The organism is uncultured Methanobrevibacter sp., assembly GCF_902788255.1.
Classification (GTDB): Archaea; Methanobacteriota; Methanobacteria; order Methanobacteriales; family Methanobacteriaceae; genus Methanocatella.
Genome location: NZ_CADAJR010000003.1, coordinates 1 through 57,671, shown reverse-complemented (window position 1 = coordinate 57,671; position 57,671 = coordinate 1). Strand labels below are relative to the sequence as shown.

The following is a 57,671-nucleotide window of genomic DNA, read 5'->3' as shown; positions in this document are numbered from 1 at the left end:
GGATCTTATCATTGTAAATAAAACCTCTGAACCAATTAAAGTTGAAATACCAGTATTTCATGAGGAATGGATTCAGGAACACAGGGATTTGGGTCTTGAGGTCATTCCGGTTACTGAAAACGACAATTATTTGAGCATGTGGAAAAGGGCACATGCGGAACTTGATAAAGTAAGGCCAAAAAATGAGTGATTATACATTAACAATTAAATCTAGTGAGAAAAAGGGCGTACTTGATGATATCACTGATGTTATCACTGCTCATGGTGCTAATATTAGTTATGTTCATCTTTTCGTTGAGAAGAATAATGTAGGCTCCATCAATTTGGAGCTGGAGCATGTCGAAGACATTGACGAATTGCTTTCTGATTTGGATGATATTGAGGAAGTCCTTTCTGTGGAATTGCATGGTTCTCAGTTAGATATTTATGGAAAACGTATAATCATTGTCGGTGGTGGAGCACAGGTGTCCCAGGTTGCAATGGGTGCTATAACAGAGGCCGACAGGCATAACATCCGTGGGGAACGTATCAGTGTCGATACAATACCTCTCGTTGGCGAAAAATCAATTGCTGAGGCTGTTGAAGCAACTTCCAGACTTCCACGTGTAAGTGCATTGGTGCTAGCTGGTTCACTTATGGGTGGCGAGATTACAGAAGCCGTTCGTAAAGTTAAGGATTCAAGCAACATCACTGTAATCTGTCTTAATATGCCTGGAAGCGTAACCAAATATGCTGATTTAATCATAACCGATCCGATTCAGGCAGGTGTTTTGGCAGTAATGTCAATAGCAGATACTGCGGTATTCAGTATTGCACGTTTGGGTGACAATATCAAATTTTAATTCATGTTTATGGACGTATAGGAATTAGGAGTTATTTTCATAACTCCTTTTTTCATTATTTTTAATCGCAAACGCAAATGTCTGCATAATCGCATTTTTCACATTTTTTTGGATTTTTTTTAACATCTGGCATCTTTTTATTATCAATGACTTCTTTTACTTCACGCAGGATGTCAAAATAATTTTTTCGCAATTCAACGTCCATTACCACAGGACGTCTGTCATTGATTTTTTCATAGTCAACAAATCCCACATAAACGTCATTTCCAAATTCCTCTTCAATAAGTATTGCATGAGATGCAAGTTCAATGGCATCCTGGTCCCAAACGCCTTTTAATGGAGGATTTCCACTTTTTAAAAGTATTGGATAATATTTTCCGTCGACTATCTCAATTTTATCACATATTCCAATCACGTCCATGCTTTTGTCCTTTATGAGAAATGAGTACATGCAGTTTGGGAAAAACATATCCATTATTTCGTAGGCATGCCTGTCGTGGATTGTCATTGTCTGCTTTATTTTTAATGAGGTGATTTTGATGTTGAAATAGGCATTGTCAATAATATTGTTGATCTGTTTGTTTTCAAGTCCAATGTTCATTGATTTGATGGTGTCGGTGGTGTTTTTGATGTATGGGTCGATATTTTGAGATAAGACACTTTCAATTTCTATTAAAGTCATGTCTTTTTTGACTTTACGCATATTTTTCTTGATTAGGTCCTGAATGTCAATCTTTAACTTCTTTAGCTCATTTGATAGTTGATAATTATTGTTCTCGCTCGAATCGATATGGATTTGGTGATATAATTTCATTGGACAGTACATGTATTGTTTTATAGAAGAAACTTTTATCATTTTAAAACCTCTTAAATTCAGTATTATTACATTATATCTACTGATATTTAAATTAAGAAGTTTTAAATGCCTACAATTTTTTTAAATAAAATAAAAAAAGTAAATAGCTAATAATTTAGCTATTTGAAATTAATTTTCCACATTATAGTAATTTTTATTGACTGCCGGTAATTTTGCAAAGATGGCTGGAACCACTATTAATATGACTGTTAATATTGCCATGATGGTTACGCTCAATCCGTCAGCTGTGCTTATGGTTGAGATGATTCCCTGAATCCAAAGGCCCAATATACAGATAGGCAATATGAATTTGATGACTGTTTTCCAGGTTTTACCGACGGTAATGGATGAATTTTTGTTTAGGGTATCAATTAAGTCATCAAATTTGTAAATCCAACCGAAGATTATGCATTCAAGAAGTATTGCAAATAATAATGCGAAATTATTCAGGTATGCATCAAATACTCCCAGTATTGTACTTCCGATACCTGTTGCAAAGATGGCGGATATTAAAAATCCTATTATGCATACTGCTGTTGCGGTCTTTTTACGTTCAATAAGGAATTTTTCTGAAATTGAATAACATACTCCTTCAAGAAGTGCAATAACTGATGTTATTCCGGCAAACAATATGCATATGAAGAATGCCGGTCCGATTATGTATGCGACAGGTCCCATTGTATTGAATACCTGTGGGAAAACTACGAATGCAAGTCCTGTTCCTTCGGTTACAAGTTCATTGAATGGAACTCCGGAGGATAGTGCCATAAACCCGAGAATTGAAAAAATTCCTATTGAGTTGAATACCTCAAATCCTGAGTTTGAAAATGCTACGATTATTGCATTGTCAACTAATTTGGATCCTTCCGGCAGATAACTTGCATAGGTCATTGCTATTGCCATTCCCAAACTGAGGGAGAATACGATTTGTCCAAATGCTGCCAGCCATACATCAAGATTGGTCAGGGCACTCCAATCAGGATTGAAAATTTGTGTATATCCAAGTGAAGCACCTGGAAGTGTCAATGAGAATATTACGATTCCCACAACAATTAAACAAAGTAATGGTAATAATATTTGGCTGACTTTACCTATTCCATCATTTAAATCCCTTTTAATAATCAGCCATGCAATTAACCAGATGATGAATACTGATATCAATACATTTGGAACGATTGTAAATATTCCTGATACTGACTCTGTTGCATGCAAAACATTGTTTGCAAAATACAGGTCGGGATTTGCTCCCCATGCTTTTGTAAAACTTAATATTATATAAATAAAGTCCCATGCGACTACACATACATAATATGTTGTAATTAAAAATACGATTAATAATATGAACCATGCCACGGGTTCCAATTTGTCCTTTATTGAGTATAATATTCTTGCAATTGATTTTTTAAATTTAAATCCTACAGCATATTCTACAAGGACGAATGATATTCCAAGTAAAAACAGTGAAACGATGTAGGGGATCATGAATGACCCTCCACCATTTGAATATAAAACATTTGGGAAACGCCAAATGTTTCCAAGACCTACTGCAGAACCTATCATTGCCATCATAAATGCAAGATTACTATTCCACTCTTGTTTTTTTGTCTCTGTCATTTTATCACTTAAGTCTATGCTTAATATATTTGTCAGTGAAGTTTATATAGTATTCTATTGATTTCGATTAACAAATTTTTATTAAAAATAGATATTTTGAATATAATCAGAATTAAATGTTAAAATTTTTAAATATATTATGATAAAATAAACAATGTTTAAAAATAAAAAAAGAATATTGTGAAATATTGATTTCACATAAATTAAGCGGGACTTTCTTTTAATTTTACGTACTCGTCAATCGCTTCACGGGTGGTTCCGACAACCAGACGGTAGTGTGAAAACTCGCCGTTGACGATAACCTTTTCGACTTTACCTTTCGCTATGACATGTTCACCGTCAACCACTTCGCCTGCGTAGGTGTGTGTAAATGAGACGATTTCAGTCAATGGGAAATCCACGCCGTCAAGATGTTTGACATTTTCAATTGTGTATAATGATGGATTGTCAAAGGCTCCAAGGGCACTTATGATGTCGGCTTCGATTTGTTCAATTCCCTGAGGTTCGTATACTGTATCTCCCCATTCTCCTTCGATTTCATCATAACCCTTTGTGGCAAGTATGTCGAATAATGTTCCGTTAATTGTTCCACGGTTTGCCTTTCTGTTCTCATACCATCTGAATTCTTCTTTGCTAAGGCTTGAATCAAACATTCTTTTGTCATATACAAAATCCCAGTAATCGTTTGTGATTCCCTCGACTGTAATGTGTTTGTCAACCTGTTCAATATATACTTCCTTTCCCCTATACTGTTTAAAGGCTTCAATGGCTCTTCTGTGGTTGTCAAGTCCGTACACTACAAAGTCAAGGTCGGACACGTCACTTTTTTGAAGGCCCGGAAGAATTGATCCTGAAATTCCCAGATGGTCATATGGGATATCAGCCATGAAATGGAAAAAGTCGGCAACATCCATCAGCTTTGCAATGAGTTCAGGATTTTTCACCTCTCCTCCATTTTCAAAGGTTTCCTTAAGGCCAAGCAATCTCTGTTCCGGCTTTATGATTCTTTCAACCTTGTCTGTTGGCACTCCCATCATTTCAACATTGGTAACGTCGCTGAAGTATAAATATTCGGGGTGATTTTGCCTCAGGTATGTGTATGCCTCTTCGGATCCTACCTTTCTGTATCTTTTACCGTCCTTTTCACGATCACCGTTTTCATCTGGAATGTATCTTAAAAAGGAAATCACCCGGTCTTTAGGGTGAATGTAATTTGTTGAAGCGAAGTATAAATCATCGCTTGTATAAATGAAATCTCTTGTTCTAATTTGTTGCATAATATCTGCTCCTTATATTATTATATTATATATTGGATTTTTTATTTATTGCTATTTGCTTAAATTGGCGTAATATGACAGTGCCATTTGGTCTAATGTATATTTTTCATCACGTTATCACACTGTCTTGATAGGTTAACTGGGGATAATTGTAGATTTGTTATATTTATTGCAAAACTTATTATACAATTTAATATAATTTAAGTATATAAATTGTACAACAAGGGTAAGTTTATATATTATCGAAAACTAAAATAAATATGATCACCAAATGCTAACTTTAGGCATTTGGACTGGGAGGTTAAATTTATTAAATCAAAAATATTAGTGGTTTGTATGCTATTATTGGCCCTAGTTACGCTATCAACGGCTGTAGCTAGCGATGTTGATGATACGATTACAAACACAAATGGTGGAAATCTGACGGTTCAATCGGACACGGTAGATTCCGTTAGTGATAATTTAAATGATGATAATTCGAATAAAGAACAAAGTACTGAAAGTGAAATGCTTTCGGCCAGTTCTGATGAAGGAAACGGACTGCTTTCGGCCAGTTCTGATGAGGAAAAATTGACAGGCACATCAGGACAGTTATCTGATTTGATAGCTTATGAATATTCATATCTGGAATTGGATGATGACTATTCACTGACATATACTGTTAGCATATCTGGTAAAAATGATTTTGTTATAGATGGTAAAAACCATATAATTGATGGAAACGGATTATGCAGAATTTTTAATATAGATAATACTTGTATTAATATAACCTTTAAAAATATTGTATTTAAAAATGCTGGAAATTCAGCAATTTATTTTGCCCATCTAGCTAATGATCTGTATTCAAATTTTACATTTGAAAACTGTACTTTTATTGATAATTATGCTCCCATGTACGGTGGTGCAATCAGAGCTAATTTTAATAATAATCGTGGATTGTATGGTGAAATAAACCTTATTAACAGTAAGTTTATTGGAAATAGTGCTGAAAGGGGTGGTGGAGTTGTTTATGCTCGTAATGCTAATAATAAATATACTTATATTTATGTAACCAATTGTACTTTCACCAATAACTCCGTAACTACTAATAATGAAGGTGCTATTAGTGGAGGAGTATTCCATACTTACAATTGTGTAGACTTGTACATTAAATCTTCAATATTCACAGGTAACTCTGCTGTGGGATCTGGTGGTGTAATGAGGTCCTCTGGAGTGGTGGATATTGATAATTGTGAATTCTATTCAAATGAAGCTGGAGACGATGGTGGATGTATATTTATGGGTAATACTGTAGGTACCCTTACTGTGACCAATTCCAAATTTGAAGATAATTATGCTAGAAGATGGGGTGGTGTAGTTATGGGTTATGGTTACAGGTTTGAAACATGTACATTTAACAATAATAAGGTTAACACTTCCCTTTCTGCCAGTGGTAAAAGTAACACCGGACGTGGTGGAGTAATGTGTTCTAGAGAGGGTATTGCAAGTGTGATTGTTGATTGTAATTTTACAAATAATATTGCTCAGGAAGGTGGAGCAATCTGTATGGAAGAAAGAGCTCCAGGAATAACTATTTCAGGGTCTACTTTCAATAACAATCAGGCGACTTTAAAAGGTGGGGCACTTTACACTTCAGTGGTAAATCTTGCGACTATATCAACTTCCACTTTTGAAAGTAACTCAGCTAATTATGGTGGAGCAGTATGGTCAAGTAATGATGATGCTTCAAAACCTAATGGTAGAGTAATTATCCAGTCTTCAGAATTCAAATCCAACACCGCAAATATTCAAGGAGGGGCCTTATACTTGAACACTCCTTCAAATGAAGTAGTTGATTCTCAATTTAGACTTAATACAGCTCCTATCGCTGGTGCTATATATTGGAATGGAAATAATGGTAAGGTTCAAGGTTCAACTTTTGAATCAAATTTAGGATTAAACGGTTCTTCTATTTATTGGGCATATGATAATGGTAATGTGATCAACTCTAAGTTTAAGGACACACCTACCTCTGCGGGTTCAGTTTACTGGTATGGGGCTAATGGTGCAATAAGTGGTTCTACTTTCGAAGGAATTAATCCAGTTTATATTAGCAAACATGCTACTGGAGTTGCTTTGACATCCAACACCCAGTTTTCAAATTCCTATGACGGATCTTCAGTCTATCTTGAAGGTACCGCTTCATTTGATTCAAACAATTTCATGAATGCTATATATAATTATGGGGTTATTCAATCACAAACTTATGTTGTCACATTAAACAACAATACCCTTGTAACCAATGTCAATTCATTGCCTGTTTTCACACGTATTGAGGACGATAACGGTAACCCAATTAAAATTAAAGAAAACATGACCATATTCTATGATTCAAATAATCAGTTAAGCACAACATTCAATCACACTGATTATATATCTTCAGTCAGTAATTTAGCTATTGGATTGCATAATTTCACTGCTAGTGGATATAATAGTGCTAATTTCAATAATATGGCTCTTAAAAATGGTGCAATTTTATACTTGGTCATGAATCTTACAGTAAATCAAACCAATTATGGTGAAAAGGTTGTATTTACAACAACTTTAGTCAATACCACATTAAATGGTACCATTGGTTTGGATATTAATGAAATTCATTATGATGTTCCTCTGGTTAATGGTGTTGCTGTATTGACATTATATAATATGGCACCTAATGAGTATGTTGTTACTGCAACATATTTGGAATACAATCAGACATTACTAACTAATATTACTATTGATGTTCAATTACGTAATAGTACAATTAATGTAACTGCTAATAATATTACCTATGGTGGAATAGTTACTATAAACATTAATGTAACTAAAGGTGCAGCTGGTACAGTATTTGTATTTGTTGACAATAAGATGTATACTGTAAAACTAACTAACAGTGTTGGTCAACTTAATCTTGTTGGTCTTACTGGTGGGGAGTATAATGTATTTGCAGTATATAATGGTGATGTAAACTTTAATGGTAATTATAATACTACTACATTTACTGTTAAAAAGTTTAATTCCACTGTAACTATTAATGCTACTGATGTTGACTTTGGTCAAACTGCTGTTATACAGGTTCACTTACCAAGTGATGCAAATGGTACAACAGTAGTTTATGTAGATAGTACTCCATATACATTTACAAAACAACCAATAACTGTTACAATTGCTAATCTTACTACTGGTAACCATACTGTAAGAGTATTGTATGATGGTAATGATAAGTACTTACCTAATAGTAATAGTACAGTATTCGAAGTACGTAAGATACAAATTACTCCTGCTATTACAGCTCCTAATATTAAGGTAGGTGAAAATGCAACTATTACAGTCGACCTTAAAGGCGCTACCAATGCAACAGGTATGGTACTTTTAACAGTTAATAATATGAATTATTATGTTAATGCAAACAAGACCAAAGCTACTTTCATTATAAGTAATCTTCCATATGGAAAATATAACGTAACTGCCACATATTTGGAAGATGATATATATTACACTGCCACTACTAACGCATCTTTCAAAGTTGACTATGTGGAAATCGATCCAACATTTACTTATTCAGTAGATGATGACTTGAATGTTATTGCAAATGTGACTGTTCCAAGTGATGCAAACGGTGACATTATAATTGAGGTTGATGGTAAAAACTACACTTCAGATATTGTAAAAGGTAAATTCAGTGTACCAATTAATGGTTTAGAAGGTGGAGAATATCCTGTTAAAATCTACTTCGCAAATGATACCAAATATCTTGCAGTAAATAAAACTGATAGAATAGTTTTAAATAAAGTCAAACCTACACTTCACATTGACTCAGAACACATCTACGTTGGCGATAATGCTACAATTACAGTGCGTCTCCCAAGTGATGCAACAGGTAATGTGACAATAACCATTAACAATAATAATTATACTAAGGCTCTTGTAAGTGGAAGTGCCGAATTTAATGTATCAGGTTTGCCTCATGGTAATTATACCGTTGTTGCAAATTACGCAGGTGACAGAAAATATTTAGCAGATGTAGAGGATGAAGTGTTAATTGTTAGAAAAGTAGACCCTAACCCTTATTCATATATTCGTGTTGATGATATTTTTGTAGGTGAAATTGCAACATTTAACATTACAATGCCAAGTGATTTAACCGCAAAGATCAATTTGACTGTACAGGGCATTACACATGTTGTTGACATTATAAATGGTTCTGGACAAATCAACATCTCCGATCTAAAATGGGGCCTTCCAGTTCCAGTTCACGCATCATTCTTGGGTAATGATAAGTATCTCGGATGTGAAAGGGATTATACTAGATTCTCAGTTCACAGGATTACAAACTATCCGATTAACATAACTGCTACTACAAATTCAACTAGTGCTAATATTACTGTCATATTGCCGAGTGATGCAAATGGTATAGGTAATATTACAATTGACAATAGGGTTTTCCCAGTCACTTATGTTAACGGTAAAGCGAATGTCACTGTTGATGGATTAGTCTCCGGTCATCAGTATGTGGTTGATGCACACTTTGCAGGTGATGATAAATACACCGCAGGTAGTGCAAGTAGAACATTAAACAGTAATAAAACATTGGATTATAATTTCACAGCTGCTGCTAAGGATATTGTTGTTGGTCAAACCGCATATATTAATGTTTACCTGCCAAACATTACCAATGGAACAATAACAATCAGGGTTCCTGGAAGGGATTCATATACTATAAATGTTAATGAGACATTTGTTAATGGAACCTATGATCTCCCAGTCTATAACTTGGCGGCTGGATCATACACTTGTTATGTAACATATAATGGTAATGACATGTATGAATCAAGTACTAGGTCAGGTACACTTGTGGTTTCTAAAATCAACACTTCTCCGGGCATCAACTTTAATACCACTTACGTGGGTCAAAATCTTACTATTCAGGTTACTTTGCCTAGTGATTCAAATGGTACTGTGAATATTACAATTGATGGTAAGGTTTATAATGCTACCGTGGTTAACGGAACTGCTTATGTTAATGTTCCGGGATTGGCTGCTGATACATATGAGGCCAGTTTATTCTATAGTGGTAATGAGAAATATAATAATCGTACCCAAAAATTCCCAGTGACAATTTTAAAAGTCCGTGACTTCCTATTTGACCTTGGAACTATTAACATTAAAGTTGGGGATAATGAAACAATTACCATTAGATTGCCTTCAGACATTGACGTAAATGTAACAATCACTATACCTGGTACTACTTATATTAATAAAGTTATTCAATTAACCAATGGTACTGCCACATTCAATGCAACAGGATTAAAAGTTGGAAGATATAATGTAACCGCAAGTATCAAGGGTAGTGCAAAATATATTGATTACTCTGTAACTAGATATTTCACTGTTTCACCTATTGAGGATTACTTATTCAAATTGCAAGATGTAAACACAACAATTGTTAGGGACAATATCATTTTCGTATTGAATTTACCTGAAGATGCAACAGGTAACGCAACCGTATCCATCTTTGGTCAAAACTACACTGGTGAAGTTAAAAACGGTGTTGCTACAATCAAAGTGCCTACTACTGCACAAGGTAATTACCCATTCACAATCAGCTTTGTAGAAGAAGGAAAATACGTTTACAAATCACATTCAGGATATGCATTTGTTGTCAAAACAAATCCTAATATGAACTTGGTATATAATGCTAGTGTAAATGTTGATGATAATGTCACAATCACTTTCGTTCTTGATAAGGACGCAACTGGAAATGTATCTGTAACCAGCCGTGGTGTAACATACACTGCTAAATTGGTTAATGGTTCTGCTAATGTGACTATTGAGGGGTATCCTGTGGCTTCTGCATATTCTCCACATATATCCTACACTGGTGATGATAAATATAATCTTTACTCAGATACTATCAAGATTACTGCTCATAAAGTTAGTGATTATAATATTACTGTGAATGTTTCCAATATCACTGTTGATGATGTGGAATTGGTTAATATTTCTATTCCAAGTGATGCAACTGAGGACGTGCTGGTATCTGGAAACTTCTCAAACAACATATATTCTGTAAAACTCAACAATGGAAATGCAACATTCATAATTAAAGATTTACCTGCTGGAACTTACTTCATTAATATAAGATACCAAGGATATCAAAAATATGAGGATAAGAACATAACTAAAATATTTAGAGTAGATAAGGTTGTTCCTCCTATAGCAATCGAATTTGTGAACAATGACACTATTGTTGTTAGATTGCCTGAGCTTGCTAATGGTCTTGCAAACATAACTGTTGGTAATGGTTTAATCAAAACTCAAATCAACATTACTAATGGTGTGGGATCATTAAATATAAGCGGTATTCGTCCGGGCACTTACAATGTTAGTGCTACTTTCTTAGGTGGTGCAAGATACTTACAAAACAGTACAAGCATTACAATTACAATTCCAAAAATTAAAGATTACATTTTACCTATTACCGTTAAGGACATTACAGTTGGCGAAAATGCTACAATAACTATTGAGGCTCCTTATAATGCTACCGGTAAAATGAATTTAACAATCAATGGCGGAAGCGTAATTGAAGTTCAAATTATTAACGGTGTTGCTACATATAACGCAACTAAATTGGCTGTGGGCAATTACACTGTTGTAGTGAGCTATGCCGATGATGAATATGTATATAAAACAAACTCATCTAAATTCCAAGTTAACAAGATTGAAACTGTTATTAATAAGGTAATCACTGGTAATTCAACCAGCATAACAGTAAATGTGAACTTAACTGAAAGTGTATATGGTGGTAATTTAACAATCAATATTGATGGAACTCCAGTTGTATTCAAGGACATTACTTCAAACATAATAAATTTAACCGTTCCAGCTATTCCGGGTGAACACGTAGTATTCATTGAATATTCTGGTGATGAAAATCATACATATAAATATGATTTCTCCACTATCCAAACTTACAGAATAAGTGATTATTCATTAACTGTTGACGCAACTGATGTAATAACCGTTTTAGATAATAATACTGTAATTGTAACCATTACAAAAGGAATCGAAGGTGAAGTAAATATCTATATTAACGGTGAATTATATGAAGAAACTGCAGTTATAAATTCCACAACCGGAAAAGCAACACTGGTACTGGACAGATTGCCTAGTGGCAATTACACAATTGGTGCAAGTTTCTCAAGTGTTTACTATGAATTAAAAGAAAACACTACTGAGTTTACTGTTATTAAGTTGAACACAACAATCAGCATTAATGTTACTAACATAACTAAGGATTTAACTGAAATTATCAATGTAACTGTAAACAAGAATGCTACAGGTTATGTTGAAATCTTTGTAAATAATGTAACATTCAGAGTAAAAGTAGAAAATGGAACTGCTATATTGACCAGATCCAATTTGGATGATAAAGTATATAATGTAACTGCAACCTACATTGGTGATGATTACTTCTATTCAAACACAACCAATGCAAGTTTCACAGTTTCAAAAATCCCTGTCAACATTACAATCACTGCTAACAACATAGTCATAGGTCAGGAAGCTAACTTCACTATTACAACTTCAAGACCAATAACCGATCTAGTGACTGTAAGAATCGACAATAGGAATTACACTGCTGTTGTCTATAATGGTGTAGGTAACTTAATAGTTCTTGGACAAAATCTTGGTGTACACAATGTTACTGTATTCTATGCCGGTGATAACAATTACTTGCCTGCAAATGATACAATAAATGTCACTGTACATGACAAGCTTCCAACTTCCATTGTAGCTAATGTGACCAACATTACTGTTGGAGACAAGGTGACAATTTATGTAAATGTTACTGGTGCACAAAACGGTACTGTGACTATCTACATGTTGGGTAATCCGATTACTGCAAACGTTGTAAACGGAACCGCTAATTTCACATACTCCAATTTAGCAGCACGTGATTATCACTTTACTGTATCATATAATGAAAATACATACTATAAATCAAGCAACACTACTGGAGACTTTACTGTATTCAAAAAACTTGCTCCAATCAGTGCTACTGTAACCAACGCTACTGTAGGGGATGTTGAATACATTAATGTTTACTTGCCTGAAAACGCTACTGGTAACATTTTGCTTTCTGTAAACGGATCCAATTATTACTCACCTGTTAAAGATGGTGTGGCTAAATTCAATGTAACTGGTTTAGCTATTGGTAATCACACTGCGTTTATTACATTCAGAGGTGATGATAACTATCTTTCAAACACAACTGAAGTTAATATTACAACCACTAAACGTGATTTAACAATAAACATTACTTCAAACAAACCTGTTATTGTCATTGGTCATCCAGTAGTATTTACAATTGAAACATCAGTCAATATTACTGAAGTGGTAACTGTTAAAATTATTGATCAAGTTACTGGAGCTGAAATACTCAGCAATAATACATTCGTTGAAAATGGTAAAGGTACTTACACTGTTTACGGTTTAGCTTCTGGAAACTACACTGCAAAAGTCATATTTAATGGTAATTCTCAATATGATGCAAAAACTAATAACACTACATTTAGAGTTTCATCTAAATCTCCTACCAGTTTGAATGTTAGTGTTGCTAATATCACTCTTGGTGAGGATGCTGTTATTTATGTGAATGTTACTGATTTGGATGGTAATTTAATCAATACCGGTAAGGTTGCCTTAATCATTGCGGGTAGACCTCAAACCAAGGATGTTGTTGACGGTAAGGTTAACTTCACTGTAACTGATTTAGTCGCTCGTGATTATCACGTAACTGCAACATATCTTGAAAACAATGATTATCTGTCAAATTCAACAAGCACAGACTTTACAGTATTTAGAAAAGATTCAACAATTAAGATTAATGTAACTGACATTAATGTAGGTCAAAATGAAACTATTAAGATTAATGTAACCTCAGGTGCAACTGGTATTGTCCTGATTGACATTGCCGGTATACAGGTATATGCAATACTCAACAACAGTTATGTGGAAGTTTTATTCGATGATTTAGGTATCGGAGAATATAACGTTACTGCAACTTACATGGGTGATGGCAACTACTTTAACAGCACAACTAATGCTTCATTTAAAGTAACAAAACTTGACACATCAATCATAATCAAAGGATCTAACATTACTGTTGTACAAACCGAAACATTCAACATTACAACTTCAGCTAACATTACCTCTGTTGTCTTTGTTGAAATCAACGGTACAAACTACACTTCATTCATTGAAAACGGTAAAGGTACATTCACTGTCCCTACTGCTTTGGCTGAAGGAAACTACACAGTATATGTATACTTCCCAGGTAACGACAAATATGGTAAAGTGCAAAACTCAACTGATATAACAGTATCTGCTAAAAAACCTTCCCAGGTTACTGTAAATGTTACCAGCATCACTGTTGGTGACAAAGCAACAATTTATGTGAATGTCACTGAAGGTACAACCGGAACTGTTGCTATCTCAATTGCAGGTAACGTATATTCCGTATTGTTAAACAACAGCAGAGCAAGTATCACACTTGAGAATCTGACAGCACGTAACTATCATGTATCCGCTATCTACCTGGGTGATGATTACTACTTATCAAGCAATGGTACAGCGGACTTTGTTGTAAACAAGAAAGCATCACAAATTAATGTGACTGCAACCGACACTACTGTTGACAATAAGACTACAATCAGCATTGAAATAACCAACGGAACAACTGGTGTTGTATTGATTGACATTAACGGCACTGATTACTTTGCAAACATTACAAACGGTGTTGCAAAACTTGTTGTAAATAACCTTGCTGTTGGAAACTACACAGTAAACGTTTCTTACAATGGTGATGCTAACTATCTTGCATCCTCAAATTCAACCAAGTTCAAAGTTTCCAAGTTCAACTCTGAAATAACTGTTGAAGTAATGGGTCCTGAAAAGGTTGCACAAGGAAGTGATGTCCAAATCAAGGTAACCGGTCCTAAAGATGTAACCGGTGTTGCTACTGTAATTGTAAGAGGCGACACAGGCAGCAAAACCTACACCGTATACATCAACAACGGTGAAGGCTTATTGACTATCTCAAAACCTAACGTTGCACACTACACTGTTTCTGCAGTCTATCAGGAAAACTATAAATACCTCTCAAATTACTCAAACTATGACGAATTTGAAGTATATGCAAACGGTAGCAGTTTGGATGTAAACACACACAACATCCTTGTAGGTGAAAATGAGACAATTATCATTACAGTCGCTGGTGATTATGATGGTCAAATCGTAAACATTACAATCGATGGAACAATCAAATTGACTGCAGCTTTAGTATATAATGCAACTGGAAACTCCAGTTCACTTACATATAACTACACTGGCAGATTGAGTTCAGGTATCCATCAGGTTGATGCTGCTTTCACAGCACAAGAGGGTGAAAAGATTATCACTCATTCCGGATCTTCAACATTCATCGTATCCAAGAACGATTCAGCTGTGGTAATTTCCCCAATATCAAACATTAAAGTGGGTGAGAACAACACAATTGAACTTACATTGTTCCCAAGTGATGCTACAGGAACTGTGGATGTTTACGTAAACGGTGAAAAACATACCTTGAATGTAACCGACCTTACATTAAAACTTGCCGGTTTGTCCGCTGGTCACTACGTTGTTCAGGCAATGTATTCCGGTGATGACAAATACTATTCATCAAGTGATGAAGCAGAATTTGATGTTTTCAAAAATAATATCACAATAAAACTTGAAGTTAAAGATATCAAAGTTGGTGAAACCCAATACTTGAATGTAACTCTTGAAAGCGATGCTAAAGGTTATGTCTTAATTGACATCAACGGTACTCAGTTCTATGCTGAAATCAAAGATGGTGTTGCTAGCGTCAATATCACTGACTTTGCTATAGGTTCATATGACGTAACCGCAGTATTCATCGGTGATGATAAGTATTACGAAAACTCAACAACCGACAGATTTGATGTAACTAAACTCAACACTACAATTGAGATTAAATCAACAAACATTATTGTAGGTCAGACTGAAGTGTTCACAATTACCACTTCAGCTAACTTGACAGAAGTTGTCTACATTGAAATTGATGGTGTAAACTACACTGCATTCATTAAAGATGGTAAAGGAAACTTCTCCAAATCCGGCTTAGCTGTAGGTCCTTACACTGCTTATGTATACTTCCCAGGTAACACTAAGTATGGTGCTGTCAACAATAAGACTACATTCACAGTACGTGCCAAAACACCTACTGCAATCAATGTAACTGTAGCAGACATTACTGTCGGAGAAAACATTACAGTTTATGTGAATGCGACTGAAGGCATCAATGGTCCTGTATATGTAACCATTGGTGGTGTTGCATACACCTATGATCTTGTAAATGGTAGAGTCAGCTTCAATGTATCAGGTCTTGCTGCACGTGATTATGTTGTATCCGCATTCTTCATGGGTAACGATGAATTTGAATTGTGCAATACAACATCCAACTTCACAGTACACAAGAAAAACACTCCAATCAGCATGAACGTATCAGACATCAATGTTGGTGACACTGAAATCATTAACGTGACTGTCGATTCAAATGCTACAGGAAATGTTTTAATCAGTATTGGAAGCATTCATGTATATGCAGAACTGGAAAACGGAGTTGCAAGTGTAAACATTACCGGTTTAAGTGTAGGTAAACACAATGTTACCGTAACATATGTCGGTGACAACAACTATAACCCTAACGCTACCAACAGTTCATTTGAAGTGTCCAAGCTCACAACTTCAATAACCATTGAAACAAATAATGTCTATGTTGGTCAGCCTGTGGAATTCACAATCAAGACTTCAGCAAACTTCACTGAGGTTGTAACTGTAACCATTGGTGACAAGACATATCACACATTCGTTCAAAACGGTACAGGTAGTTTAGTTGTTTATGACTTAGTGGCTGACACATACACAGCTACAGTCAAATTCCCAGGTAACACTCAATATGATGAAGCAGAAAACCATACTGACTTCGAGGTATATGCTAAAAAGTCATCTGAGGTAACAGTAAATGTTGAAAGCATTACTGTAGGCGAAAACGCTACAGTCAAAGTCAACATAACCAAGGGAGCAACAGGTAATGTAACAATTGTCATTGCAGGTCATGAATACACCAAAGCAGTCGACAATGCTACAGGTGAAGTAACATTTGAAATCAAGGATTTAACTGCACGTAATTATGAAGTGACAGCAATCTATCATGGAGACGTTGTCTATTCAGGCAGTTCAAACAAGGATACATTCACCGTATCCAAACTTGCATCTAAAGTTGATTTGGAAGTTGAAAATATCAATGTAGGAAGCACCGAATACATCAATGTTACAGTAACTCCTGGAACTACCGGTGTTGTACTGATTAACATCAGCGGTACCTGTTACTATGCAGAACTTAAAGACAGTAAGGCTAACTTCACAATCTCCGGTTTATCTGCTGGTAATTATGAAGCTAAAGTAACATACATGGGTGACGCTAAATACGAAGGAAATGTTTCCTCAAAAACATTCATTGTACAGCCGGAAATTACATTGACTCCTGGTGAAAATGACGGTGACAAAACACCGATTACTGTGGATGTTGGCGATAAGAACGCTACAGGTAATGTAACTGTTATCATTGACGGTGTTCCATACGATGCTAAAGTTGAAAACGGAACCGCAACAGTATATGTTGACGGAAATAATCCTGGTTCCAAAAACGCTACTGTAATCTACACTCCTGAAGGTAAGGATCCTATTGAACAAAACGTCAGTGTTGATATTCCTAAAGTAAGTGAATATCCACTTGATATTGAAGTTACAAATGTTGATAAGGCTAACGGAACAGCTACAATTAAAGTTCAAGCTCCAAAAGATGCTACAGGTAATGCAACCATTAAGGTTGGTGACCAAGTAATACCTGTAACACTTGATGAGAACGGAACTGCGATTGTTACTGTTAATAATATTCCTGTAGGTTCACACGACATTGATGTAACCTACAACGGTGACGACAAGTATGTATCAAAATCCAACAGGACTCATGTAAACATGCCTATCAACTTGCCTACCGTAAATGTTGTTGATCACCTTGTAAGAGGTTGGAACAGTCAATTCGATTATGAGGCTGTATTTACCAATGAATTCGGTGAAGTGTTAGTCAATACAACCGTTCAATTTATTGTAAACGGTAAAACATACTCTGTAAAAACCGAAACTCACGGTATTGCAAAACTGTCTGAAACATTGCCTATCGGCGAATACACAGTCACTTCAGTCAACCCTGTTACTGGTGAAAAGGTCACCAAAAAACTAAGCATCGTTAAAAGAATTATCCAAAACAAGGATTTAACCATGGACTTCAAGGACGGTTCTCACTGGGATGTATTGGTAATTGGTGATGACGGTAAACCTGTAGGTGAAGGGGAAATCATTGATATCTATGTAAACACTATTCATTATGTTGCAAAAACAGATAAGAACGGTTATGCAAAATTAGCTATCAACTTGAATCCTAAATCCTACAAGATATCTGCAGAATATAAAAAATACAAAGTTATCAATAAACTTAAAGTTAAACAAACCTTTAAATTGGTCAAAAAGATCGTTTCAGTTAAGAAAGGTAAGAAATTAGTCCTTCAAGCTAAACTCAAATGGTCCAACGGTAAGCCTATTAAAGGTAAAGTCATTAAATTCAAATTTAAAGACAAAACCTATAAGGCTAAAACCAATTCCAAAGGTATTGCTAAAGTTACTATCAAACCTAAAGTTACTAAAAAACTTAAGAAAGGTAAAAAGTACGCATATTCTGCAAAATACATAACAAACAATCTTAAGGGAAAAGTTAAAGTTAGATAAATAGGGGATTAAAAATAATCTCTTATTTTATTTTTCTTATTTTTTTACATCACATTTTAATTAAACCAAGCTATTTTTATCTTACAACTTTCCAATTAAACTTTTATTATATTGAGTATAATTTCAATTATTTCAATACTTCTAATTGAGTTTCCAATATCCAATCTTAATCATCTACATTTATCACTTCAAATTCAACAATTTTGTAAAATAGATAATTTAATACTTGCCGGATACAAATATTAACCTTGAAAATTAATGTAGGTTTTATCATGACAATTACTCATAAACATGTTGATGAAATTTTTGAATATGACGGAAGTCAAATCAACCCTTCATGGGCATTTCAGGAATTTGGAATTTACGGATCATCAATCGTGACATGGATTGGTCCGGTAAACATCACTCCTGATAACTTAAAGGACTTTGCTGATGTCGGTTTGGAGATCAAATCAAATTATATGGTGAATTTCATTTGTGAGTTCTTTGACCAGCAGCCAACAAATATGAGGATTGCTTATTTAAGACAAAGATTGCTGGTAATGATTTTTAGAGAAATTCTCACTGAATATGGAGTAAAAACCACTCGTGAGGGTGATGATATTTTTGTGGATGGCAGAAAACTGTCAATCTCAATCGCCAGTGTGTCATTAAGTTCAGCAAAAATCCATTTTGCCCTGAATCTTGAAGATAAGGGGACTCCAAGTGATGTCAAAACAATAGGTTTATATGATATAAAAATAAATAATAAACAAGTTTTTGATGAAAATAATTTGTTGGAATTAATCAATAAAACAGTTGATAGGTTTATTGATGAGTTGGAAACAATTGAAAAGGATATTAGTAAAACCAAGGTGTTAGGATGAAAATTTTAGTTAATGGTATACAATCAAATTTACGATTCTCTTCAGCACATGTAATTCCTGGACATGAATCCTGCGGATTTATACATGGCCATTCCTATTTTGTTGATGTTGAGATTGAAGGCGAAAGGGCTGGAGAATTCAGTTTTGTGGTTGACTTTAAAGATGTTAAAAGTTATACAAAGGCGATTTGTGACGAACTTGATCACAGATTATTGATTCCTGTTTACAATGATTTAATCGAATTTAAGGATTTTGACAAGAAAAAAGATTCAATTTTTGATTTGAAAAAGCAAAAATCTGTTTTCTTTAAAATTGAGGATAAGGGATATACAATTCCTTCTGTGGATTGTGTGTTGCTGCCTCTTCCATACACTTCTGCTGAAGAGCTTTCCAAGTTTTTCGCTGAAAGTTTGGCTAAAAAGTTGGCGGAAAGCTATGACAATCTGAAATATATTTCAGTATGTGTGAATGAGGGAATAGGTCAGGGTGCTGAATACAGGAAAGAGTTAGAATGAAAGCTCCAATTATTGAAATATTCTCTTCATTTCAGGGTGAAGGCCTTTTAATAGGTGAAAGGCAGATTTTTGTAAGGTTTGCCGGATGCAATCTGAACTGCAACTATTGCGACACCGATGATAGTAAATCCGTTTCATCAGGTAGTATGATGACTCCTGATGAGGTTGTGGAGGAAATAAACAAATTATTGACTCCAGATTGTAAAACCATTTCATTTACTGGAGGTGAGCCAAGTTTATATCCTGACTTCATATCTGAAGTGAGTAAAAATTTTGATTTAAAAATAATGCTTGAAACCAACGGCACATTGCCTGAGAAAATTGCTTCCATTGAGAGATTGGACATTGTTTCTCTGGATATTAAGTTGCCGGAGCATTTTGATGGTGAATTTGATAATTCAATTTTTTTAAATGAAATTAAATCACTAAATTTATTAATAACAAATGCTATAAATGTATATTGTAAAGTAGTTATATTGCCGTCAACAAAAATAAAGTCATTTAAAGAGGTAGTTGAAAAATTATCACAAAATATTTCAAACAAAAGCAACCTTAAAATAATTATCCAACCTTCTAGTCCATTAGGAGAATGGAAAGACCTTAATTTTAAATTATTTGAGTTTTCCGAAGTTGTTGGGCAATATTTTGAAGTTTCCACCATTCCTCAAATCCATAAGATTTTGGATATTGAGTGAATTTTGTTTTTAAAATGTTTATTGATTTTATTTTTTGATTGCAATGTATAAAGAGGTGTCAAAATGAAAGATAAAACATCTGTTAATAGAAAATCAAACACAGGCGCAGTTGAACGTCAAACCAAAGTTCATGACAAAGAAGGAGACATCATGGCTATTGCAACCAGAGATGTTGTTTCAATTCCTCCTTCAAAAAGTATTAAAGACACTGCAAAAGTAATGATGGAACATGAATTTAGAAGATTACCAATCACTGATCCTGGTTCTGGTAAATTATTAGGTATTGTAACCGTAATGGATATATTGGATTTCTTTGGTGGAGGAAAAAAATTCAATATCATTGAGAAAAAATACGAGGACAATTTCCTAGCAGCTATTAACGAACCAGTAAAAGAAATTATGACTCGTGATTTAATCACTTTGTCAAACAAGGCTTCTATTGCTGAAACAATTGAAGCAATGTTAGCTAATCAGTTAGGTGCTTTACCTCTCGTTGATGCTGACGGTAAACTTGCAGGTATCGTAACTGAAAGGGACATTGCTTTATCATTAGCTGGTGTAGCAGGTAAAGACATCGTTCAAGACTTCATGAGTCCAAAAGTTTTCACCACAACTCCTGGAACACCATTAGAAGGTGCATGTAAAATTATGGTTAGAAACGGTTTAAGAAGAATTCCAATTATCGGTGGTGAAGCAGATATATCCAAAGCTGCTAAAAAATTGTTAGGTATCTTAACTTCTACCGATGTTATCAGATTCCTAAATGCTAAAGAATTGTTCGACAATTTAAATTCCAATTTAGCAAGTGAAGTATTGGAACAAACCAAAATTTCAGATATCATGGCTAAAGAACCAGTTACCGTTGAACCTACAATGAGTATTGGAGATTTATGCGAACTCTTTTCAGAGAAAAACATTGGTGGAGTTCCAGTTGTCAAAGATGATGAAGTAATTGGAATCATTACTGAAAGAGACATATTAAACGCAGTTAAAAGATATTAAACACATAAAAGGAGATGATAATATGCAAATTAAGAATTTGATGTCTGAGGATATTATTACCATAGACAAAGATCAAAATCTTTCTGATGCTTTGAAATTATTACGTAAACATAATGTTTCACGTTTGCCAGTAACCAATAACAAAGAGTTAGTTGGAATTGTTTCCGAAAGGGACATTGCAGCTAAGCTTGGTTCTTCAAAATATGAAAGCATGCCTGCATCAAGACTTCATATTTCATCTGTAATGGTTAAAGATGTATTTACAGTTCCTCAGACAATGCAATTGGATGAAGTGGCAAAATTAATGTTGGATAATGGTATAGGTTCCGTTCCGGTAATGGATGAAGATGACCAGATGGTAGGAATCGTATCCAAGGCTGATTTTGTAACTCTTGCTGTAGGAATTGCTTTTGATAAGATTGCTGTTAAGGAAATCATGTCCAAAGATTTAATAACAGTATCACCAACTGAAAGAATCGTTCATGCAAGGCGACAAATGATTGACTCTCATGTGGGCAGAGTGCCTGTAGTTGACGATGAGGATTTGGTTGGTATGATTACATCTAAAGATTTAATGAGAGCTTTCATTGACTTTAGAAAAAAAGTACCTGAAAAATACCAAAAATCTCAAATCAAGGAACTTCTGGTTGAAGACATAATGTCCGTCAATCCGAAGGTTACCTCAAAAGACGCTACAATATCTGAAGTTGCCAAAATAATGATTGAAACCGGATACAACGGTTTGCCTGTTGTTGAAGATGGTAATGTAGTTGGTATTATAACACAAACCGATATTTTAAGACTAATTCAAAAATTAGAATCTTAAATATCTCTTTTTTTTATTTTTTTTTAATAGGGGGTCTAAGTATTACTTTAATATCATTTCTAGGTCCTAACGGAACATTTACTCATGAAGCCGCCAGTATGTTGGGCGACGAGCTGATTTCTTATTGTACAATTCCTGCTGTAATGGAAAGTGTCCAGAATAATGAATGTGATTTCGGTGTGGTTCCCATTGAAAACTCTATAGAGGGGCCTGTTGGAATAACACTTGATTCATTGGCTCACAAGTATGATTTGAAAATATTTAATGAAATCATCATTCCGATAAATCAGAATTTCATTGTAAATCCGGGATGTGTCATGGAAGATATTGAGGATGTCTATTCTCATGAGCAGGCGATATCCCAATGCAGGGAATTTATTCAGGAACATAGGCTTCAGCCTCATTATGCGATAAGTACTGCAAACGCTGCAAAAAGCATAATAGGGGACAGGTCAAAAGCTGCCATTGGAAATACCAAGGCGGCGGAATTATATGGTCTTGAAATTCTCGAGCCGAATATCCAGGATACTGACAATAACGCTACCCGTTTTGTAGTATTGTCAAATGAAAGTCACAAAATCACAGGCAGTGACAAGACTTCAATTATATTTTCGATTTATGAGGATCGTCCTGGTGGGTTATACAATATTCTGGGAATCTTTCAAAAAAATGACATTAACCTGACCAAAATCGAGTCTAGGCCATCAAAAAAAGGTTTGGGCAAATATCTGTTCTTTGTTGACTTTGAAGGCCATAATGATGATGATTTGGTTAAGGATATTATTGAAGAAATTGGGGAAAATACCTATTTTTTAAAAGTTCTAGGTTCATATCCTAAATTTTAGGTAACATTTAAATTATTGTTTTAATATAAATTACTTCATAATAGTTTCAGGGAGGGTAGGCATGTCAGATGAAAGAGATAAACTTCTTCAAGTAATGAGCAGTTTGGAATCAGATTACAATTCTGGAAAGATTTCTTCAGAAAAGTATAGATATTTCCGTTCCAAATATGAAGATAAGTTAAATTCAATTGATGCAATGGAAGCTACCAGGCGTATAAGATCTATGCAGGGTAAATCAACTGCTCCTAAGAATAAGAATAGAAGTAAAAAACCTGCCAATTATAGGAAAAAACAGGAACAGGATTTGGTTCAGAAATATATCATAAATCCTAAAAAGGATGATGTGAGGTATAATAAGCAGAAAAAATCATCAGTGGGCGGAGGAGCATTTAAATTTATTGCTATTCTAGTACTTATTGTAGCATTTACCGCAGGTGTTGCCTATGGTATCTTTAATTTGGATACCGGATCAGTTGCCAGTGGAGAAGCAGTTGCCACTGTTCAAGATACAGCATTCCCTGAAATTGTCGCTGTTGTTAATAATACTGTTGCAAATTACACTAGTAATACAAATAACAATCAGACTGCAGCCAATACTAATGATAATGTAGAAACCACTACTGAGACTACAACGGACACATCAACTGATTCCTCATCAAGTTCCAGTTCGGATTCAAGTTCAGACTCATCAAGTAGTGATGTAACGCCTACTCCTAGTCCTTCACCGACACCGTCAGGTGATGACAGTGGCGGAGACGGAGGAGGAAGCAGTGACGGTTCTGGCGGTAGCGAAGGTGAAAATGGAGGATAATCCTCTGTATAGGTGATATTATGAAAAATAAAATTTTAAAAGGTAGTATAGTAGTTATTATTCTTATAATATTTTTGGTTTCATGTGTAAGCGCCGCAAATAATTCCAGCAGTACAAATAATGGAAATGAGGTTCTGGAGTTGTCAAAAGGAGGTTTAACAATTCATTATCCTTCTAATTGGGGTTATTCACAGGCAACCTCAAATTATTCAATAATGTCAATTTCTAAATTGGATTCAATTGATGTCGCAGGAATAGGTCAGGTTAACATTAACTTTGAGAAAAAGCCTATTGAAGGAGATTTCAATACCTTTGTGAATTCAACTTATAAGTCAATGGCTTCCGATTCCAAATTCAATTTGGTTTCCTCAGGTGCCTCTGTCATTGGGGATAGGGAATCATTGGAGTACATATACACTTCCAACGAGAATGGTGTTGAACGTGAACACAAGGCAGTTTGGTTTGAAAAGGGTGGTCAGGCATATGTTTTATTGTATAGTGCACCACTGGACAAATTCGAATCAAACCTCTATGTATTCGATTATATTATATCCGACATTAAAATCACATAGGTGCTTTGATGATTATATTGTGTGTTACAGGTAGTATTGCGGCTACCGAATCAATTAAATTGGCTCGTGAACTTAGGAGAAATGGTGCTGAAGTCAAATGCTTCATGAGTGAGTCAGCATGTGAAATCATTCATCCGAATGCTATGGAATTTGCAACAGGTAATGAAGTTGTAACCAGGCTCACCGGTAAAATTGAACATGTGAAATATTCTCAGGAAGATTTGATACTGGTTGCGCCGGCTACTGCAAATACGATTTCCAAATTTGCACATAAGATAGCCGACAATCCCATCTCAACTCTTTTAATTACTGCTCAAGGTCACGACACCCCTATTATTTTTGTTCCTTCAATGCATGATTCAATGTATCGTGCGGTCAAGGAAAATATTGATAAGATAAAGCAGGAAGGATCAGCAACCTTTATAAAACCTAGAATGGATGAAGGCAAAGCCAAATTCCCTTCTAAAGATGATATTGTTCTCGAATCTTTAAGAACTATTAATTTACATAAAAAGGACTGATACTATTAAAGGTAAAAAGATTTTGATAAGTCTTGGGGGTACTTATGAACCCATCGATTCCGTCAGGGGAATCACCAACAAATCCTCCGGTAAAATGGGTTTGGCACTTGCCCGTGAAGCATACATTCGAGGGGCCGATTTAAAACTGGTTGTCGCTAACGTCAGTGTTGAAATTCCATCTGTTTTTGATGTTGTTCGTGTTGAAACCAGTGCCGAGATGAATGATGCGATCTTAAAATTGATTCCATCTTGTGATATTTTCATATCTGCAGCTGCAGTTTCTGATTTTGAATTCAGACAAAAATCTGATAAGAAAATTGATTCTTCAAGTTCTCTGAACTTAAACCTGAAACCTACAACCAAAATTATCCGTCAGATTAAAAAAATCAACCCGGACATATTTCTGGTAGGATTTAAGGCCGAATTCAATATTTCAAAGGATGAAATCATTGAGTGTGCAAGGCGACAGATTGAAAATGCGGGCACCGATTTGGTCATTGCCAATGACATATCCAGAAATGATTGTCATTTCGGATCTGACAACAACGAGGTCCTGATTGTTGATGATGAGGTTTTAACTGTGCCTTTGGCTTCAAAAAGAGAGATTTCCAAAAGCATTTTTGATGTAATTTATAAAAAGTTATAAGTTCATCTATATGTCTTACTTATAATCATTTATTTTATTTTATAATTCTATTTATTTTTAATTGGCAATATATTATTTGTCATAATTTATTTGAATCTATTAATTTAATTAATCATATTTTTCATATAATGGAACTTTTTTCCTGAGTGTCATGGCGATCTTGCTGAAATATTTTTTCAAAACTGAAATGTCATATCTGTGGTTTAAATCTGGATTATATTTTCATATCAATTTTGTTTTCCGTTTGTAAATTTCAAAAAAATCTAAAATTTGTCTTGGTGTTTTTCTTTTGATGGTTTTAATTTTAGGTAAAATCAGTTATTCTATATGAGATTATAAGCTTAATTTAGTAATACTTTTTAGTTTAAAAACATTAAAACAATCTTTGAAAAAAAGTCTCTTAAAAATCAGTTAAATTTAAAAAGTAGTTCATGCCTTTAGGATTCAGTTAAATGGAGTGACTAATAGAGTGAATAAGCCTAAAGGCAGTTTCAATGAACTATTATTTTATTTGCATTAGCAATAATAATATTTAATTTTATAGTATAAAAAGCTATCTAAGTAATACTTTTTAGCATTTTTTGTAGTAATTTTTTAAATTAATTACAACTATTTTTTACCTAAAATTTACCTCAATTGAGGGTCGTTTTGTTTAAAAATTTTTTTCTACAAGAAATGCAATATGGTCTTTTTCGTAAGGTTCCAGTTTGACTTTTTCAATAATCTTAAAACCTTTTTCTTTCAATTTTTGCTCTTGTAGTTTGAAAATCTTTTTGGGCTTTTGTACTACATCAATACTTCTAGCTTTAATCATTAAAAGACCGACACCATCATCCTTTGCAAACAGGTTCATATTTCTCATAAACAGTTCGGTCTGTGTTGGCTGGGCAACATCACAATATACTAAGTCAGTCTTTTCAACAAGGTTCAAATATCCTTTGGGTTTGGTGGCGTCACCTAGGATTGGAGCGATATTAAGTCTTTGACGTGAAAGCTGAACCAATTTTTTGGCTGTTGTCGGTGAAAATTCAACAGCATAAATTTTCCCGTCAATTACAATGTCTGAAATGTGTGAAACTGTTGTTCCGGTTGAGGCACCTAGGTACAGCACTTTTGAAGCCTCATCAAGCTCCAGATTTTCCAGTCCGTTCAGGAGGGCTGCAGCCAATTTTGAACGTCTAGGATTCCATATTCTATATTCCTCACCTTCACTTATCAGTTCCTCTCCATAAACAGATGTTCCTGGACATAGATTGCGGGTTGCAACGTTTCCATCCTTAAAATAAACTTTCATGCTCTACCTCCTTTTCCTTTTCTTTTTACCTTTTCTCTTCCTTGATTTGGATTTTGACTTTTCTTCTTTTCTTTTTTTGCTTGTTTTTGTTGGAAAAGGATTGTTTTTTTCTATCTCTTCAACTTTTTCGATAAATTCATTGGATACATTTTCATCAAATGTCTTTGTAAACACGTCACGTCTAACCGCCAGGGATATTTTTCCGGCAAGCATTCTTGCGATTTTACCTCTGTTCCACCATTTTGCACCTCTAACCTGTGGGTGCTGGTAGATTAAACCGTATTTTGGAGGACGGTCTCCACTTTTCAAATGTCTGAACAATGCCTTTTCAGCGCCCATAATCTGAATTGTGCTTGAAGGATACATTGCTAGTCTTTTTATTCCTCCTGCATGTGATATCAGTTTTGCGCCCAAACTGGATCCGACCAACAGCCTTAAGTTGGGGGCAAGTGATTCCATTTTTGCATCGATGTAATCTTCGATATCCCTTCTTGTCTTTTGCATTTCATGGATGGATTTGGCATAATTGTTCATTATCTCCAAATCTATTGGATTTATGTCCTCATCTAAATCTATGATGTCACCGGGGAATGCGTCCGGTTTTGCCTTTATGATTTCCTCTTTGCTTTTGTTTTGTGAGATTAGCCTGATGTAGGTTTCGTTGTTTTTGATTGTGTCCATTTCCGGAAAGTACAGTGCATACCATTCCCGTATTCTTTCAATCAATTTTGAAATGCTTTCATCAATCTCATCTATGGAATTGATGGCCTGAATCAGGTGTTTGTCCTCGCTTGCAGATTCCTTTTTGATTTTATATATTGCAAAATTCTGATAAATTCTGCTTAATTCATCATTGTCCAAATCAAACTTTTCAAAGTTGGCTCTCAAATATTCTCCGCCACGATTTGGAGTTTTGATTGTGATTTTGTCATTGTCATAATCTGACAGCCTTTTGTTTGATTCGATGATAATCTCATCATAGTCAGCAGAAACTTCATTGATGATATCAAGTTCCTCTGTGACAATTTGTTTTGAGTCAATTTCGGATAATCTATTGATTATTTCGTCTTCTGGGAATAATTTCGTACAGATTAATTCATTTTCATTATCAAAAGCATAAAAACCTTTAACGCAATAAGTTATATAGCATTCCATGAGATAATTTATTCATTTTATTTTTAATAAGTATTTTTATGATGAAATTTAAAAATTAATAACATGTCAAAACAGAGTTTTAGAGATTTGAAAAACGAAATTGAACTTAAAAATGCCGAAATTGATGAGCTGTCGATGGAACTCGATGCAAAAAATGAGGAGATTAACAAGTTAAAGTTATATTCCACCAGATTAAAGTATGAAAAGAAGAATCTGGAGGATAAGCTCGATACAAAAATCGACTATGACAAGGCAAGAATCAAGGAACTGGATGATTTGTCCGAAAAACTTGTGGAAAAGGATAAAATCATAGAGGACAAGCAGGACCAGGTCCGCTATCTCAGGTCATTGATTGACGATTATAAAACTCAAATCAAATCAAACTCAGAGGAGCTTGAAATTCAGCTTCGAAAAATCTCTAAAACATATGAGGAGCTATTGGCACAAAAGGATTTGATCATTGAAAAACAGGACCAGATAATAGATGACTTGTCAAAGGCCAATGAGGAAATTGTCAAATCAAACAAGACCAATGTTATAAGTTTAAAATTGCAGAATGAAAAATATCAAGAAATAATTGATAAATTTACAAAGACTAATAAATAATTAATTACAAAGTTGATATTATGTTAAAAACAAATATTTGCGGTGTGGAATTTCGAAATCCTTTGATGTTGGCTGCAGGGATTATGGGCAGCAATGCATCATCAATGAATTGGATTTTAAAATCCGGTGCCGGAGGAGTTGTATCTAAATCATTTTCACTGAATCCTCATCCAGGTTATGTAAACCCTACAACAGTTGCGGTTGATGGAGGAATTATAAATGCAATCGGTTTGTCAAATCCTGGTGTTAAAAACTTCAAAGAGGAATTGGCTAAAATCGAAAGGGACAACAATGTCGTAATAGCATCAATTTACGGTGCAACACCTGATGAGTTTTCAGAACTTGTCAGTGAGGTTCAGGGCCTTGTTGACATGATTGAGCTGAACATTTCATGTCCTCACGCAATGGACGGTTACGGCGCATCAATCGGTCAGAGCTGTGATTTGTCACATACAATCGTTTCAGCATCAAAGGATGCAAGCGACGTTCCGATCATAGCAAAGCTTACACCTAATGTCACAGACATTACAGAAATTGCAAAAACCTGCGAGGATGCGGGAGCGGACTGTCTGTCCTTGATCAATACATTGGGTCCGGGCATGAAAATCAATATAGATGTTGCAAAGCCGGTTCTCTCAAACAAGTTTGGCGGAATGAGCGGTAAGGCAATAAAGCCTATTGCAATACGTAATGTATATTCAGTTTATGAGGCGGTTGACATTCCGTTGATTGGTGTTGGAGGCGTTTACACATTTGCCGATGTTGTGGAGTTCATATTTGCCGGAGCACGTGCAGTGCAGATAGGTACCGCAATCATGGATGAAGGTGTAGAGGTATTCGCCAAGATCAATCAGGATTTGGAAAAGTTCATGGCCGAAAAAGGTTATTCTTCAATTGATGAAATGGTGGGGATTGCGCATGATTAACGAACCAAAAATCGTAGAGATTAAAGAGATTATCGATGAGACTCCTACAATCAAGACATTCAAGTTCGATTGGGATTTTGAAACACTTGGAAAGCCTAATCCCGGTGAGTTTCTGATGATTTGGAACTTCAACAATGAAAAACCAATGTCCATATCACAAATCAATGATGATGAACTTACAATTACCGTTAAAAACATTGGAGAGTTCACCTCCCAGTTGCATGAGCTTGAAGTTGGCGATGTGATTGGTGTCAGAGGAAGCTACGGTAACGGATTTGACAATTCCTTTGAGGGCAAAAAAGTCATTGCAATCGGTGGCGGAGTTGGTATGGCACCAATGAATTCAATTGCAAATGATTTGGCAAAAAACAATGACGTAAGTGTTATCAGTGCAGCTCAAACCAAAGAGGAAGTTTTGTTTATTGATTCACTAGAAGATAAGGGCGTTAAGGTTTATCCGTGTACTGATGATGGAAGCTTTGGATTTAAGGGTTTTGCAACAAATTGTCTGGAGGATTTGCTTAAAGACAACTCCTATGATTATGGGTTTGTATGCGGACCTGAAATAATGATGAAGGGAATATTTGAAATCCTTGAGGCATCCGACATCCCTGCACAGTATTCACTTGAAAGATACATGAAATGTGCACTTGGTGTATGCGGTCAGTGCTGCGTTGACAGCGAGGGATGGAGAATCTGTGTAGAGGGACCTGTTTTTGAAAACGACAAGATATCACAGATAACAGAATTTGCAAAATACAGAAGGGACGCTTCCGGTGTAAAGTATTAATGGTGAAAAGATGGGAATTGAGATTAGGCAACACTTGACTCCTCCGATACTGTTGGTATTGTTTTTATTAATCGTTTCTTTAATGTTTGTGTTTCCGGTTTTGAACATGATCATTTTAGGTGCGATACTGGCTTATGGAGTTCGTCCGGTTGCCCGTAAAATCCAGTCCAAATTAAAGTTCGAGTCCGTTTCCATTCTTTTGGCAATGGTGGTAATATTGGTGCCCCTCATACTGCTGGTCATCTATATTGTAGTTGAGCTTTCAGGTATGATTTCAGGATTTTTAGCTTCAAATTCATATAGGGACATCAACAATTCCCTGACAATGGTTTCAACATATCTTCCATGGAAATTTGATATAAATTCCATTTCAGCATCCATGAATTCATCCCTTCAGCAGGTTGGAAGTTATGTTTTAAATTATCTGGTCAAGTTTTTAAGCAGTCTGATGAACGTTACTCTTGACTTGTTCATTCTGGTCTGTTCAGTATTCTATTTCACCCGTGACGGTGACAACTGTCTTGAATTCATCAAGTCATTCGTGCCTGAGGATTCCATGGGCTTTTTTAACCAGACCGTTGAGTCAGTTAAAAATGTCTTGAGAAGCATATTCTATGGACACTTCCTGACTTCAGTAATCATCGGAATATTCGCTGCAATCGGCTATTCCCTTTTGGGATATCCATATGGAATATTTTTGGGCGTGATTACAGGAATTCTGCAGTTGATTCCGGTATTTGGCCCATGGCCGATATATTGGGCACTGTTTTTCATTGATGTCATTTCCGGAAACTATCCGAGGGCTGTAGTTGTGTTGCTGTTTGGATTTTTCCTAAGTACCGTGGATATGTATATTCGTCCTGCACTGTCAAGTCACTATGCCGACATACACCCTCTTATATTGCTGGTGGGATTCTTATCCGGGCCGCTGGTTTATGGAATCGTCGGATTCATTGTAGGGCCGTTGATTTTGGGAATCACCTATGCCGTTTTGGATAATTTCAGAAAGGAATATCTTATGGAGGATTCATGATGCAGAGAAATGTGGTAATTTTGGACATTGATTATGTTACTTATGACGGAAAGCCTGTAATAAGACTGTTTTCTAAGGATGGGGACAAAAACGTTATTCTAATTGACGATACATTCCAGCCTTATTTGTACGTGGTGTCTGATGATATTGAAGACTGCATTTCAGAAATCAAAGAAAATATTGATGTCGTGAATGTTGAAAAGGTTGTCAAAAAGGATTTCCAGATTGAATCCGAGTTCATCAAAGTGACATTCAATCATCCTCAGGAGCTTGCAAAAAGCAGGGATGCATTAAGGGATTTGGAAACCGTAATCCAAATCAGGGAATTTGACATACCGTTTTACAGAAGATACCTGATGGACAGGGACATCATCCCAATGACTGAAGTTGTGGCCAAAGGGGACAGCCTGAAGAAATTCCTAGACCTTGACTGTGAAACCCAGGACATTGAAATCATCAAGTTGACCGAACCTCCGACACGTTTGGAAGAGTATCCTCAGGACTTCAGAATTTTAAGTTTCGATTTGGAGGTCAGAAATCCCCGTGGGATGCCGGACTCATCAGTCGATGAGATAATCATGATAGGCGTTGCAAGCAATTTCGGTGTTAATCAGGTCATATCTACAAAGACAAACTCTGAGGACCGTGATGACTTTGTAAATCAGGTGGGCTCAGAAAAGGAAATGATTGAAGAGTTTGTAAAAATCATCAAGGAGAACAATGTTGACATTATAGTGGGATACAACTCCGATAATTTTGATTTCCCATATCTCAAGGAAAGGGCAAAGATTCTTGAAGTGGACCTTGACATTGGAATGGATGAGACAGATGTCAAATTCATCCGTAGAGGCTATGCCAATGCCGCATCATTCAAGGGCCTGATTCATGTTGACATATATCTTGTAATGAGAAGATACATGACACTGGACAGGTATACATTGGAAAGGGTATATTATGAGCTCTTTGGTGAGGAAAAAATAGATGTTCCGGGAGAGAGAATCTGGGAGTTCTGGGACAATGGCGGTGAGGAACTGGACAACCTGTTTGATTACTCTCTGGATGATGTAATATCAACTTTAAAGATTGCAGAACAGACATTGCCACTTAATCTGGAACTTACTCGTATAATCGGTCAGCCTTTGTTTGACGTCTCCCGTATGGCAACAGGTCAGCAGGCAGAATGGTTTTTAGTAAAGCAGGCTTATTTTGACGAGGAGGTTGTTCCCAACAAGCAGGGATCAAACTTTGCGGACCGTGCATCAGCCGAAGACAATGAGGGTGGATATGTGCGTGAACCCGAAAAGGGTCTGCATGAAAATCTGGTTCAGTTCGATTTCAGAAGTCTGTATCCGAGTATTATCATTTCAAAAAACATTTCTCCGGATGTAATGACACTGGGTGAAATTGACAATGAAGATGAATATAACATATCTCCCGAACATGGCATTAAATTTAAAAAATCACCTCAAGGCTTTATTCCATCAGTTATTGATAAGATCCTTCAGGAAAGGTTCAGGATTAAACGTGAAATGAAGGCATCAACCGATCCTCAGCAGAGAATTGCCTTGGATGTACAGCAGCAGGCCATTAAAAGACTTGCAAATACTATGTATGGTATCTATGGATTTCCGCGTTTCAGATGGTATTCATTTGAATGTGCAAAGGCCATTACATCATGGGGAAGACAGTACATTAAATCATCAATAAAAAAAGCTGAAGAATATGGGTTTTATACTATATATGCGGATACCGATGGTTTTTATGCGAAATACAAAAAGAATGATGGAAAATAATTTCTATTTTTAGTTAAAATTTGTTTTTTTAAAAAAGAAAAAGTGTAAGAGAAAGTTAATTTCTCTTATCGTTTAATTTTAATAGTTGATTTTGCTTGTTTAGCTGTAACATACTTGTTAGCGGATGTTACGACAACTTTATGTGTACCAACTTTTAACTTATTGACATTAAGTTTGGCGATACCTTTTGTGTTTGTTTTTAAAGTGTAAGTTTTAGCCTTTTTACCGGTGTAAACTTTAACTTTAATTTTGACTCCTGTAATAACTTTTTTAGTCTTTTTATTTTTAACTGTTACTTGGAAGTACTTTTTAGCACCTTTTTTAGCAGTTAATTTTTTAGGAACTAATTTTGCTGGAGCTTTTTTGATTACAATTTTGCTTGTAACTTGTTTAGCATTGAAGTTTTTGGAGTCTGCACCGCTAACTACAACTTTGTAGCTACCTGGTTTTAATGTGTCAAGTAATAATTTGATTTGACCGTTCATACCGGTGTTACCTTTGTAGTTGTAGTATCTGTTTTTGGAAACAAAAATCTTGATGTTAAGTTTAGCATCATAGATTGCTTTATTGTTTTTAGTGTTAGTCAATTTGACAGTTAAGTATTTGTCGTCTTTGTAGTATGCGGTAACTTTTTTAGCAGTGATTTTTGCACTAGCCTTTTTAACTGTAATAGTTTTGGTAACTTGACTTGCTTGATATCTGGTATCTGCTGAGTTAATAACAATTTTATGTTTACCTACAGCTAATGATGCACTAAATGAAACTTGACCTTTTTTGTTGGTCTGGAACAGGTAATCATTGTATTTTGTAGAGGTAGTGTAAAGTCTTACAAGCAAGTACATTCCATTTACAGCTTTACCGTTCTTATCCTTAACTGTAATAGTTGAGGTGGTTCCAGTATTGAAATAAACACTAACGTTTTTAGCATTGATGACTACAGGAATCTTTTTGAGTGTGAATTTTCCTGAACCACTTGCTTTTTTTAGGTTAGTGTCATTTGTTTTAAAGTTCATTTGGTAAGTTCCGGTTGGCAATCCGCTTACACCAAGTTGGATTGTACCGTTTTCATTAGTCATCTGATTAGGATTGGATAAAGTAGCGCCAGTAATATTAAGGAATATGGTTACTCCTGCAAGTGCTTTACCAGTTTTTGCATTGGTTACTTTAATTGTAACTTTTTTATCAGTTCCGTAGTATTCGTTAAATGCTTCAAGTTCAAGTTTTACGTCAACCATGTTGATTGTAAGGGTGGTTTTGTTTGAACCATTAAGAGCACCTGATCCGGTTACTGTAGCAACATAGGTTCCAACAGGTGGGAAAATGCTAGAACTTATAACTAATCCAGGATAGAAGTTTTGGTTTGCTAAAGTTACAATACCATTTTCATCACTGGTTAATGAGGTTGTGGTACCTATATTGTATCCTCCACTTGATGTACGGGTGATGAAATAGATTTGTGTTCCATTTTTGGTCATTGATATGCTGACTGTTTTTTTGGATAATACTAAAGCTTCATCATCAATATCAACTAACTTAAATGTGAAGTTACCATCCTGATAGTCATTGGTTACAGTGACTGGAACAATCTCTATATTGTAGATTCTGTTTAGGGTAACATTAACTTCAGTTTGATTATATCTGATAGTTAATGTTGCGGTAGTGAAGTTACCGTTTTCAAGAGTGAATGTTAATGTTCCGTTTGTATATTCGAATTTAGTAATGGTAATGTTTTTAGTAACATTTCCATCTTTGTATGTAACAGTTAAGTTCAAATCATTTTTGGTAATGTCAATAGGCACAGTACCATTAATAATGTTTATTTTGATTTCTCCTTTTTTAGTGGAGTTAATGGTAGTAGTTTTAGTTGCATTAATTCCATAAACGGTCAATGCAATGATTTTTTCAGAAGTTGCAATGCTTTCGGTTCCGATATATTGAACGGTTAAGTTGTAAACTCCGAAATTATATTTGTCGGTTAATGTAACAACTGAACCGTTGCATGTGAATTTAACCTCTTTGCCGTTGTTCAGGATTTTAATGTTTTTATCACTAACAGTTATTTCAGTACCGTTAGCCGCTGTTACGTTTACTGTAAAGTTAATTACTTCACCGGTTCCCACATTAATGGTATCTGGAATTACGATAGTTTCACTGCCCACTTTAAGAATGGTTTTACCGGTTAAATTATTTTCAGCACTGTATTTGATATCAACATATGCTGTATCGAATTTTTTATCTACTTTAAACTTAATTGTTTGTTTGTCACTTTCAAGGATAATATTACTAACAGGAACAGTTATGTTTGATGTTTTGTTTTCAAATTTATAGAATAATGTAACAGTTAAATTAGTTAAGTTTACATTAACTGGATCTGCACCGTCACTAAGATTTATGGTAATCTCAGTATAATTATCAGAACCAACGCTTGCAGTTTCCTGAGGTTTCATTGTCTTATTGCCGCTTACTTTCATAGTTAGGGTTGCGTTGGATGCAGCATAAGTTGAATTACCTTTATATAAGATTACTATGTTGTGCACTCCCACAGCTAAGTTGAGAGTAAGGTTTTTATTGGCACTATTATATGTAAAGCTAGTAGTTTCTTTTCCATTATCAAAGACTTTTAAATCATTTTTAGTTATTGTTAAGTTATTATTTTGACCGTAGAGGATTGTGATACTGATGCTTTTAATCTCTTCGGATGTGTATTTTTCTTTGGTTTGCTTATATTTGACTTCAGTACTAACTTTGATGTCAACAGTTTTAGGTTCGGTTGCATTAGTATAGTTTATAATTAATCTTGCGTCTCTTAATGTAACTGGTGCAGTGAATTTGATTGTTTTATTGTTTATAATATCAAATTGGTCACGACCTATAGTTTGATTGGTTACATTTCCGTTTTCATCGGTATATACTAATGTTAGATTGAAATTATCTTTGACCAAGTCAATGTATTCGGCCTGATCGAATACTTTAACTGGAATTTCAATATTCTTTCCATCGCAAACAACACTGGTTTCGGTTTCGATAGTGTTGTTTCCATATATTTTTACAGCGATAACTTTGCTTGAATTAATGTAATTTTCACTGCCTAAGTAATTGATTGTAAGATTGTAAATTCCATAAGGCAATGCTTCTGTAATTTTCATGATGGTTCCTGTATAGTCAAATGCAATACTTTTGTTTCCATTCATTACGGATAAATTATCTTTATTTACACTAATTGGATTTGAAGAGTTATCTTTAACTTTTACTTCCAAAGTTTTGTTTGAATCCTGTTTAAACTTATATTCGTCATTAGTTTCAACAGTTGTATTTATTTTTTCTTGAGCTGTCTCATCGGGTACGTTCTCATCAGTATCACTGAGGACAACGTCTTTTCCGTCATCAGCCGTTTGAACATCAACGTTATCGGTGACATTCTCACTAGCACAGACGGATCCGATGCTTATTAATAGAAATATGGCTATTCCTATCAATATGTAAGAATTTTTTAATTTCATAGTTTATTGTCCTCCTTTTTTGAAAACCATATTTTTATAAAAAATCTGATAAATGATTTTCAGTATTAAAATATTGAATTTTTTTACATTTAAAGGTTTGTTATTTTCATATTTTTTTTACTTATTTCAGTATTAATATTGCTTTAAACTTGTAAAACTGTACAAAAAATCATTATTGAAATTGAAAAAATTAATCATAATCAAATTTTCATATACATGTCATGTTTAAAAACAGTGTGGTTGGATTGTTACTTTCATAAATATTAAAGTAACCTTGATTAAATAAGTAGGTTACTGTGAGTAATAAAAAATATGATGTCTAAAATCAATTAAATTAATGGGTGGTTTGGGTGAAAAAATAGAAATTGTGAGTTATGAAAATAACTCAACTAGTTTTCAACATATGAATCTATGTCAATATCCAAATCGTCACAGATTCCTTTTAATTGTTCATATAATTTTTCATCGATTGCAACACCGTTTTCTTCAGCTTCAGCAATCCTTTTAACCTCAAGGTCTCCTGGAATAGCAACGGTTTCACCGGTAGCCCTTACCTGTGATACAAAGTCTTCGGTATGTGCCTTGAAATCTTCAAAGTCTCCGAATTTGGATGGGTCGATTACAACATACAAATCTCCTTTGGTACAGTCTTTGGTAGGTGAAGCGGTTCCGGTTACTCCATGACCGTAGCCTGCCTGTACTAGCGGTCCGGTTAGGATTTCAATAAGTAGGGATAATGCATATCCTTTAAATCCACCAAATGGTAAGATGGATCCTTCAAGTGCTGCTTCAGGGTCGTTTGTTGGTTTTCCATCTTTATCTAATGCCCATCCGTCTGGTAAATCAAGTCCTTTTCTTTTTGATTCGATGATTTTACCACGTGCGGTTACGGATGTTGCCATGTCGACAGTAATGTATGTGTCGGATGGAATTCCTAATGCAACAGGGTTTGTTCCAATTAATGCTTCTTTACCTCCTAATGGTGCAATTGCAGGGTCGGTATTTGCCAGAACAAGTCCGATACAATTTTCCCTTAATGCTAAATCGGAATAAAATCCGGTTACTCCAAAGTGATTGGTATTGTGAACTCCTACACATGCAATACCTACTTCTTTAGCTTTTTTGATTGCTATTTGCATTGCCTTATAGGATACTGCCTGGCCGAATCCACTGTTACCGTTAATCAATGCGATTGCAGGGGTTTCCTTTTCGATAGTTATGTTATCTTCCAAGTTGATGGTTCCTGCTTTGATACTAATTAGGTATTGTGGGAATCTTCCAAGTCCATGTGATGTAAATCCTTTTAAATCTGCATCTAATGTTGCTTCTGCAACTAATTCTTGGTCCTCTTCACTAGCTCCTAACTTTGCTAAAATTTCCTTTACAAGAGCTAACTCTTTATCTTTCATTATCTTCATTTACACACCTCTATTAGTATTCAATTTGAGATCCTTCAAAAGCGGTAACGGTGATTTTTTCATCATCTGTTACTTTACCAATGATTTGACATTCACAATAATCTTTTAAAGTGCTCATGATTTTATCTGCTTCTGATTCCTCACAGATAACAACAAAACCGACACCCATATTGAAAACCTTATACATTTCCTTGATGTCAACATTTTGTTCATAAATAAGTTTGAAAATTTCAGGGACTTCCGGAAGGTTATTGATTTCGTACCCTACGCCTTTTTTAAGACGTCTGAGGTTTGTGAAACCTCCTCCTGTAATGTGGGCAAGTCCATTGATATTATATTCTTTTTCAAATAGTGCAACTATAGGTTTAACGTATAATTCGGTAGGACGAATTAACTCCTCACCGATTGTGGTTTCACCGTTTGGCATCTTATCGTCAACAGTAAGTCCTGCATCTTCAAATATTGCCTTTCTGGCCAGACTGTATCCGTTGGAATGAATTCCGTTACTGTTGATACCTATTAAAACATTTCCAGGTTCGATATTTTCGCCGGTAATGATTTTATCAACATCTACAAATCCGATACCTGTTCCTGCAAGGTCAAAGTCCTTGATAATTCCAGGTAATGATGCGGTTTCTCCACCGATGATTGCAATTTTTGATTCGTTTGCTCCTTTAACCAATCCTTCAGCTATTTCAGCTGCTCTTTCAGGGTCTGGTTTTTCAACAGCAAGGTAATCAACCAGTGCTATAGGTTCGGCTCCGACACATAATATGTCGTTTACAACCATTGCAATACAGTCAATACCTACAGTATCGTATTTGTTCATCATTTCAGCAATTAAAATCTTACTTCCAACACCATCAGTACTCATTGCAATGGCTTTGTCGCCTAAACGCACTAAAGCTGCATAGTGACCACTGTCGGTAATAATATCTCTACATTCTAATGTTGATTTGAGTTTATCAGCTAGTGCAGAAACAGTGACTGCTTCTAAATCAATGTCAACACCGGATTCTGAATAAGTTGCCATAATTACACCGTTTTTAAAAATAAATTAATGTTGCGGTATTACACAACATTTCATACATAATGATTTTTGTATTAATTAATATATTAATGTATTCTTACACAATCTAAATTAATTGGAGTTTTGGTCTCAATCTTATAACTTCTATGGATTGATGAAGCCAAGTCGACTGCCTTATATGGGTCTCCATGACATGTGATGACCTTTTCAGGTCTTGGATTGAGTCTTTTAACATATTCCATTAATTGTCTTCTGTTGGAGTGACCACTGAATCCATTAATTGTTTTAACCTGCATTTTGACGTGGAACTGTTTGGTTCTTCCGTCATCATCTTCAAGAGGAATTTCCTTCCATCCTTTTTGAACCCTTCTTCCCATGGATCCTTCGGATTGGTATCCTACAAATATGATGGTGTTTCTTTCATCTTCACATAACCATTTGAAGTATTCGACAGAGTTTCCGCCGGTCAGCATACCTGAGGTTGACAGTATGATTGCAGGCTGTTTTGATTCAACGATGTCCTTTCTTTGGTCGTGGTTTTGTACCTTTTCAAACATTTCTGAGATGAATGGGTTTCTTCCCATATGGAATATTTGGTCTCTTAAGTCTTTGCTTAAGTATTCAGGCCTTGCAGTGTGGATTGCGGTAGCTTCCCAAATCATTCCGTCTATGTAGATTGGTACCTCTTCAATCATGCCGTGTCTCATATATTCTTCAAGCACTACCATCAGTTCCTGTGCCCTTCCCACAGCAAATACAGGAACAAGGACTTTTCCTCCACGTTTAAGTGTTTTGTAGATGGTTTTCATCATTTCTTTTTCGGCATTGTTTCTTGAAGGTTGAACATCTTCCTTTCCACCGTAGGTACTTTCCATAATCACGGTTTCTGCACGTGGGAAACGAATTGTTGCAGGTTCAAGTAATCTTGACGGTTCATATTTGAAGTCTCCGGTATATACTAAATTGTGGGCTCCGTCTCCAATGTGCATGTGGGAGATTGCTGAACCTAGGATGTGTCCTGCATTGTGTAAGGTTAATCTGATGTCCGGTGAGATGTCTGTTACTTCACCGTAATCAAGTGTGATGGTATTTTTGATTGCCTGTTTAACGTGTTTGGATGTAAATGGTAAAGGATTTCCTTCACGATGAGCAATATCCAAGTGGTCAAACTGCAATAGGGTTGTTAAATCCCTGGTTGGAGTTGTACAGTAAACCGGTCCATCATATCCGTAATGGAAAAGGTAAGGTACAAATCCGCAATGATCTAAGTGAGCGTGAGAAATAATGACTGCATCCAATTCTTCGATTGAAAATTCTGGAGCATTCAAATAAGGGAATGCATTTTTATTGTCTGATGCAGCAACGTTAACACCACAGTCTAATAATACACGACTGTTAGGGGTTTGCAACAACATTGATGAACGTCCTACTTCCTTGAATCCTCCCATTGAAGTAACTCTTGCCCAGTCATTAGGGTATTTGCTTCCCTGGTGGATTTGACGTCCGAGACGTTGTAATAATTTTTTCCTATCTTTGCTGCTATTCTTTTGAATAGTTCTAATTTTTCCAATAATGTCTGAACTGATAGGTGGAGTTCTTAAGATTTTTGGTGCCCAACCAGTATTTTTGACGATATTTCTTGAGGTAACACCGTATTTTCCAATAACGAGTCCTGGCTTTTTGGCGGTTATGACAACCTCACCAGTTACGGTATCAAAGTAAATATCAGTAATTTCAGCTCCTTCCGGAACAATTTCGTGAATTTTATTAATTGTTGGTTCTGGTTCAAGTAAAGCACTTTTGTCAGATCTGATAATTATTCTTTTTCTAAGTTCTTTTGCAAGTGATCTTATTAAATCACCGTTTTCAGTAATAATTTCCGGATTTTTTGTGTAAACCACCACTTCAGGCCCTTCAAATTCTACTTTTGAAACCTGAATTTCATCTGGTAGCTTGCCTAAAATCTCTTTTTTAACATCCTCTAAAATATCTGAAGTCATATAATCCCTTCAAAAAAAGTTTGTGTAGGAATATAGTTTATGAAAGCTGTTTAAGCTTGTAAATTAGTTAATCTTCATAAACTATCTACACGGTTATATAAAAAAATAGTTAGTTATGAAAAATTAGCTTACTTATATTTTTCCAAGAATCTCATTAATTTTTTCATTATCTAACATTTCAAAGCCGTCTTTAGTAACCTTTGCGACTAAATATCCGTTACCGGAGTAAGTGTCACGTTCAGCTGCGGCTCTAATAGCTCTTATGGCTATTTCAAGTCCTTCGTCAGTTGTTAAGTCATCTCTAAATCTGTCTTCAAGAACACCGTATGCAACGATGGAACCTGATCCGGTTGAGATGTAAGTATCTTCAATCATACCACCTGCTGGGTCGAGTGAGTATAGAGATGGTTTGTCTCCGTCCATTCCACCAAGTAATGTTTGAACATACATTGGTCCGGAACGTAGGATGTTTGCAGTTAATGAAGCAGCCGCTTTGACGCTGATTTTATCGTTGTTTCTCATTTCGTATAAGGAAACTTCCGCTTCGATAACTTTCATTAAACTTTGAGCATCTCCAACAGAACCAGCTATGGTTGTTACAATATGATCATTAATTTTAAATATTTTTTCTGCAACTTTATGAGCTACAAGGTTTCCCATACTAGCTCTTCTTTCGCTTGCAAATACAACTCCATCTTCACAAGTAATTCCGACGGTGGTTGTACCTTCTAGTATTTTATCATCCATTTAAATACACCTCATATAAGTATTTAAAATATCTTATTTCAACTACTCATAGGTTAATTTAACAAAATATAAACTAATCTAGTAGATTAATTTTATTTAAAATCAGAATCAATAATTAGTATTAACTAACAATAGTAATATTAGATATTGGCATATATAAACTTTTCTTATAGGTGTGTTATGAAATATAAAAAAATTGGGGATATTCTAATAATTGATAATAATTGTCAGGATACGGATTTTGAAGGCATGTCAAGAAAGCATAATGTTAAAACCATAATGAAGATTGACCATATTCAGGGAACCAAAAGGGAACCTGTTTATAAAATTCTATATGGTGAGGAAACCGAAACTGTAAACAAGGAAAACGGATGCCTTTTCAAACTTGATTTGGCCAAGGTAATGTGGTCAAAGGGCAACAACAATGAACGCTTAAGAATAGCAAAACTTGTTCGGGATGGTGAAAGGGTAATTGACATGTTTGCAGGCATCGGCTATTTTTCCATACCTATAGGTGTTCATGCCAATGCCTCAGAGGTTATCTCAATCGAGATTAATCCTAATTCCTACCATTACCTTTGTGAAAATATCAGGTTAAACAAGTTGGATAATATAACTCCGGTTTTAGGGGACTGCATGATTGAAACTCCCAAGTATCGTGCAGACCGTATACTGATGGGTTATGTCAAAACCACTCACCATTATCTCAAGGTCGCCATAGACAGTCTCAACGAGGGTGGAATTCTGCATTATCATGAAACCGTTCCCGAAAAACTAATCGACACAAGACCCCTCGAGAGAATCAAGTCCGTTGCACAAAATCGTGATGTTGAACTTTTAAAAATAAATAGAATTAAAAAATACTCTCCGGGCGTTTGGCATGTGGTTATTGATGCCCGGATATATTAGATATATGTTCTATAAGGTTATCATTAAGCCATTCGCTGTTGATGTATTTGTCATAAACGCATAATCTTTCAATCAGCTTGAAACCTGCATCTTCAGTTAATTTCTGAAGCTCATTAATTCCCGGCCAAGGGGATGTGATGTTTACATAATCTGGACTGACTGGTGATACTCCGCCCCAATCGTCGGCACCACAGAGAAGAAATATTTGGGCGGTATCGTTGTTTAGGTTTGGAGGGACCTGAATGCTTACATCAGTATCCTTAAAGAGCAGGGTTCCTGCAATCACTGTCCTTATCATATCCAGAAAACTAGGTTCTGGCCAGTCCTGCATTTCAATGCCAGGTATTGGTGTGAAATTTTGAATGATGACTTCCTGAATGTGCCCATATGAATCATACAGGTCACGGATGGCAAGAAGTGATTCTGCAATTTCCTCTTTTGTCTCACCAATTCCAATCAGAATTCCGGTGGTGTATGGAATCTTAAGCTTTCCTGCATTTTCTATTGTTTTAAGTCTTAAAATCGGATTTTTTCCGGGACTCTTGTTGTGTGCCGGCAGTTCCATCAGTCTTGATGATGAGTTTTCAAGCATCAATCCCATTGAGGCATTGACTTCCTTTAATCTTTTCAGGTCATCAAATGAATAGTTTCCACCATTTGTATGTGGCAGCAGGGATGTTTCATCCAGTGTCATCTGACAGATGTCAACAACATAGTCAATCATTTTTTCATAGCCGTATTCCTTAAGTTTTAGCTGAACGGCCATTTCTTCATCTGCATCTTCTCCAAAAGTGAAAAGGGCTTCCTTGCACCCGAACCTTTCAGCCTCTTTTAGACTTTCCAGTATTTCGTCCTTATTTTTAAGGATAATGGCTTCGGGGTCATCAGGATTCTTTTTAAAATTGCAGTATCCGCAATCGTTTCTGCAGATTTCAGTCAATGGTATAAAAATATTTTTAGAATAAGTAATAAGATGATTCTCTCGGTATTTGACGGTTTCTGCCATATAGCTTATAATCTCGCTATCTTGGGCAGTCAATACCTTGAGAATATCTTCTTTGGTTAATTTTGATGTCATGCTTAATCGTCATGTTCTGAAACGGTAACTTCCACATATAATGGAGGTATCTCGTTTTTGTCTTCCCAGATTGCAATAATAACATCGAATTTAGGAACTTCAAACACTTTATATGCAACAACAAGGCCCATTGATTCCAGTTCCTCTTTCATCCTAATGAATCCTTTGCTGTCCACACTGTTGGTTGACACTTCACTTCGTTTAATGTTTTTATCACCGATTTCCAGGATTTTTGAAATTTTTTCGGAAGTTGCATCCAGTTCCTTTCCGCCTAGGATTTCTCCGATTTCCAATAGTTTGGATTCAAATTCATCTAATGGCAGAACTTTTCTGGATCTTCCTCTGACAATAAGTATTCTTTCATTATCTATTGCAGGTCTTGATCCTTTAAATGAATTAAAAAATCCCATTACTTCTCCTGCAATTTCATAAGTTTTTTTCATTAAAGTCATCCCTAGATATTTAATTCTTCTTTTAACTCACCAAGTGTAGTGACCTTTTCAGCATATGCGTTGTGTCTGTGGATACTTTCTTGATTTTCTTGGCGTGCTGTAATTAATGTATCGTCTGGGAAGTCGGAATATTTTTTTACAATTTTTTCCATCATGTTCCTGACGCAGTCTTCAACGAATACAGGTTTTCTGTGTGCATTCATTACGGTTGCATTTTCATCAGGTCTTTTAAGTAATTCACATACAGGTGAACTCATTGAAGTTTCAATGATTTCAATCAAGTCTTCAGCTTTAACGCTTTTGTCTTCTGGAACTTCGATTAAGAGTGTTCCTATTCCTCTTTGATTGTGAGAAGCAAATGTCACGGTATCTAAAACTTTTTGTGTAGTTTCTTCATCAAGGAATTCTAATAATTTTAATTTATCGGATTCCCTTACGGATTCCTGTGCACATGGACAAACGGTCATTCCAATAAGTTCCGCACCTATGCTTTTTCTGATAGTCACGTTACCGTCATCATCTCTAAGTCCAATTGCTTTTGCTTTCAATTGGGCCATTTCCTGAGTTTTATTTTTGGTAACTGGTGATTCTTTCATGAACATAAAATCGGTTGTCATTGAGATTTCAACACGTCTTGCATATTCGTGCTTGGTCATCATTTTGTCAACGATTTTTGCACATAATGATTCAACATCTACGGTAGAGTCTTTAGCTACAGTTTCGAGGACTTCACTAATGGCTTCCGGGTTTCTAGACATATGAACTCCTTTTTGATCACTTGGTAAATCTACAAATGCATCAAAAGAAGGTAGTAAAATTATAGGTCTTTTATTTTTTCTTTCTAGTTGTAATAATTTTTTTACTCCGGTGACACCCACTCTGGTTAATTTTATGGGCACACTTGGAGTGTCGTCTTGAGTATCGGGTAAGCAAACTGCCAATTTAATAACCTCGTTTTAATAATTAAATATTATTAATATTGTATTTTTTCATTTATATACTTAAATGATTATTTGACAGTTTTGTAAGGTCAATATAACATTGTAATATTTATTATATATTTAAGTATAAAATATACACTTTGATAAAAAATAAGAAATAAAAAAGTAGTTTGAACTACTTTTGAAAAAAAAGTTATAATATGTTGGAAGATCCCATGTCTTCTTTAATAACATCAAGAACAGTTTGAGTATATGTCCTTTCTATAATTGGGTCTTTTAATAATTCTTTAATGAATGCGTTTAATTCATTGGTGTTTCTGAATTTTGCAATTAAAAATGCATCATATTCTCCAGTCACATCATAAATTCCAACAACATTTTTATTGAAGAAAGTTTTTTCTTCCCAATTTTTTAGTTTTCCGCCTTTTACTCTAACTCCGATGATTGTAGTTAAAACAAAACCTAATTTTTCATGGTCAATTACTGGAGAGAATTTTTTGATTACTCCAGATTTTACCATCTTATCAATACGATTGTGAACGGTTCCTACAGACACATCCAAACTGCGTGAAATTTGTCTGTAAGATGTTCTTACATCTTCATTGATAATTTTAAGGATGTTAATATCAGTATCATCAAGTTTGACGACATTATCTTTAGTCTTTACCATTTGAAAACTCCTTAATTATATTTTTAAATTTTAGTTAATTGATATTATTAACTATATGCTATATAGTAAGGTTTTCATATTATATAAAAGTTGTTGTATTTTTGATATTTTTTTTTAAAATTTTTTGCATATTGTACTAATTGTAATTTTTACTTGCCATAATTTTTAAAAAATTTGATTAAATATTGCCAATGCAACTTATTTTTTATGTTTTTTTATAAATTTTTGTTATAACAGTGTAATACTTTTAATTTTCATTTAATTTTTCCAAAATTTTTTTAATATCCTCGATGCCTGCATCACTTTTAATGCCAATTGGATTGAAATGGGTTCTTATAGCTTTAAATCCATTATTTTCAAGTTCATTTAAAATTAAGTCAAATTTTGGTGCACTGACTTTTAAAGATTTGCATATGCTGTGAACATCATAAAAGCTTACAGGGGCATCAGCTTCAACAAGACATTTGTTCAATAACTTTAAAGCTTCCTTTTCAGTATTTATCTTTTTATTTTCAGCTTCATCAATCATTTTTTGAATAAATTCGCCATCCTGAATACTTCCGAGCCACAGAGGTCCGGCATGGGTTAAATTTTCACCGCAAACAGGACATATTTCATCAATTGGACTGGCCAAACCATGGCTTGTCTGTCTGTGCAGGCAGTGTTTGCAGTGACTTATATATCCTAAATTTTTTAAAGATTCATCTGTTCTTTTTGAACCCTTTTTAATTTCTAGGTATAATCTCATATAATGTTCAGTACTGTGTGACATTTTCACTTCAATGTACTTTGCATACTTTGAAAGTGTAAGTGCAACAAAACCTGCCAAAATTCTGATACCGTTTTCATGGCAGTATTCACTTTTGTAAGGTTTGGAATTGTATTTGCGAATGCATGGCTCCTCATAGGTTCCGCACAATGCTGAGGTGTCGGTTGCAGTAACGCATAAAAGTGAATTTCTACGAGCGCAATATCCTGCTGAATCTAAAAATGGAGAAGGGGTTCCAAAAGAATCAATATCAATCACGTCAAATTCACCACGTTTCATCCTTAAGAACATGCTTGCGTCATGCTGATACACTTCAACATCACTCAAACCATTCAATTCAATGTTGTGGCGTTCATAATGATTGGCGGTTTCACTAATGTCATTTATGGCAACTTCGCCGACACCATCGATTTCGTTTTTATATCTTACTCCACGAATTCCGCTTCCTCCGAACAAGTCGCAGATATTGATTTCACGGTCCTCTTGTTTTTGGAAAACCTGGATTGCAAGAATAGACAGGTCCCTATTCATTTCCATATGGGGATTATAAAAAACCGGTGCGGCGGATGAAACCTTTTCAAATTCCGGAAATTCAATTTTTGTCAATCCTTCTTCTATAGTTTTTATTTTATATTCTTCCATTACTTCTCACTCGTAGTTTTTCTTAATAACTAATATTTTAAATATTATTAGATTTAAATATTATAGTATAATAATCTATTTGGTGATAAATGTGTCAGATATTAAAGTTCCTATTGCAAAACCATTAATTGGTGATGAAGAAATAGAAAATGTAGTTGAAGTTTTAAAATCCGGTATGATTGCTCAAGGACCTAAAGTTGAAGAGTTTGAACAAAAATTTGCTGAATGGGTTGGAGCAAAATACGGTATTGCCGTAAACTCAGGTACTGCTGCATTGCATACAGCACTTCTTGCATGCGGTATCGGTGAAGGCGATGAGGTAATCACAACTCCATTCACTTTCATTGCAAGTGGGAATTCTATCGTTTATACTGGTGCAAAACCGGTATTTGCAGATATTGATTTAAAAACTTACACTTTAAACCCTGACTCAATTGAAGATTTGATAACTGAAAATACCAAGGCTATTTTACCTGTTCAGCTATACGGCCAATCAGCTGACATGGACAGAATTAATGAAATTGCTGAAAAATACGGTTTGATCGTTATCGAAGATGCCGCACAGGCTCATGGTGCAACCTACAAAGGTCAAAAGGTTGGAAGTATGGGTGACATGGCATGCTTCAGTTTTTATCCAACCAAAAACATGACAACTTCCGAAGGTGGAATAATAACCACCGATGATGAGGATTTGGCCGAACAAGCAAAAATATTCCGTGCACATGGGGCAAGCGTCAGATATCATCATGATGCAATAGGATACAACTTTAGAATGACTGATATCGCAGCAGCGATAGGTCTTGCACAAATGGATAAAATAGACGGATTCAATGACAAAAGAATAGAAAATGCGGCTTACTTGAACGAAGGATTGAAGGATGTTGACGGAGTCATTACTCCTTACTGTGCTGACGGTTCAAAACATGTATATCACCAATACACAATCCGTGTTGAAAAAGGAGACCGTGATGATTGGGTTGACATAATCAATGAGTGCGGTGTTGGAACAGGAATTCATTATCCTATTCCGTTATATAATCAGCCAATCTATAAAATTCTCGGATTTGAAGGGGATTGTCCAAATGCAGAACTTGCAGCAGACAATGTGATTTCCCTACCTGTTCATCCTAATTTAACAAAAGAAGATTTGGATTTAGTTATTGAAGCTGTAAAAACTGCTTCTAACGAGTTAGATTAAATTCTAACTCATTCTAACATTTTTTCAACCGTATCCACTTTCGCATCCAAAGTTCTGTTTTCCAGATCTCTTCTGTCATCTACTTTTATAACTGTATAGACCCTGCCAACACCAACGTCAAACACTGCCTCCTGGGCTTTGGCTATGGCAGCATACAATTCTGTTAGATTTTCTGCTTCAATCTGTGTTCCCATACCTGTCAACTGGTAACTCAGACCGGAATCCTTTATTGACTGTACGGCTGCGGTTACATAGTCTTTACATTCTGTAGTTTCTGTACCTACTGGCAATATTGCAAAATCACAAGTAATCATAATTTTCACCTAAGAAAATTATTTATTTATTATTGTATAAATTAATTTAGTAATGGTGAAATTAAACAAAGATGAATTCAATGAAAAGATTTTTACAAGAATCAATAATCTGATTGATGATTATCAATTAATTAAGGAAGGTGAATTGATAGCCGTTGCATTGTCCGGTGGTAAGGACAGTGTACTGACATTGCATGCACTGAAAAATTATCAAAAATACCTTGATTTTGATTTGGTTGCCATCAGTGTTGATGAGGGTATTGAAGGCTACAGGCAACACGGTATTGATTCTGCCATTAAAAATGCAAAGGACTTGGATATTGAGCTTGTTCAAAAATCATTCAAGTCCGAAGAGGGTTTTGCATTGGATGATATCTATTCTAATTTTAAAAGCGCATGCATCCCATGTGGGGTGTTTAGGCGTAACATTTTAAATAAAACTGCCTATGAACTTGGTGCGGTTAAGATTGCAACCGGACATAATTTGGATGATGAGATTCAGTCATTCTTAATGAGCTTTGCACGTGGAGATACTATCAAATTCTCCAAATTTGGGCCTGAACTTGATGTTATTCATCCGAAACTCGTTCCAAGAATAAAGCCGTTGTGGAACACTCCCGAAAAGGAAGTCGGCATGTGGGCTGTAATTAATGATATTGACATACATCTAGATGAGTGTCCTTATTCCCATTTGTCACTTAGGGCAAAAATCAAGGAGTTTTTAAATGTCAGTGAAGATCAGCATCCCGGTGTCAAGGTTAATGTGATGGAGTCATTCAAACAGATTTTGAATTTTGAAAATGATATAAACACAAACCTTAACGAATGTGAAGTCTGTGGTGAGCCGACTTCATCTAATATCTGTAAGGCTTGTGAGTTAAAAGATTTAATTTCTAAGGATTGCGAATGCCATATACGCAATGAATAGTATTATTAATATAATACCTTCTTTTTTATCATATTTTTCTTGGGTTTTACCAAATATGAAGCATAATACTGTTACTGCTACCATAAATAGTACATCTATTAACATGCTTGAGTCGAGAGGTATTCGACTTATTGCACTACTTGCCCCAAGTACGAATAATATGTTGAATATGTTGGAACCAACTACATTACCTATAACCAATTGATTTTCACCTTTTCTTAAAGCGGTAATTGAGGTAACAAGTTCAGGTAATGATGTACCGATTGCAACAATGGTCAAACCAACAAGGGTTTCACTCATTCCAAGGGCGATTGCTATTGCTGAGGCACTGTCAACTACCAAATCCCCACCTATTATGATTCCTGCAAGTCCCACAAGAATGAAGATTATACTTTTAGGTGTTGTCAATTTTGGCTTTTCAACATAATTTGCATCACTGGACTTTTTAGCATCTTTAATAAGGTAGACTACATAAATCACTAAGAGTGCGAGTAAGATGATTCCTTCAATGGCTGAGATGTCCCATCCTATTACAAGAAATATTGCCCATAATACGGTAATTCCAACAAGGAAAGGCAAGTCCTTATTTAAAACACTTTTTTCCATTAATAAATTACTCATCAATGCAGCTATACCGATTACCATCAGCATATTGAAGAGGTTACTTCCAACAACGTTACTGACAGCCATTGCATTGTTGCCCACTATTGATGAAGTAATTGATACTGCAGCTTCGGGAGCACTTGTTCCGAATGCAACAATTGTCAAACCAACAATGATTGTAGGTATCTTAAGAATTGCCGCAATGCTACTTGCTCCATCAACAAAAAAGTCGGATCCTTTTATTAAAAATACGAATCCCACAAGCAGTAATACAATTTGAATTATTATTCCTGCGTCCATTTTTTATTCCTCTATTATCACTGGTTCTTCTGGACCCAAATCGGTCACGAGAACTTTGTCGATTTGGTGTCCGTCAATATCGATTATTTCAAAGATAAATCTTCCACATTCGTATTTGTCTTCTTCATCAGGTATTGTACCGCTTAGGCTTAAGATAAATCCTGCAAGTGTGGTGTAATTGTCTTCTTCTTCATCAGGTAATTTATCTTTGAATTCAAATAGTTCTTTGAATTTATCAATTGGATATCTTCCATCTATTAACCAGCTTCCATCTAATCTTTGAGTTGCTTTAGGTTCATCTTCCTCATCAATTCCAGGAATGTCTCCAACAATACCTTCAAGTAAATCGTTTAAAGTGATTAACCCTTCGACGCTACCGAATTCGTCAACAACAAGTGACATGTGTACATATTCCTGGTTTTCCTTAAATTCCTTAAGCAGTTCCAAAGTTTCAAGGTGTTCTGAAACTACCAATGGTTCTTTGACAATTTTATGAATGTCAAATTCATCATCGTTAAATAGTGCTGCAAGAATATCCTTGGCCTGAACAACACCTATGAAATCATCTAATTCACCACTGGCAATTGGAAATATTGACCTTTTACTTTCAATGATTTTAATCTTGTTGATGTCCCTTTCATCTTCAAGGTCAATCCAAATGATTTCATTACGGGGGGTCATGATGCTTTCGACTTTTTGGTCATCGAGCTTGAAAACCCTTTTGATGATGTCTTCTTCCTCTTGTTCGATAGTTCCATCTTCTCTTCCTTCCTTAATCATAAGTTCGATTTCCTCTTCAGTAACAGCATCATCTGTTCTGCGATCAATTCTCATTAACCATAAAAGGAAACTGCTTGATTTTGCAAGAATGAAACTTATAGGTCTTGAAATTATTGAGAGAATTTCCATATATTTTGCAACTTGAAGGGATATTCTTTCAGGGTCATTTAATGCAATGACCTTTGGCACGATTTCGCCGATAACCAGTGTTAGGTATGTACTTATTATAACAACCACAATTAAGCTAATAGGTTCACTATAAGGGATAAATGAAATTAGCTTTGCAAGAGGTTCGGCCAGTGTGGCCCCACCAAATGCACCAGTTAAAACTGCGGTAAGAGAAATTCCAATTTGTACAGTTGATAAAAATTCGTTAGGGTCTTCACCTAATTTCATTACGATTTCAGCTTTTTTATTTCCTTCATCAAGATATTTTTGCATTTTCGATTTTCTAACGGAAACAACGGCAAGTTCCGCCATAGATAAGTATCCGTTGATAAATATTAAAATTAATATAATAATTATTTTGAGTATCGTTCCAATCATTTTTGACAAACCATTAAAACTAATTACAAATCACTGGCTCTCATAAAGCCTGTGTTTTTGTATATTTTATCCTGCATTTGCTGTACTGCAAGAGAGGCTTCCTCTCTGGTTGCTACTTTTTGAAAAATACGTCTTGATTTAACTTTCAATGTCTTTCCACAAACACATTTGCGTGTAGCAACGCCTTCCTTGGCGTATAATGCCCTTCCACAGTCACAACGAAATATAAGATACATGATAATTTTTCCATTTAAAATTAATAGTAATTATAAATATTATAAATATGATTATATAAAAGTATTCTATCCTCCGAATATTCTCATGAATAATGGTATGAATACTTGGGAAGGTAAGATAACTAAAGTTGCAATGCTGACTCCTAAATTGGTTCCAATTACCACAAGGAGTATTCTGAATATGTTGTTTTGCCATAAGTCCCTAAAACTTTCTATTTTTGTCAGATTTTTAATGTCACTTGGTCTGACTTTTCTGAATTTTGCTTCACACAGTCCTGAAAACCATCCTGCAGCAAGCAGGGGGTGAATGATGGTCAGGGGCGCAACTATTCCTCCAACGATTGCAGATATGAGTTTGGAACCGGAAAGGATTGATCCGATAAATCCCATAATCATACTGATTATAATGAATTCAAAGATGTTTCCTGTAATGTTTATCCCGCTAAAATATGCCAGAAAAAATATCACAACAAACAGTAATGGAATCAGACCCAATAATATTTTTGCCCATGGAATACCTTTCTTATCATTGATTATTTCCAAATCTCTTAGATTAGGCAATGTCTCCGGATTGTCAAGATAATTTTCGATACCTGGCTTGTGGCCCGCACCTACGACCGCAATCACATGATCCTGTGGGATTCTTAAAATGCTTCCTGCGAGATATGCATCCCTTTCATGAACCAAAACTTCATGAACACTTGGAGCCTCATCCTTGAACATGTCCATCAAGTCATCAAGGTTTTCCGGATTTTTCAGCTCTTCAACGTCAATATCTTCCTCATCATCCAATCCGAAAACGGAAGCTATTAAACCAAATATGAATTTTGCCTTTTCAACAAATCCCATTTTGTTCAAGGCTCTTTGCAGGGTTATGTTCACATCTCTGTCAATGAGTGCAATTGGTATTCCCAAATCTTCGCTGGCTTCAATTGCACCAATCATTTCAGAACCCGGCGCAACATCAAGGTCCGCTCCAATTTTTGATTGAAAGTAACTAAGTAATGTGCTTGTGAAGAATAATCCAACCTTATTTTCCTTGATGATGTTGGTTACGGATATGGGGTCATCTCTTTCAATGCCCATCATCTGCTCTTTCAGTCTTGTGTATCGGCCTCTGTCAAGCTCGATTGCAACAACATCCGGTTGATATTCGTATATGGCATCCTTTACTTCGTCCACACTTTCCTGTGAAACGTGAGCAGTACCTATTATTTTTAAACATTCCCTTTTCAAAAAAACACATCTTTAAAATTGTTCTAATAATATTAATGAAATCTAGATATATAAAGTTAATTCATTTTTATCATATCTGGCTACATTTTCACTTATGTTTTTCATCATGCAAAGTCTGACGTCCTCCTCGTAGTCAAGTTCAATTAGCCTTTTGGCAGTTCTGGATGTTAAAAAAGCATCTTTTACCAGTTCATAGTCTCTGCTTGCCAAAATTGCGGACTTTGCGTATTCGCTCAGTTCATATTCATCCAGATTTTGACAAATCCAGTATAGTATTTCGCCTGAAGCCAGAAAGTCCTCGATTGCAAACTTTCCGTTTACTCCGGCCATAACCACATCAATATGGCTTTCAGCCAATTGAATGCTTTTTAGGCCAACCGCCTTTGCATTGACCATGGAACCCACCAATACTTTTGAGTCCATGTTTTCGAGTATTCTTGTTCCATTGTTTGTTGTTAGTATGAGCGTGTCATGTGAACTTTCATAATCCTTAATTCCGCAAGGGCTGTTTCCAATGTCAAATCCTTCAATTTGCTTTCCGCCACGTTCGCCTGCTAAAACTCCTCCTGTTTTTTCTTTTAAATCGAAGGCTTCTTCAGGGGTAAAGCATGGAATTATCCTTTTGAATTTATTTAAGGCCAATGTTATTGTGGAACTGGCCCTTAGGGCATCAACCATAATGGAAACGTCACTGCTTGCAGTATCTTCAAAACTCAATGTAACTTTCATGAAGTAATTTATATTGAATGATACTATATAATATTATTATGAAAATCGTCACAACACCAATGTGTGAAGAGATCGTAAAATGTGCGGGCATAACCGATTATGTGATAAACAAGTTTCCACAAACAGAAGATGGGGATTTGGCCATACTTTTATCTGAAAGCAAGGTGGACATGCCTGCACTTAGGGTAAAAATCAACACTCCTTCACAAATTTTTAAAAGCATAAAGCAGGTTTCCAAGCTGACATCCCATGAATTGGATGATGGGGATATAATTTCATATTTCGATGATTTTGAAATTTGTAAAAAATACCTGAATTCCGATTTTAAAAGGGGAATTAATGTAAAGGTTTATTCCGAATTCCTGAAGGACATAGTTTTGGATATGGGATTTGATATAGTGGTTGAAAACTTCCAATATGTGATTTATCCAGATTATTTAAAAGATAAGGTTACAGAAACCGATAATCTGGTTGAGATTCCATCACACAATGAAGTTTCAAAAAATCCATTTAAAAAGGCAGAACTGAGATATTCGATTTTAGAAAATTTAATATAAGATATGAATTAAAAATTATTATATTATATAATTGCATTTTTAGAGAGTTGTTAAAATGTATGAAACATTATTATTTACTGGTGGAGTTCACAAAAGTGAAGAGATAAGAGAATTGATTGAAGATTTGGGAGGATTCATTCTTCAAGATAGTGTTCAACAGATGGAATTGGTATTGAATATGGCCGTTCCAATGGAAGATGTTGACAAAATCGAAGAAAAATCTAAAGAATTGCTGGCAAAACTATCCGTTGCTCCAATGGCCGGTTCTGAAATTGCAATCGTCTCTCCTACTCTTGCAAGACATCACTTGCCTCATGCTGCATGTGACATTTCTGAATACTTGCGTGAATTCGGTGCAAAGGATAACATGATAGGTCTTGCTCGTGGAGACGGTAAAGGAACCTCCGGAATTACCGAGGAAGAAAAAGACTTGATTGAAGAGCATGACATTGCTATTTTTGTATTGGGCAGTTTTGAAAATTGTATTAAAGAAAAATCATTCCTTTATGATAATATTGATATACCTGTAATTGTCACAGGTGCACCTGAAATAGATGTTAACGAACTTCCAGGAGCAGATGCATATGTAGGGGGCCTTGGTAGAATTCCAAGAAGACTCAGAAGGGGTCCGGATATACGTGCATTGGATAAGTTAGTTGAAACCATTGAACAAATTTTAAGTGATAGAAAACGTGAAATGGCTCTAGATTCACCACTGGTTCCATCCATTGTTGTTAAAAATGCAATTGAAAATCAAATTAGAGAAATTAAGGATGTTATCTCTCCAACTCCGGTAACTTCACAATTGGATGGTGTTCGTGTAAAACTGAATTATGATACCTATGCAGAAGATATAGGTAATGTGGTGATTGACGGTAAAAAATTATCTGAGATTTCCGAGATTAAAAAATCAAAAATGTATGATTATATATTGGTTAAAATTAATAGTGAGAGTTCTCTTGTCGAGGATTCAAACTAATCTTTTCTTTTTTTTAAATTCTTCTCATACCAAAGAAGTTGATTGCATCCACCAAATCGTTGAACTCTTCAAGTTCTCTTTCTATGACATTCTCATCGGTCATGTCAATGCTTAGTTCCCCATCAACACTTAATGTATCCGGGCCACGGCCTATGATTCTATCAACACCATCTGCACTCAAAATTCTTTCCGCATCCAGCTGATGGACAAATGACCTGCCTGGCAATATCACTGCATCCTTGATTTCGGATAAGTCCAGTTTTTCCAAATCTTCTTTTGTTATCAGACATGCTATTTCCTTTTCGCATGCAACAACATTGACGCTGTCAGCTTCAATTTTTTTGAATATTTTGGAAATGAATGGCTCGGCTATTTTTGAGGTTATGATTGTAGCCTCTCCGGTAACAGGTTTGATGAATTGCAGGAAGACTTCATTTTCATCTTTTGCTATTGCAAATGGGCCGCCGGTTTCAGGATCGCACAATGGTGTTCCGCTGACTCTGAATTTATACTCGGAGTTAATCTGTCTGACAAGTTCTGCAAAATCCTCTACGGGCTGTGATTCAATTCCTTTTATAATCGGTTCATTGCCTAAAATCAACCCTTCATTGAATGTGTTTGCAAATCTCATCAAAAGCATTCCCTTTGCACCCCATTCCTCTAGGGAATTACAGGTTTGCCTTAAAACATCTCCGTCATTGACTCCTGGGATGATTACTGATGCTCCGGTCAAATCAATATTTTCACAAAATATCTGGCATGCCTTCAGGCCCTCGTCAGGGTTCGGATCTTTTACCCATTCCCTTCGAAGTTGAGGGTCGGTTGAAAAAACAGTAAATGAGACCTCCTTAACTCCGTTATTTATCAATCTTGTAGCCATGTTTGAATCGTTTATACCTTTGCCGCATGTGTATCCCAGTACTGATGAGATTGAAAACTGATTTAAGTTGGCAGTTAGTGTTTCCAGGTGTGGATAACAGCTGATATCTCCTCCACCACTGATATATGCACTCACTTCACCTTGTGGCATTCCCATCATTAAAGCGGTTTGCACTTCGTTTATCACTTCAAATGGGGCTTTAAAGGCACCTTGTGATTCAGCAACTCCTTTACTGCATCTTTCACAACCAATTTTGTTTGGTAAACAGTGTGCACAGCCAAAGGTCTTAACTTCCTTTACCTTTCTAAAGTAACAGTATTTGCAAAAACCGTTACAATCTCTTCCAGGTATTCCTCCAACATCTGCTACAACTTGCATAATATTTAATATTTTATTTCATTTTATTTATAATTCAGCATATTTTTTTTAGAATTTTTTTGTATTACTTTTAGTATTATTTATTACTTGGAACCTCAAAAGTAATAATTTAATTTTTTCCTTTAATCTTAAATATTATTCTTAAATTTTGAGTATATAAAAAAAGATTAGAATTTTAGGTATTAAATATGATTTAAAATGATTTAATTAAATTATATCTATTTTAATAAATTTTTAGGTTAATAAAAAAGTATTACTTTTGACAGCATTTTTCTTAAATAAAAAATGTTTTATTATACTTTATAAACTTTTCTAAAATATTTCATAGGTAATCTTTATATTATATCTTTGATAAAATAAAATTTGTATACCATATGGCTGGCTATTGCAAAAAACTTGCTTTGTAGCTCAACTCAATTTGGTGAAAAAAT

The 57,671-nt window shown here is 35.3% G+C and carries 45 protein-coding genes (1 of these 45 running past the window's edge); 23 read left to right on the top strand and 22 right to left on the bottom strand.

Annotation, left to right across the window (positions count from 1 at the left end; translation table 11 throughout):
- Both QZV03_RS01320 and QZV03_RS01315 read left to right on the top strand, forming a co-directional pair.
- On the top strand, positions 1–190 hold the 3' portion of the coding sequence (locus tag QZV03_RS01320; protein ID WP_294998970.1) for an energy-converting hydrogenase B subunit P. 74 nt of this gene lie to the left of the window's left edge; 190 of the gene's 264 nt are visible here — the last part of the coding sequence; its start codon lies beyond the left edge, outside the window; its stop codon occupies positions 188–190.
- Entirely contained in the window at positions 183–842 is a 660-nt protein-coding gene (locus tag QZV03_RS01315) for a DUF5612 domain-containing protein (protein ID WP_296873906.1), read from the top strand. Before QZV03_RS01320 ends, QZV03_RS01315 begins: the two co-directional genes overlap by 8 nt.
- Positions 843–903: 61 nt before the next feature.
- Here QZV03_RS01315 and QZV03_RS01310 read toward each other — a convergent pair whose 3' ends face one another.
- From QZV03_RS01310 to QZV03_RS01300, 3 genes are all read right to left on the bottom strand, one after another.
- Complete coding sequence (locus QZV03_RS01310) at positions 904–1,698, bottom strand: Dna2/Cas4 domain-containing protein (protein ID WP_296873905.1); 795 nt, start codon at positions 1,696–1,698, stop codon at positions 904–906.
- A gap of 129 nt (positions 1,699–1,827) precedes the next feature.
- The gene (locus tag QZV03_RS01305; RefSeq protein ID WP_296873904.1) at positions 1,828–3,312 is read right to left on the bottom strand and encodes a sodium-dependent transporter; all 1,485 of its coding nucleotides are present in this window, start codon (positions 3,310–3,312) and stop codon (positions 1,828–1,830) included.
- A 203-nt stretch (positions 3,313–3,515) separates the two neighbouring features.
- Positions 3,516–4,589 (bottom strand): DNA polymerase subunit beta, encoded by a 1,074-nt coding sequence (locus QZV03_RS01300; RefSeq protein ID WP_296873903.1) that lies wholly within the window; start codon positions 4,587–4,589, stop codon positions 3,516–3,518.
- A 336-nt stretch (positions 4,590–4,925) separates the two neighbouring features.
- Between QZV03_RS01300 and QZV03_RS01295 the strand changes: the two genes are divergently transcribed.
- The 11 genes from QZV03_RS01295 (at position 4,926) to QZV03_RS01245 (ending at position 25,823) form a co-directional block, all read left to right on the top strand.
- A complete protein-coding gene (locus QZV03_RS01295) occupies positions 4,926–18,524 on the top strand; it encodes an Ig-like domain repeat protein (RefSeq protein WP_296873902.1) in 13,599 nt (4,532 codons plus the stop codon).
- Positions 18,525–18,796: 272 nt separating this feature from the next.
- Complete coding sequence (locus QZV03_RS01290) at positions 18,797–19,390, top strand: DUF366 family protein (protein ID WP_296873901.1); 594 nt, start codon at positions 18,797–18,799, stop codon at positions 19,388–19,390.
- The gene (locus QZV03_RS01285; protein ID WP_296873900.1) at positions 19,387–19,905 is read left to right on the top strand and encodes a 6-pyruvoyl tetrahydropterin synthase family protein; all 519 of its coding nucleotides are present in this window, start codon (positions 19,387–19,389) and stop codon (positions 19,903–19,905) included. Before QZV03_RS01290 ends, QZV03_RS01285 begins: the two co-directional genes overlap by 4 nt.
- On the top strand, positions 19,902–20,600 hold the full coding sequence (locus tag QZV03_RS01280; RefSeq protein WP_296873899.1) for a 7-carboxy-7-deazaguanine synthase QueE: 699 nt from the start codon (positions 19,902–19,904) through the stop codon (positions 20,598–20,600). Before QZV03_RS01285 ends, QZV03_RS01280 begins: the two co-directional genes overlap by 4 nt.
- Before the next feature lie 63 nt (positions 20,601–20,663).
- The gene (locus QZV03_RS01275; protein WP_296873898.1) at positions 20,664–21,602 is read left to right on the top strand and encodes a CBS domain-containing protein; all 939 of its coding nucleotides are present in this window, start codon (positions 20,664–20,666) and stop codon (positions 21,600–21,602) included.
- 22 nt (positions 21,603–21,624) lie between these two features.
- Positions 21,625–22,428, top strand: coding sequence for a CBS domain-containing protein (locus QZV03_RS01270; RefSeq protein WP_296873897.1), 804 nt, complete (start codon positions 21,625–21,627; stop codon positions 22,426–22,428).
- Between the two features lie 41 nt (positions 22,429–22,469).
- A complete protein-coding gene (gene pheA, locus QZV03_RS01265; protein WP_296873943.1) occupies positions 22,470–23,273 on the top strand; it encodes a prephenate dehydratase in 804 nt (267 codons plus the stop codon).
- 61 nt (positions 23,274–23,334) lie between these two features.
- Positions 23,335–24,084 carry an endoglucanase gene (locus tag QZV03_RS01260; protein WP_296873896.1) on the top strand — a complete coding sequence of 250 codons (750 nt, stop codon included), beginning with the start codon at positions 23,335–23,337 and terminating at the stop codon, positions 24,082–24,084.
- A gap of 20 nt (positions 24,085–24,104) precedes the next feature.
- On the top strand, positions 24,105–24,656 hold the full coding sequence (locus QZV03_RS01255; RefSeq protein ID WP_296873895.1) for a hypothetical protein: 552 nt from the start codon (positions 24,105–24,107) through the stop codon (positions 24,654–24,656).
- An 8-nt stretch (positions 24,657–24,664) separates the two neighbouring features.
- Positions 24,665–25,177 carry a flavoprotein gene (locus tag QZV03_RS01250; protein ID WP_296873894.1) on the top strand — a complete coding sequence of 171 codons (513 nt, stop codon included), beginning with the start codon at positions 24,665–24,667 and terminating at the stop codon, positions 25,175–25,177.
- A gap of 22 nt (positions 25,178–25,199) precedes the next feature.
- Positions 25,200–25,823, top strand: a complete 624-nt coding sequence (locus tag QZV03_RS01245; RefSeq protein ID WP_296873893.1) for a phosphopantothenoylcysteine decarboxylase — start codon at positions 25,200–25,202, stop codon at positions 25,821–25,823.
- 652 nt (positions 25,824–26,475) lie between these two features.
- On the opposite strand, the gene QZV03_RS01240 is transcribed toward QZV03_RS01245, so the two are convergent.
- Together QZV03_RS01240 and QZV03_RS01235 are read right to left on the bottom strand one after the other, a co-directional pair.
- Positions 26,476–27,117: a fibrillarin-like rRNA/tRNA 2'-O-methyltransferase gene (locus QZV03_RS01240; RefSeq protein ID WP_296873892.1), complete on the bottom strand. Its 642-nt coding sequence runs from the start codon at positions 27,115–27,117 to the stop codon at positions 26,476–26,478.
- 3 nt (positions 27,118–27,120) lie between these two features.
- The gene (locus QZV03_RS01235) at positions 27,121–28,272 is read right to left on the bottom strand and encodes an NOP5/NOP56 family protein (protein WP_296873891.1); all 1,152 of its coding nucleotides are present in this window, start codon (positions 28,270–28,272) and stop codon (positions 27,121–27,123) included.
- 63 nt (positions 28,273–28,335) lie between these two features.
- On the opposite strand from QZV03_RS01235, the gene QZV03_RS01230 reads away from it, so the two are divergent.
- The 5 genes from QZV03_RS01230 to QZV03_RS01210 are packed head-to-tail and all read left to right on the top strand — an operon-like array spanning position 28,336 to position 33,420.
- Positions 28,336–28,878, top strand: a complete 543-nt coding sequence (locus QZV03_RS01230) for a glycosyl transferase (RefSeq protein WP_296873890.1) — start codon at positions 28,336–28,338, stop codon at positions 28,876–28,878.
- Positions 28,879–28,898: 20 nt separating this feature from the next.
- Positions 28,899–29,804 (top strand): dihydroorotate dehydrogenase, encoded by a 906-nt coding sequence (locus tag QZV03_RS01225; protein WP_296873889.1) that lies wholly within the window; start codon positions 28,899–28,901, stop codon positions 29,802–29,804.
- Complete coding sequence (locus QZV03_RS01220; RefSeq protein ID WP_296873888.1) at positions 29,797–30,594, top strand: dihydroorotate dehydrogenase electron transfer subunit; 798 nt, start codon at positions 29,797–29,799, stop codon at positions 30,592–30,594. Before QZV03_RS01225 ends, QZV03_RS01220 begins: the two co-directional genes overlap by 8 nt.
- Before the next feature lie 10 nt (positions 30,595–30,604).
- Positions 30,605–31,627, top strand: coding sequence for an AI-2E family transporter (locus QZV03_RS01215; protein ID WP_296873887.1), 1,023 nt, complete (start codon positions 30,605–30,607; stop codon positions 31,625–31,627).
- Positions 31,627–33,420 carry a DNA-directed DNA polymerase gene (locus QZV03_RS01210; RefSeq protein ID WP_296873942.1) on the top strand — a complete coding sequence of 598 codons (1,794 nt, stop codon included), beginning with the start codon at positions 31,627–31,629 and terminating at the stop codon, positions 33,418–33,420. The genes QZV03_RS01215 and QZV03_RS01210 overlap by 1 nt, the downstream gene beginning before the upstream one ends.
- 65 nt (positions 33,421–33,485) lie before the next feature.
- On the opposite strand, the gene QZV03_RS01205 is transcribed toward QZV03_RS01210, so the two are convergent.
- From QZV03_RS01205 to psmB, 5 genes are all read right to left on the bottom strand, one after another.
- Entirely contained in the window at positions 33,486–36,920 is a 3,435-nt protein-coding gene (locus QZV03_RS01205; RefSeq protein ID WP_296873886.1) for a hypothetical protein, read from the bottom strand.
- Positions 36,921–37,309: 389 nt separating this feature from the next.
- Complete coding sequence (comC, locus tag QZV03_RS01200) at positions 37,310–38,338, bottom strand: L-sulfolactate dehydrogenase (RefSeq protein WP_296873885.1); 1,029 nt, start codon at positions 38,336–38,338, stop codon at positions 37,310–37,312.
- Between the two features lie 13 nt (positions 38,339–38,351).
- On the bottom strand, positions 38,352–39,371 hold the full coding sequence (gene purM, locus QZV03_RS01195) for a phosphoribosylformylglycinamidine cyclo-ligase (RefSeq protein ID WP_296873884.1): 1,020 nt from the start codon (positions 39,369–39,371) through the stop codon (positions 38,352–38,354).
- A gap of 83 nt (positions 39,372–39,454) precedes the next feature.
- The gene (locus QZV03_RS01190; RefSeq protein ID WP_296873883.1) at positions 39,455–41,368 is read right to left on the bottom strand and encodes a beta-CASP ribonuclease aCPSF1; all 1,914 of its coding nucleotides are present in this window, start codon (positions 41,366–41,368) and stop codon (positions 39,455–39,457) included.
- A gap of 132 nt (positions 41,369–41,500) precedes the next feature.
- Positions 41,501–42,115, bottom strand: a complete 615-nt coding sequence (gene psmB / locus QZV03_RS01185; protein ID WP_296873882.1) for an archaeal proteasome endopeptidase complex subunit beta — start codon at positions 42,113–42,115, stop codon at positions 41,501–41,503.
- Positions 42,116–42,295: 180 nt separating this feature from the next.
- Here psmB and QZV03_RS01180 point away from each other — a divergent pair, with 180 nt between their 5' ends.
- Positions 42,296–43,024, top strand: coding sequence for a class I SAM-dependent methyltransferase family protein (locus QZV03_RS01180; protein WP_296873881.1), 729 nt, complete (start codon positions 42,296–42,298; stop codon positions 43,022–43,024).
- Here QZV03_RS01180 and cofG read toward each other — a convergent pair.
- The 5 genes from cofG to QZV03_RS01155 form a co-directional block, all read right to left on the bottom strand.
- On the bottom strand, positions 43,002–44,102 hold the full coding sequence (gene cofG / locus QZV03_RS01175; protein ID WP_296873880.1) for a 7,8-didemethyl-8-hydroxy-5-deazariboflavin synthase subunit CofG: 1,101 nt from the start codon (positions 44,100–44,102) through the stop codon (positions 43,002–43,004). The two genes, QZV03_RS01180 and cofG, sit on opposite strands and share 23 nt — an antisense overlap.
- Before the next feature lie 2 nt (positions 44,103–44,104).
- Positions 44,105–44,545 carry a DUF2120 family protein gene (locus tag QZV03_RS01170; RefSeq protein WP_296873879.1) on the bottom strand — a complete coding sequence of 147 codons (441 nt, stop codon included), beginning with the start codon at positions 44,543–44,545 and terminating at the stop codon, positions 44,105–44,107.
- Positions 44,546–44,556: 11 nt separating this feature from the next.
- On the bottom strand, positions 44,557–45,495 hold the full coding sequence (gene mptA / locus QZV03_RS01165; protein WP_296873878.1) for a GTP cyclohydrolase MptA: 939 nt from the start codon (positions 45,493–45,495) through the stop codon (positions 44,557–44,559).
- A gap of 193 nt (positions 45,496–45,688) precedes the next feature.
- A complete protein-coding gene (locus QZV03_RS01160) occupies positions 45,689–46,165 on the bottom strand; it encodes an Lrp/AsnC family transcriptional regulator (protein ID WP_292807033.1) in 477 nt (158 codons plus the stop codon).
- Between the two features lie 247 nt (positions 46,166–46,412).
- Positions 46,413–47,576, bottom strand: a complete 1,164-nt coding sequence (locus QZV03_RS01155; protein ID WP_296873877.1) for a tRNA (guanine(10)-N(2))-dimethyltransferase — start codon at positions 47,574–47,576, stop codon at positions 46,413–46,415.
- Positions 47,577–47,667: 91 nt separating this feature from the next.
- Here QZV03_RS01155 and QZV03_RS01150 point away from each other — a divergent pair, with 91 nt between their 5' ends.
- On the top strand, positions 47,668–48,774 hold the full coding sequence (locus tag QZV03_RS01150; protein ID WP_296873876.1) for a DegT/DnrJ/EryC1/StrS aminotransferase family protein: 1,107 nt from the start codon (positions 47,668–47,670) through the stop codon (positions 48,772–48,774).
- Positions 48,775–48,782: 8 nt separating this feature from the next.
- On the opposite strand, the gene QZV03_RS01145 is transcribed toward QZV03_RS01150, so the two are convergent.
- Complete coding sequence (locus tag QZV03_RS01145) at positions 48,783–49,088, bottom strand: MTH1187 family thiamine-binding protein (RefSeq protein ID WP_296873875.1); 306 nt, start codon at positions 49,086–49,088, stop codon at positions 48,783–48,785.
- A 52-nt stretch (positions 49,089–49,140) separates the two neighbouring features.
- On the opposite strand from QZV03_RS01145, the gene QZV03_RS01140 reads away from it, so the two are divergent.
- Entirely contained in the window at positions 49,141–50,016 is an 876-nt protein-coding gene (locus QZV03_RS01140; RefSeq protein ID WP_296873874.1) for a TIGR00269 family protein, read from the top strand.
- On the opposite strand, the gene QZV03_RS01135 is transcribed toward QZV03_RS01140, so the two are convergent.
- From QZV03_RS01135 to comB, 5 genes are all read right to left on the bottom strand, one after another.
- Complete coding sequence (locus QZV03_RS01135) at positions 49,975–50,919, bottom strand: calcium/sodium antiporter (protein ID WP_296873873.1); 945 nt, start codon at positions 50,917–50,919, stop codon at positions 49,975–49,977. The two genes, QZV03_RS01140 and QZV03_RS01135, sit on opposite strands and share 42 nt — an antisense overlap.
- Before the next feature lie 3 nt (positions 50,920–50,922).
- Entirely contained in the window at positions 50,923–52,245 is a 1,323-nt protein-coding gene (locus tag QZV03_RS01130) for a hemolysin family protein (protein ID WP_296873872.1), read from the bottom strand.
- Between the two features lie 23 nt (positions 52,246–52,268).
- On the bottom strand, positions 52,269–52,481 hold the full coding sequence (locus QZV03_RS01125) for a DUF1922 domain-containing protein (RefSeq protein WP_296873871.1): 213 nt from the start codon (positions 52,479–52,481) through the stop codon (positions 52,269–52,271).
- Positions 52,482–52,547: 66 nt separating this feature from the next.
- Positions 52,548–53,717, bottom strand: a complete 1,170-nt coding sequence (locus QZV03_RS01120) for a TraB/GumN family protein (RefSeq protein WP_296873870.1) — start codon at positions 53,715–53,717, stop codon at positions 52,548–52,550.
- A 42-nt stretch (positions 53,718–53,759) separates the two neighbouring features.
- Entirely contained in the window at positions 53,760–54,446 is a 687-nt protein-coding gene (comB, locus tag QZV03_RS01115; protein ID WP_296873869.1) for a 2-phosphosulfolactate phosphatase, read from the bottom strand.
- A gap of 38 nt (positions 54,447–54,484) precedes the next feature.
- Between comB and QZV03_RS01110 the strand changes: the two genes are divergently transcribed.
- Entirely contained in the window at positions 54,485–55,003 is a 519-nt protein-coding gene (locus tag QZV03_RS01110) for a hypothetical protein (protein WP_296873868.1), read from the top strand.
- A gap of 55 nt (positions 55,004–55,058) precedes the next feature.
- Complete coding sequence (locus QZV03_RS01105; protein WP_296873867.1) at positions 55,059–55,982, top strand: methanogenesis marker 7 protein; 924 nt, start codon at positions 55,059–55,061, stop codon at positions 55,980–55,982.
- A 13-nt stretch (positions 55,983–55,995) separates the two neighbouring features.
- On the opposite strand, the gene mmp10 is transcribed toward QZV03_RS01105, so the two are convergent.
- Positions 55,996–57,240, bottom strand: coding sequence for a methyl coenzyme M reductase-arginine methyltransferase Mmp10 (gene mmp10 / locus QZV03_RS01100; RefSeq protein WP_296873866.1), 1,245 nt, complete (start codon positions 57,238–57,240; stop codon positions 55,996–55,998).
- Positions 57,241–57,671: the final 431 nt, after the last annotated feature.

Coding starts and splice junctions, on each gene's coding strand:
- QZV03_RS01140 (WP_296873874.1), top strand. CDS start 49,141: ATGGTGAAATTAAACAAAGATGAATTCAATGAAAAGATTTTTACAAGA.
- QZV03_RS01235 (WP_296873891.1), bottom strand. CDS start 28,272: ATGGAATGCTATATAACTTATTGCGTTAAAGGTTTTTATGCTTTTGAT.
- comB (WP_296873869.1), bottom strand. CDS start 54,446: ATGAAAGTTACATTGAGTTTTGAAGATACTGCAAGCAGTGACGTTTCC.
- QZV03_RS01205 (WP_296873886.1), bottom strand. CDS start 36,920: ATGAAATTAAAAAATTCTTACATATTGATAGGAATAGCCATATTTCTA.
- QZV03_RS01220 (WP_296873888.1), top strand. CDS start 29,797: ATGATTAACGAACCAAAAATCGTAGAGATTAAAGAGATTATCGATGAG.
- QZV03_RS01160 (WP_292807033.1), bottom strand. CDS start 46,165: ATGGTAAAGACTAAAGATAATGTCGTCAAACTTGATGATACTGATATT.
- QZV03_RS01210 (WP_296873942.1), top strand. CDS start 31,627: ATGCAGAGAAATGTGGTAATTTTGGACATTGATTATGTTACTTATGAC.
- QZV03_RS01170 (WP_296873879.1), bottom strand. CDS start 44,545: ATGAAAAAAACTTATGAAATTGCAGGAGAAGTAATGGGATTTTTTAAT.
- QZV03_RS01135 (WP_296873873.1), bottom strand. CDS start 50,919: ATGGACGCAGGAATAATAATTCAAATTGTATTACTGCTTGTGGGATTC.
- QZV03_RS01250 (WP_296873894.1), top strand. CDS start 24,665: ATGATTATATTGTGTGTTACAGGTAGTATTGCGGCTACCGAATCAATT.
- QZV03_RS01130 (WP_296873872.1), bottom strand. CDS start 52,245: ATGATTGGAACGATACTCAAAATAATTATTATATTAATTTTAATATTT.
- QZV03_RS01190 (WP_296873883.1), bottom strand. CDS start 41,368: ATGACTTCAGATATTTTAGAGGATGTTAAAAAAGAGATTTTAGGCAAG.
- QZV03_RS01270 (WP_296873897.1), top strand. CDS start 21,625: ATGCAAATTAAGAATTTGATGTCTGAGGATATTATTACCATAGACAAA.
- QZV03_RS01105 (WP_296873867.1), top strand. CDS start 55,059: ATGTATGAAACATTATTATTTACTGGTGGAGTTCACAAAAGTGAAGAG.
- psmB (WP_296873882.1), bottom strand. CDS start 42,115: ATGGATGATAAAATACTAGAAGGTACAACCACCGTCGGAATTACTTGT.
- QZV03_RS01300 (WP_296873903.1), bottom strand. CDS start 4,589: ATGCAACAAATTAGAACAAGAGATTTCATTTATACAAGCGATGATTTA.
- QZV03_RS01240 (WP_296873892.1), bottom strand. CDS start 27,117: ATGAAAGTTTATTTTAAGGATGGAAACGTTGCAACCCGCAATCTATGT.
- QZV03_RS01295 (WP_296873902.1), top strand. CDS start 4,926: ATGCTATTATTGGCCCTAGTTACGCTATCAACGGCTGTAGCTAGCGAT.
- QZV03_RS01110 (WP_296873868.1), top strand. CDS start 54,485: ATGAAAATCGTCACAACACCAATGTGTGAAGAGATCGTAAAATGTGCG.
- QZV03_RS01180 (WP_296873881.1), top strand. CDS start 42,296: ATGAAATATAAAAAAATTGGGGATATTCTAATAATTGATAATAATTGT.
- cofG (WP_296873880.1), bottom strand. CDS start 44,102: ATGACATCAAAATTAACCAAAGAAGATATTCTCAAGGTATTGACTGCC.
- QZV03_RS01215 (WP_296873887.1), top strand. CDS start 30,605: ATGGGAATTGAGATTAGGCAACACTTGACTCCTCCGATACTGTTGGTA.
- QZV03_RS01260 (WP_296873896.1), top strand. CDS start 23,335: ATGTCAGATGAAAGAGATAAACTTCTTCAAGTAATGAGCAGTTTGGAA.
- QZV03_RS01310 (WP_296873905.1), bottom strand. CDS start 1,698: ATGATAAAAGTTTCTTCTATAAAACAATACATGTACTGTCCAATGAAA.
- purM (WP_296873884.1), bottom strand. CDS start 39,371: ATGGCAACTTATTCAGAATCCGGTGTTGACATTGATTTAGAAGCAGTC.
- mmp10 (WP_296873866.1), bottom strand. CDS start 57,240: ATGCAAGTTGTAGCAGATGTTGGAGGAATACCTGGAAGAGATTGTAAC.
- QZV03_RS01225 (WP_296873889.1), top strand. CDS start 28,899: ATGTTAAAAACAAATATTTGCGGTGTGGAATTTCGAAATCCTTTGATG.
- QZV03_RS01145 (WP_296873875.1), bottom strand. CDS start 49,088: ATGATTACTTGTGATTTTGCAATATTGCCAGTAGGTACAGAAACTACA.
- QZV03_RS01285 (WP_296873900.1), top strand. CDS start 19,387: ATGAAAATTTTAGTTAATGGTATACAATCAAATTTACGATTCTCTTCA.
- QZV03_RS01275 (WP_296873898.1), top strand. CDS start 20,664: ATGAAAGATAAAACATCTGTTAATAGAAAATCAAACACAGGCGCAGTT.
- QZV03_RS01315 (WP_296873906.1), top strand. CDS start 183: ATGAGTGATTATACATTAACAATTAAATCTAGTGAGAAAAAGGGCGTA.
- QZV03_RS01255 (WP_296873895.1), top strand. CDS start 24,105: ATGAAAAATAAAATTTTAAAAGGTAGTATAGTAGTTATTATTCTTATA.
- QZV03_RS01280 (WP_296873899.1), top strand. CDS start 19,902: ATGAAAGCTCCAATTATTGAAATATTCTCTTCATTTCAGGGTGAAGGC.
- QZV03_RS01305 (WP_296873904.1), bottom strand. CDS start 3,312: ATGACAGAGACAAAAAAACAAGAGTGGAATAGTAATCTTGCATTTATG.
- QZV03_RS01290 (WP_296873901.1), top strand. CDS start 18,797: ATGACAATTACTCATAAACATGTTGATGAAATTTTTGAATATGACGGA.
- QZV03_RS01155 (WP_296873877.1), bottom strand. CDS start 47,576: ATGGAAGAATATAAAATAAAAACTATAGAAGAAGGATTGACAAAAATT.
- comC (WP_296873885.1), bottom strand. CDS start 38,338: ATGAAGATAATGAAAGATAAAGAGTTAGCTCTTGTAAAGGAAATTTTA.
- QZV03_RS01230 (WP_296873890.1), top strand. CDS start 28,336: ATGTCAAAACAGAGTTTTAGAGATTTGAAAAACGAAATTGAACTTAAA.
- QZV03_RS01125 (WP_296873871.1), bottom strand. CDS start 52,481: ATGTATCTTATATTTCGTTGTGACTGTGGAAGGGCATTATACGCCAAG.